Annotated in this window: 45 protein-coding genes (1 of these 45 cut by a window edge); 24 read left to right on the plus strand and 21 right to left on the minus strand. The window is 74.3% G+C overall.

The features are described 5' to 3' along the window. Positions 1-125: 125 nt before the first annotated feature. Together purH and purN are read right to left on the minus strand one after the other, a co-directional pair. Positions 126-1,757, minus strand: a complete 1,632-nt coding sequence (gene purH, locus HFV08_RS04605; protein ID WP_168536132.1) for a bifunctional phosphoribosylaminoimidazolecarboxamide formyltransferase/IMP cyclohydrolase — start codon at positions 1,755-1,757, stop codon at positions 126-128. Next, entirely contained in the window at positions 1,754-2,383 is a 630-nt protein-coding gene (gene purN, locus HFV08_RS04610) for a phosphoribosylglycinamide formyltransferase (RefSeq protein ID WP_168536134.1), read from the minus strand. Before purN ends, purH begins: the two co-directional genes overlap by 4 nt. 645 nt (positions 2,384-3,028) lie before the next feature. Between purN and HFV08_RS04615 the strand changes: the two genes are divergently transcribed. Further along, a complete protein-coding gene (locus tag HFV08_RS04615; RefSeq protein ID WP_168536136.1) occupies positions 3,029-3,883 on the plus strand; it encodes a hypothetical protein in 855 nt (284 codons plus the stop codon). 86 nt (positions 3,884-3,969) lie between these two features. Here HFV08_RS04615 and HFV08_RS31050 read toward each other — a convergent pair whose 3' ends face one another. Next, entirely contained in the window at positions 3,970-6,336 is a 2,367-nt protein-coding gene (locus tag HFV08_RS31050) for a cell division protein PerM (RefSeq protein WP_210429844.1), read from the minus strand. Positions 6,337-6,525: 189 nt separating this feature from the next. Between HFV08_RS31050 and HFV08_RS32685 the strand changes: the two genes are divergently transcribed. After that, entirely contained in the window at positions 6,526-7,845 is a 1,320-nt protein-coding gene (locus tag HFV08_RS32685) for a transcriptional regulator (RefSeq protein WP_168536138.1), read from the plus strand. Positions 7,846-8,034: 189 nt separating this feature from the next. Here HFV08_RS32685 and sucD read toward each other — a convergent pair whose 3' ends face one another. The 5 genes from sucD to HFV08_RS04650 all read right to left on the minus strand — a co-directional run bounded on the left by sucD (position 8,035) and on the right by HFV08_RS04650 (position 16,053). After that, entirely contained in the window at positions 8,035-8,952 is a 918-nt protein-coding gene (sucD, locus tag HFV08_RS04630; RefSeq protein ID WP_168536140.1) for a succinate--CoA ligase subunit alpha, read from the minus strand. 20 nt (positions 8,953-8,972) lie between these two features. Then, positions 8,973-10,151, minus strand: coding sequence for an ADP-forming succinate--CoA ligase subunit beta (sucC, locus tag HFV08_RS04635; RefSeq protein ID WP_040252896.1), 1,179 nt, complete (start codon positions 10,149-10,151; stop codon positions 8,973-8,975). 558 nt (positions 10,152-10,709) lie between these two features. Further along, positions 10,710-11,879, minus strand: coding sequence for a VWA domain-containing protein (locus HFV08_RS04640; protein WP_168536142.1), 1,170 nt, complete (start codon positions 11,877-11,879; stop codon positions 10,710-10,712). Positions 11,880-12,064: 185 nt separating this feature from the next. Further along, on the minus strand, positions 12,065-14,923 hold the full coding sequence (locus tag HFV08_RS31370) for a DUF5682 family protein (protein ID WP_246341500.1): 2,859 nt from the start codon (positions 14,921-14,923) through the stop codon (positions 12,065-12,067). Continuing rightward, entirely contained in the window at positions 14,920-16,053 is a 1,134-nt protein-coding gene (locus HFV08_RS04650) for an ATP-binding protein (protein ID WP_168536144.1), read from the minus strand. The genes HFV08_RS31370 and HFV08_RS04650 overlap by 4 nt, the downstream gene beginning before the upstream one ends. Positions 16,054-16,196: 143 nt before the next feature. Between HFV08_RS04650 and HFV08_RS04655 the strand changes: the two genes are divergently transcribed. Beyond that, positions 16,197-17,555: an SWIM zinc finger family protein gene (locus HFV08_RS04655; RefSeq protein ID WP_168536146.1), complete on the plus strand. Its 1,359-nt coding sequence runs from the start codon at positions 16,197-16,199 to the stop codon at positions 17,553-17,555. Positions 17,556-17,619: 64 nt separating this feature from the next. Next, positions 17,620-19,359: a DUF5691 domain-containing protein gene (locus HFV08_RS04660; RefSeq protein ID WP_246341501.1), complete on the plus strand. Its 1,740-nt coding sequence runs from the start codon at positions 17,620-17,622 to the stop codon at positions 19,357-19,359. A 215-nt stretch (positions 19,360-19,574) separates the two neighbouring features. On the opposite strand, the gene icmB is transcribed toward HFV08_RS04660, so the two are convergent. Beyond that, positions 19,575-19,985, minus strand: a complete 411-nt coding sequence (icmB, locus tag HFV08_RS04665) for a coenzyme B12-dependent isobutyryl CoA mutase small subunit (protein WP_040252865.1) — start codon at positions 19,983-19,985, stop codon at positions 19,575-19,577. A 480-nt stretch (positions 19,986-20,465) separates the two neighbouring features. On the opposite strand from icmB, the gene HFV08_RS04670 reads away from it, so the two are divergent. Both HFV08_RS04670 and HFV08_RS04675 read left to right on the plus strand, forming a co-directional pair. Next, positions 20,466-21,323 (plus strand): lipase family alpha/beta hydrolase, encoded by an 858-nt coding sequence (locus HFV08_RS04670; RefSeq protein ID WP_168536148.1) that lies wholly within the window; start codon positions 20,466-20,468, stop codon positions 21,321-21,323. A 498-nt stretch (positions 21,324-21,821) separates the two neighbouring features. Next, entirely contained in the window at positions 21,822-23,852 is a 2,031-nt protein-coding gene (locus tag HFV08_RS04675; RefSeq protein ID WP_312885381.1) for a M23 family metallopeptidase, read from the plus strand. A 70-nt stretch (positions 23,853-23,922) separates the two neighbouring features. Here HFV08_RS04675 and HFV08_RS04680 read toward each other — a convergent pair whose 3' ends face one another. Together HFV08_RS04680 and pcrA are read right to left on the minus strand one after the other, a co-directional pair. Further along, positions 23,923-24,438, minus strand: coding sequence for a DUF1203 domain-containing protein (locus HFV08_RS04680; protein ID WP_168536150.1), 516 nt, complete (start codon positions 24,436-24,438; stop codon positions 23,923-23,925). Positions 24,439-24,524: 86 nt separating this feature from the next. Further along, a complete protein-coding gene (gene pcrA, locus HFV08_RS04685) occupies positions 24,525-27,011 on the minus strand; it encodes a DNA helicase PcrA (protein WP_168536152.1) in 2,487 nt (828 codons plus the stop codon). 278 nt (positions 27,012-27,289) lie between these two features. On the opposite strand from pcrA, the gene HFV08_RS04690 reads away from it, so the two are divergent. After that, positions 27,290-28,435 (plus strand): C40 family peptidase, encoded by a 1,146-nt coding sequence (locus tag HFV08_RS04690; protein ID WP_168536154.1) that lies wholly within the window; start codon positions 27,290-27,292, stop codon positions 28,433-28,435. Between the two features lie 103 nt (positions 28,436-28,538). On the opposite strand, the gene HFV08_RS04695 is transcribed toward HFV08_RS04690, so the two are convergent. Beyond that, the gene (locus tag HFV08_RS04695; protein ID WP_040252854.1) at positions 28,539-28,892 is read right to left on the minus strand and encodes a hypothetical protein; all 354 of its coding nucleotides are present in this window, start codon (positions 28,890-28,892) and stop codon (positions 28,539-28,541) included. Positions 28,893-29,308: 416 nt separating this feature from the next. Here HFV08_RS04695 and HFV08_RS04700 point away from each other — a divergent pair, with 416 nt between their 5' ends. Further along, positions 29,309-30,379: a C40 family peptidase gene (locus HFV08_RS04700; protein ID WP_168536156.1), complete on the plus strand. Its 1,071-nt coding sequence runs from the start codon at positions 29,309-29,311 to the stop codon at positions 30,377-30,379. 311 nt (positions 30,380-30,690) lie between these two features. On the opposite strand, the gene HFV08_RS04705 is transcribed toward HFV08_RS04700, so the two are convergent. From HFV08_RS04705 to HFV08_RS04725, 5 genes are all read right to left on the minus strand, one after another. Further along, positions 30,691-31,668 carry a quinone oxidoreductase family protein gene (locus tag HFV08_RS04705; RefSeq protein ID WP_168536158.1) on the minus strand — a complete coding sequence of 326 codons (978 nt, stop codon included), beginning with the start codon at positions 31,666-31,668 and terminating at the stop codon, positions 30,691-30,693. Next, positions 31,665-32,381, minus strand: a complete 717-nt coding sequence (locus tag HFV08_RS04710; RefSeq protein ID WP_168536160.1) for a response regulator transcription factor — start codon at positions 32,379-32,381, stop codon at positions 31,665-31,667. Before HFV08_RS04710 ends, HFV08_RS04705 begins: the two co-directional genes overlap by 4 nt. Positions 32,382-32,850: 469 nt before the next feature. Then, entirely contained in the window at positions 32,851-33,033 is a 183-nt protein-coding gene (dmpI, locus tag HFV08_RS04715) for a 4-oxalocrotonate tautomerase DmpI (RefSeq protein ID WP_040252848.1), read from the minus strand. Between the two features lie 124 nt (positions 33,034-33,157). Then, positions 33,158-34,084, minus strand: coding sequence for a LysR family transcriptional regulator (locus HFV08_RS04720; RefSeq protein WP_168536162.1), 927 nt, complete (start codon positions 34,082-34,084; stop codon positions 33,158-33,160). 190 nt (positions 34,085-34,274) lie between these two features. After that, positions 34,275-35,216 (minus strand): zinc-binding dehydrogenase, encoded by a 942-nt coding sequence (locus tag HFV08_RS04725; RefSeq protein WP_168536164.1) that lies wholly within the window; start codon positions 35,214-35,216, stop codon positions 34,275-34,277. Between the two features lie 349 nt (positions 35,217-35,565). Here HFV08_RS04725 and HFV08_RS04730 point away from each other — a divergent pair, with 349 nt between their 5' ends. The 14 genes from HFV08_RS04730 (at position 35,566) to HFV08_RS04795 (ending at position 51,322) form a co-directional block, all read left to right on the plus strand. Further along, complete coding sequence (locus HFV08_RS04730) at positions 35,566-37,164, plus strand: MFS transporter (protein ID WP_168536166.1); 1,599 nt, start codon at positions 35,566-35,568, stop codon at positions 37,162-37,164. Positions 37,165-37,287: 123 nt separating this feature from the next. Next, positions 37,288-38,043: an SDR family oxidoreductase gene (locus HFV08_RS04735; protein WP_168536168.1), complete on the plus strand. Its 756-nt coding sequence runs from the start codon at positions 37,288-37,290 to the stop codon at positions 38,041-38,043. Further along, positions 38,043-39,104 carry a phosphotransferase family protein gene (locus tag HFV08_RS04740; protein ID WP_168536170.1) on the plus strand — a complete coding sequence of 354 codons (1,062 nt, stop codon included), beginning with the start codon at positions 38,043-38,045 and terminating at the stop codon, positions 39,102-39,104. The genes HFV08_RS04735 and HFV08_RS04740 overlap by 1 nt, the downstream gene beginning before the upstream one ends. A 115-nt stretch (positions 39,105-39,219) precedes the next feature. Further along, positions 39,220-40,449 (plus strand): acyl-CoA dehydrogenase family protein, encoded by a 1,230-nt coding sequence (locus HFV08_RS04745; RefSeq protein WP_168536172.1) that lies wholly within the window; start codon positions 39,220-39,222, stop codon positions 40,447-40,449. 97 nt (positions 40,450-40,546) lie between these two features. After that, positions 40,547-41,005 (plus strand): nuclear transport factor 2 family protein, encoded by a 459-nt coding sequence (locus tag HFV08_RS04750; RefSeq protein ID WP_168536174.1) that lies wholly within the window; start codon positions 40,547-40,549, stop codon positions 41,003-41,005. A gap of 272 nt (positions 41,006-41,277) precedes the next feature. Further along, the gene (locus HFV08_RS32285) at positions 41,278-42,543 is read left to right on the plus strand and encodes a beta-ketoacyl-[acyl-carrier-protein] synthase family protein (RefSeq protein WP_312885382.1); all 1,266 of its coding nucleotides are present in this window, start codon (positions 41,278-41,280) and stop codon (positions 42,541-42,543) included. Beyond that, complete coding sequence (locus HFV08_RS04760) at positions 42,540-44,282, plus strand: CoA-transferase (protein ID WP_168536176.1); 1,743 nt, start codon at positions 42,540-42,542, stop codon at positions 44,280-44,282. The genes HFV08_RS32285 and HFV08_RS04760 overlap by 4 nt, the downstream gene beginning before the upstream one ends. A 78-nt stretch (positions 44,283-44,360) precedes the next feature. After that, positions 44,361-45,347, plus strand: a complete 987-nt coding sequence (locus HFV08_RS04765; RefSeq protein WP_246341502.1) for a ketoacyl-ACP synthase III — start codon at positions 44,361-44,363, stop codon at positions 45,345-45,347. Continuing rightward, entirely contained in the window at positions 45,344-46,957 is a 1,614-nt protein-coding gene (locus tag HFV08_RS04770) for an FAD-dependent monooxygenase (RefSeq protein ID WP_168536178.1), read from the plus strand. The genes HFV08_RS04765 and HFV08_RS04770 overlap by 4 nt, the downstream gene beginning before the upstream one ends. Beyond that, positions 46,941-47,642, plus strand: coding sequence for a hypothetical protein (locus HFV08_RS04775; RefSeq protein ID WP_168536180.1), 702 nt, complete (start codon positions 46,941-46,943; stop codon positions 47,640-47,642). The genes HFV08_RS04770 and HFV08_RS04775 overlap by 17 nt, the downstream gene beginning before the upstream one ends. Positions 47,643-47,703: 61 nt before the next feature. Next, entirely contained in the window at positions 47,704-48,756 is a 1,053-nt protein-coding gene (locus HFV08_RS04780) for an AfsA-related hotdog domain-containing protein (protein ID WP_168536182.1), read from the plus strand. After that, positions 48,746-49,765: a ketoacyl-ACP synthase III family protein gene (locus HFV08_RS04785; RefSeq protein ID WP_168536184.1), complete on the plus strand. Its 1,020-nt coding sequence runs from the start codon at positions 48,746-48,748 to the stop codon at positions 49,763-49,765. The genes HFV08_RS04780 and HFV08_RS04785 overlap by 11 nt, the downstream gene beginning before the upstream one ends. Beyond that, entirely contained in the window at positions 49,762-50,577 is an 816-nt protein-coding gene (locus tag HFV08_RS04790) for an SDR family NAD(P)-dependent oxidoreductase (protein WP_168536186.1), read from the plus strand. The genes HFV08_RS04785 and HFV08_RS04790 overlap by 4 nt, the downstream gene beginning before the upstream one ends. Before the next feature lie 58 nt (positions 50,578-50,635). Further along, the gene (locus HFV08_RS04795) at positions 50,636-51,322 is read left to right on the plus strand and encodes an HAD family hydrolase (protein WP_168536188.1); all 687 of its coding nucleotides are present in this window, start codon (positions 50,636-50,638) and stop codon (positions 51,320-51,322) included. 447 nt (positions 51,323-51,769) lie between these two features. On the opposite strand, the gene HFV08_RS04800 is transcribed toward HFV08_RS04795, so the two are convergent. Both HFV08_RS04800 and HFV08_RS04805 read right to left on the minus strand, forming a co-directional pair. Next, positions 51,770-52,492 (minus strand): LuxR C-terminal-related transcriptional regulator, encoded by a 723-nt coding sequence (locus HFV08_RS04800; RefSeq protein WP_168536190.1) that lies wholly within the window; start codon positions 52,490-52,492, stop codon positions 51,770-51,772. After that, positions 52,489-53,769 (minus strand): ATP-binding protein, encoded by a 1,281-nt coding sequence (locus tag HFV08_RS04805; protein WP_168536192.1) that lies wholly within the window; start codon positions 53,767-53,769, stop codon positions 52,489-52,491. Before HFV08_RS04805 ends, HFV08_RS04800 begins: the two co-directional genes overlap by 4 nt. A 168-nt stretch (positions 53,770-53,937) precedes the next feature. Between HFV08_RS04805 and HFV08_RS04810 the strand changes: the two genes are divergently transcribed. Then, the gene (locus HFV08_RS04810) at positions 53,938-55,326 is read left to right on the plus strand and encodes a PspC domain-containing protein (RefSeq protein ID WP_168536194.1); all 1,389 of its coding nucleotides are present in this window, start codon (positions 53,938-53,940) and stop codon (positions 55,324-55,326) included. Further along, positions 55,316-55,534: a hypothetical protein gene (locus tag HFV08_RS04815; protein WP_168536196.1), complete on the plus strand. Its 219-nt coding sequence runs from the start codon at positions 55,316-55,318 to the stop codon at positions 55,532-55,534. The genes HFV08_RS04810 and HFV08_RS04815 overlap by 11 nt, the downstream gene beginning before the upstream one ends. Positions 55,535-55,585: 51 nt before the next feature. Here HFV08_RS04815 and HFV08_RS04820 read toward each other — a convergent pair whose 3' ends face one another. Together HFV08_RS04820 and HFV08_RS04825 are read right to left on the minus strand one after the other, a co-directional pair. After that, positions 55,586-56,221 carry a class I SAM-dependent methyltransferase gene (locus tag HFV08_RS04820; protein WP_246341503.1) on the minus strand — a complete coding sequence of 212 codons (636 nt, stop codon included), beginning with the start codon at positions 56,219-56,221 and terminating at the stop codon, positions 55,586-55,588. A gap of 224 nt (positions 56,222-56,445) precedes the next feature. Continuing rightward, positions 56,446-56,852, minus strand: the 3' portion of a protein-coding gene (locus HFV08_RS04825) for a DoxX family membrane protein (RefSeq protein ID WP_246341504.1). It continues 250 nt past the right edge of the window; only the last 407 of its 657 coding nucleotides appear in the window; the start codon falls outside the window, past its right edge; the stop codon is at positions 56,446-56,448.

Here is a 56,852-nt window from a genome sequence, read left to right on the forward strand (position 1 = left end):
CCCACCGCCGCACCGCGACGACCGGGGCGTCCCCCCCCCGGCGGGTGGGGACCGCCGCTGTCGTGCCTGTCACCGGGCAGGGGCGCCATCCGCCGGACGGCGCCCGCGCCGCGGCCCCGGCGGAATCAGTGGAAGAAGTGCCGCGTGCCGGTGAAGTACATCGTCACGCCCGCCTTCTCCGCGGCCTCCACCACCAGCTCGTCGCGGACCGAACCGCCGGGCTGCACCACGGCCTTGACGCCCGCGGCGGTCAGGATCTCCAGCCCGTCCGGGAACGGGAAGAAGGCGTCCGAGGCGGCGAAGGCACCGCGGGCGCGCTCCTCGCCCGCCCGCTCGACGGCGAGCTTCGCGGAGTCGACGCGGTTGACCTGGCCCATGCCGACGCCGACCGAGGCGCCGTCCCTGGCGAGCAGGATCGCGTTGGACTTGACCGCGCGGCAGGCCTTCCAGGCGAAGGCGAGATCGGCCAGCTCGGCCGGGGAGAGCGCCGTACCGGTGGCCAGCGTCCAGCTCGCCGGGTCGTCGCCCGCGGCCTGCAGCCGGTCGGTGACCTGGAGCAGGGCGCCGCCGTCGACCGGCTTGACCTCGACCGCGTTCGCCGGTGCCTCGGGGGCGCGGAGGACCCGGATGTTCTTCTTCCTGGCGAGCGCCTCCAGGGCGCCGTCCTCGTAGTCCGGGGCGACGATGACCTCGGTGAAGATCTCGGCGACCTGCTCCGCCATCTCCTTGGAGACCGGGCGGTTGACCGCGATCACCCCGCCGAAGGCGGACAGCGGGTCGCAGGCGTGCGCCTTGCGGTGCGCCTCGGCGACATCCGGACCCACGGCGATACCGCAGGGGTTGGCGTGCTTGATGATCGCGACACAGGGCTCGTCGTGGTCGTACGCGGCCCGGCGCGCGGCGTCGGTGTCCGTGTAGTTGTTGTACGACATCTCCTTGCCGTGCAGCTGCTCCGCCTCGGCGAGGCCGCCGGTGCCGTCCACGTAGAGCGCGGCGGCCTGGTGCGGGTTCTCGCCGTAGCGCAGGACGCCGGCGCGCTCGTAGGTGTGGCCGAGGAAGCCGGGCAGGCCGCTGTCCTCGTCCGCCGTGTAGCCGCCGTTGGCGGCGGGGTCGGCGAACCAGGAGGCGACGGCGACGTCGTAGGCGGCGGTGTGCCGGAAGGCCGCCGCGGCGAGCTGCTTGCGCGCGGCCAGGTCGAAGCCGCCCGCGCCCGCCGCGGCCAGCACGTCCCCGTACTGCGCGGGGCTGGTGACCACCGCGACCGAGGGGTGGTTCTTGGCGGCGGCGCGGACCATCGAGGGGCCGCCGATGTCGATCTGCTCCACGCACTCGTCGGGGGTGGCGCCCGAGGCGACCGTCTCCCGGAAGGGGTAGAGGTTGACGATCACCAACTGGAAGGGCGCCACGCCCAGTTCGTCGAGCTGCGCGCGGTGCGAGTCGAGGCGCAGGTCGGCGAGGATGCCCGCGTGGACCCGCGGGTGCAGGGTCTTGACCCGGCCGTCCAGGCACTCGGGGAAGCCGGTCAGCTCCTCGACCTTGGTGACCGGGACCCCGGCGGCGGCGATCCGCCCGGCGGTGGAACCGGTGGAGACCAGCTCGACCCCGGCCTCGTGCAGGCCGCGGGCCAGCTCTTCGAGTCCGGTCTTGTCGTAGACGCTGACCAGCGCGCGGCGGATCGGCCGCCGGGTGTCCTCGGCGGCGTCCCCCGCGCCCTCGGCGGTCCCACCGTGCGAACTCAGCGAACTCTTGGAACTCATGGGAGGAGTCGTACCTTTCGTCCCTCAATGCGGTAGCCGTTGCGGGCCAGGCGCCCCACGACCTCGACGAGCAGTGCTCGCTCGACTTCCTTGATGCGCTCGTGGAGGGCGGCCTCGCCCTCCTCGGTGTCCTCTTCCACCACCTCGACCACGCCCTGGGCGATGATCGGGCCGGTGTCGACACCGTCGTCGACGAAGTGGACGGTGCAGCCGGTGACCCGGGCGCCGTAGGCGAGCGCGTCGCGCACACCGTGGGCGCCGGGGAAGCTCGGCAGCAGGGCGGGATGGGTGTTGACGAAGCGTCCCCCGAAGCGCGCGAGGAACTCCTTCCCCACGATCTTCATGAACCCGGCCGAGACCACCAGGTCCGGCTCGTGGACGGCGGTCGCCTCGGCGAGGGCGGCGTCCCAGTCCGCGCGGGTGGCGTGGTCCCGCACCCGGCAGACGAAGGTGGGCAGACCGGCGGCGCGGGCGCGCTCGAGGCCCACGATGCCCTCGCGGTCGGCTCCGACGGCGACGATCTCGGCGCCGTAGGCCTCCGCCCCGTCCGCCTCGATCGCGTCGAGGAGTGCCTGCAGATTCGTACCTGATCCGGAGACCAGCACGACGAGGCGCTTGGCGGCCACGGCGGGGCCCTTTCTCACGGGAGCGTTCGGTGTTCCGGTCGGGCCGGCGTTCCTGTCTCGGCCGCGCTGCCGTGCGGCCCTCCGCGGGGATGGTGCGTTCCTACGAAGACTCCGCGTCCCGCCGTACGGGGGACTCTACGAAGCAGCCGACCGGCAGCAACGATACCGGCAGTCCCGCCCGCCCCCTCGGGACGGGGGCACCGGCGGCAGGTAGCGTCTGCCGGGGATCCGTCACGGGACGCCCCGGTTTCCTCCGTGCGGAGGCGGCGGTTCCCGTCCCGGAGACGCCCCGGAGTCCGTCACGGGAACGCCGCCGGGTGTCCGTCACGGGAACGCCGCCGGGTGTCCGCTCGTTCTCCACGGTGCGGGCAGGCGGGCGGCGCGCCGGGACCGGCACCGCGGCCGGTGCGAGGTCCCGGGACGGCATACGGGCAGTGCGCGCCCGGCCGCCCGCCCCGGGCGCCGTAGAGTGCGGCGGAGCGCGCGCCGCACCACCCGCACCACCGCGCTCCGTACGACCCGCCCGATCCGCACCATCCGCACCACCGCGCTCCGTACGGCCCGCAGGACCTGCACGACCCGCACGACCCAGACGACCGACGCACCCGATACGACCCGCCACGAACCAGGGAAGACGCACACCTGATGCCGGACCGCAGCCCGAGCCGCCCCACGCTCCGCACGCTCTCTCCCGCAACGGTGCCCGCCGCGGCGGCGGGGCACGGCCCGGCCGTCCTGCTCCGCGAGCGCCGCCCCTCGCCGCCGAGCGAACAGGGCGGCGGGAGCGGCGCTCCCGAGGGCCGCGGCGAGACCCCCGCCGAGGACAACCCCTTCGCCCCGCCGCCGGAGGGCACCCCCGACCGGCCCTGGCAGCCGCGCAGGCCCACCGGGCAGGACGGCGGCGACCACGAGGGCCAGGGCCACGGCAACGGCAACCAGCCCTGGGGGCAGTGGAGCGACCGGCAGCCCGGGCGTTCCCAGGACGGCTTCGGCGAGCGGCCGGGACGCGGCGGCGGTCCCGAGGGCCCCGGCGCGCAGAACCGCTGGGACCCCACCGACCCGAACCAGCGCCGGGCCCGCTACGCCCTGCTGTCCGGCATGTGGGGCTTCTTCTTCGCCCTCTTCGACTGGCCGTTCCGCTCGTGGTTCTTCGGCGGCGTGGCCCTGCTGCTCGCCTCCCTCGCGATGTTCTGGGCCATCAGCGCCCTGCGTGCCCGGCCGGCCGGGCCCGAGTCCAACCCGCCCGCGGATCCCGACCGCCCCGCACCGCCCGCCCCGGCCACGACCCCCGGCGGACGCAAGCAGCAGCGGACGGCCGCCGTCACCGGCCTGGTGACCTCCTCCCTGGCCCTCACCCTGCTCGCCTCGGCCTTCGCCGCCCGCGTCGCCTACGCCGACTTCTACACCTGCACCGCCGACGCCCTCACCCTGACCGCCGAACAGAACTGCGACCGCCTCCTCCCGGAGGACCTGCGCCCGGCTCTGGGCAACCAGGACTGAGGGGCGGCGCGGGGCGCGGGGCGCGGAGGCGCGGGCTGCGGGCTGCGGCGATCGGGGCAGGGGGTGGGCGTCGGGTCAGGGGCAGGTCACTCGGAGGTGCCGGAGTCCGCGGAGTCGGCACTCGGCGGCTGGGAGTCGGTGGCCGCGGGGCGGGTGCTGCCGGATGCGGCGGTCTCGGCACCGCTGGTGGTGAGCCCGGGTCCGCTTGCCGGGACCTTCGCCGCCGCCTTCTCCTCGCGCCTGAGCGCCCGCGCGGACTCCTTCGCCTCCCGTTGCGCCGCCCGCTCCTCCAGTGTGCGCAACCGCGCCAACTCCTTGTCCTGCCGCCTGCGCGCCCGCGCCGCCTCCCGCTCCTCACGCTTCCGCGCCTTCGCCGCCCGGCGTGACTCCTTGCCCGTATCGGCTGCCTGGGCGTCTTCCTCTGGGGCCGGGGGCTCGGCCTGGGGATGGTTCTCGGGCTTGCGCTGATCCTCGGGCTTGGGTCGGTCTTCGGGCTTGGGCTCGTCTTCGAGCTTGGAGTGGTCCTCGGACTTGCGCTGATCCTTGGGCTTGCGCTGATCCTCGGGCTTGGGCCGACCCTCGGGGCCGGGCGTGGGTCCGGCCTTGGGCCGGACGTCGGTCTCGGCCCTGGGCTGGACGTCGGTCTCGGACTCGGGGTGGCCGTCGACCTCGGGGTGACCGTCGGCCTCGGACTCGGACGGAGGCCGGGCCTCGGTCGCCGACTGCCGCTTGGACGACTTGGCCTGCTCCGCCGCCTGCTTCCTGGCCGCCTTGGCTTCCGCGGCGGACTCCCGCCGCGCGGTCTTCGCCTCGGTCGCGGACTTCCGGCGGTCGGCCTTCTCCTGGGCGGCGGCGAGGCGCCGGGCGGCCTTGTCCTGGGCGGCGGACGTACGGGCGTGGTCGGCGGCCTCGCGCTTCGCGAGCCTCGCGGACTCCGCGGCCTCCTTCGCCACCTGCTTCGCGGCGGCCCGCTCCGCGCGCGCCGCCTCCCGCTCGCCCCGCTTGCGCTCGCGCGCGGCGGCCCGCAGCTCGGCCCGCTCGGCCCGCCGCGCCTCCGCCGCCGTCCGGCGCGCCTGACGCCAGGCCCGCCACCGGCGCCTGCGAGTGCGCCAGGCGTGCAGCAGCAGCGCGAGCGGCACCGCGACGGCGGCCGTCCAGAGCAGGGCCGCCAACCCGGTCCGCCACCAGGAGGGGCCGAGCCGGGACAGGACGTCCACGCCGAGCGGGCCGCCCGACATCGCGGCGAGCCCGGCCATCAGCACCCCGCAGACGGCCGCGCCGAGGAGCGCGGCGAGGGCGGTGCGCCCCCGGCTCCAGGCCGCCTCGCGGGGCGCGCCCGCGGGGGCGGCGACCCCGAGCGTGAACCAGGCGACGGTGAGCCCGGCGACGACCGGTACCGCGGCGAGCGCCCAGACCAGGGGCTCCGGGAGGGTCCCCCGGGGCACCGCCGCGAGCAGCGGGAAGGAGGGCAGGAAGAGCGGTTCGGTGGTGGCCGTGAAGGGCGCCGCGGCCTGCCCGGTGCCGAGGACGAAGCCGGGGCCGAGGGCGTAGGAGGCGCCCCAGACCGAGGCGTTGGGGACGAGGGCGAGGGCGAGCAGCAGGACGGCGAAGCGGCCCGGCCAGTCGCCGGTCAGCTGCCGGAAGGAGTCCTCGGCGCCGGACAGGTGCAGGACCAGCGAGAGGCCGACGAGCAGTCCGCCGCCGCCGACCAGGACGAGGGCGCCCGCGACACCGGACCGGGTCGCGACGGCGGGCAGCGTACGGCGGGCCGCGCCGCTCTCCGGGTACCACTCGCCCACCGCGCCCGCGACCGCCCGGCGCACCGGGGCGGGCATGAAGCCGATACGGCGCCGTACGAAGCGGGGCAGCGGGACCCGCCAGTACCCGGGGGCGGTCCAGGCGCCGGTGACGGCGGCGAGGACGGCGAGCAGCGGCAGCCGTACGAAGGCGCTGTCCCAGGAGGGCTTCAGTTCGCCGCCGGTGGCGTAGCACATCACCCCGAAGGCGACCGCCAGATAGCCCAGGGCGACCCCGATCCAGGCCGCCTGCGCGGGCATCCCCGGGCGGCCCTCGTCCCCGCGGACCGCGTCCCGCGCCGCGCGGTGCACGGCGAGCGCGGGCAGCACGGTCAGGAGCAGCGGGGTGAGCCCGACCGGGGCGGGGGTGCCGGTGAAGGTGTCGGTACGGGTCAGTTCCACGCCGTGGGCCAGCAGCCACAGGGAGGAGGCGGTGTGCAGGGCGGCGCCGGGACCGCTGTCCGGGAAGGGCGAGCTGATCCACAGGGCGAGCACGACCACCGCCAGGGTGCCCAGCCCGAGTCCGGCGGCGACCGCGCCCGAGAACGCGGCCGTACCGAGGCCCGGGGCCCGTTCGCGCAGTCGCGAGGGGCGCAGCCGGGAGGCGAGTGAGGGCTTGGCGAGCAGGGAGGGCAGGGTCGGGCTGCGGTCGCTCATCGGGTTCACGCTCGCCATGCTCCCAACGACACGCGCTTTCGCGTCGTAACAGCAGATTGCCCGATGTGTCGCTACAAATACTCTTATGCAATTTTCGTACAAACTGGAGACGGGTCGGCCCCACCGCCTCCGCGGTACGGAATCCGGCAGCGGATCCGGCACCGTGACCCCCGGCACGGAGAGCCAGCCATGACCCAGACCCCGCACGCCCGCGCGCTCCCCCCGGCGGCCGAACTCCGGCGGCTGCGCGAGGCCAGGAACCTCAGCCGCTCCGCCCTCGCCTCCCGGCTCGGCGTCCCCGTCTCCCGCCTGCGCCGCTGGGAGAAGGGCCGCGCCCAGCCGGAGGCCGAGCTTCTCACTCCGTACGTACGGGAGTTGGGGCTCGACATCACGCCCTCGGTGGGTACGGAGGCGGCCAACTCCGTTTCTCCGCAAGGGAGTTCCGACTCCCCGGCCCGCGCTGATTCCGCAGCTGAGGAATCCGACGCAACGGCGCCTGAGGCAGTGGCAGCTGACGCCGCGTCATCTTCGGCTTCCGTGTCGGTATCGGCACCAGACGGGGCTTCGGGCCCGGACTCGGATCCGGACTCGGACTCGGATCCGGATGCGGCCCCGGATGCGGCCCCGGACACGGACGCGAATCCGCAAGACGCGAACCCAGGAACGGGCGCGGACGCGGCCTTGGAAAAGGCCCCGAACCCTCCGCCGGAGAGCCCCTCCCCCGGCGAACTCTTCGACTCCCTCTACGAGTTGACGTCCGCCGCGCTGGTGCGGCAGACCTATCTGCTCACCGGGCACCGCCGGCTCGCCTGCGAGGCCGTGGAGCAGGCCTTCCAGCACGCCTGGCGGCACTGGCCCGAGGTGGCCGCCGACCCCGATCCGGCGGGGTGGGTGCGGGCCGCCGCGCACGAGTACGCGCTGTCGCCCTGGCACCGGCTGCGGCCCGGGCGGGAGCGGCGCGGCACCCCGCCCGCGCACCGTCAGGACCGTGAACTCCTCGCGGTTCTGGGCGAGTTGCCGCCGACGTACCGCAGGACGCTGGTCCTGCACGACGGGGTGGGTCTGCCGCTGCCGGAGACCGCGGCCGAGACCGAGTCGAGCACGGCGGCCACCACCAACCGGCTCCGGCACGCGCGCCGGATCGTGGGCGCGCGGGTTCCGGAACTAAGCGCCGTGCACGCCCTGCGGGAACGGCTCGCGCGCCTGGCCGAGGAGAGCGCGGCCGAGGGTCCGCGCCCCGCGCGGATGCGGAAGCTCAGCGAACGGCGCACCCGGCAGTGGACCCGGGCGGCCCTCGGGCTGACCGCCGCCGTGGTCACCGCGACCGTCTTCACCCTGCACACCGCGCCCGGCCACTACGAGCCGCCCGTCCCGCACGGCGCCCCGGTGGGCGGGGTCCCCGCGCGGATGGGACCGCAGTCACCGGGCCACCAGGCGGGAGAACTCCACGCCCGCCTCACCGAGGGCCCGCTCAGCGGCCCCGAACGCCTCCACCCGGACCTGGACTGACCCGGCCATGAGACCCGGGCGCCGGTCCCGGTCCCGGTCCCGGTCCCGGTCCCGGTACCGGCAGCAGACCGGCACAGCTACGGACCCCACAAGACCGGAGCGCCCACGCACAGCGGCGGGCCCGCACCCCCTCGGGGATGCGGGCCCGCCGCTGTTGCCGTGCTGCTCTCGTGCAGTGCCGCCCTCGGCTCAGCCGCCGAGGATCTCGCGGGCCAGCTTGGCCGTCTCGGTCGGGGTCTTGCCGACCTTGACGCCCGCGGCCTCCAGGGCCTCCTTCTTCGCCGCGGCGGTGCCGGAGGAGCCGGAGACGATGGCGCCGGCGTGGCCCATGGTCTTGCCCTCCGGGGCGGTGAAGCCCGCGACGTAGCCGACGACCGGCTTGGTGACATTGGCCTTGATGAAGTCGGCCGCGCGCTCCTCGGCGTCGCCGCCGATCTCGCCGATCATCACGATCAGCTCGGTCTCCGGGTCCTCCTGGAAGGCCGCCAGCGCGTCGATGTGCGTGGTGCCGATGACCGGGTCACCGCCGATGCCGACGGCGGAGGAGAAGCCGATGTCGCGCAGCTCGTACATCATCTGGTACGTCAGCGTGCCGGACTTCGAGACCAGGCCGATGCGGCCCGGCTTGGTGATGTCGCCCGGGATGATGCCCGCGTTGGACTGGCCGGGGGTGATCAGGCCGGGGCAGTTCGGGCCGATGATCCGGGTCTTGTTGCCCTTGGCCTTCGCGTACGCCCAGAAGGCGGCGGAGTCGTGGACCGCGATGCCCTCGGTGATGACCACGGCGAGCGGGATCTCGGCGTCGATCGCCTCGACGACCGCGGCCTTGGAGAAGGCCGGGGGCACGAAGAGGACGGAGACGTCGGCGCCGGTCTTCTCGATGGCCTCGGCCACCGAACCGAAGACGGGGACCGAAGTGGGGGCACCTCCCTGGCCATTCGGGCCTTGGGGGACGTCGAAGTCGACCTCGGTGCCGGCCTTCTTCGGGTTGACGCCGCCGACGATGTTGGTGCCGTCGCCCAGCATGAGCTTGGTGTGCTTCATGCCGGTGGAGCCGGTCATGCCCTGGACGATGACCTTGCTGTCCTTGTTGAGGAAGATAGCCATGGTTGCGGTTCCCTCGGTCCTTACTTGGCGGCAGCCAGCTCGGCGGCCTTGTCGGCCGCGCCGTCCATGGTGTCCACGCGCTGCACGAGCGGGTGGTTCGCGTCCGAGAGGATCTTGCGACCCAGCTCCGCGTTGTTGCCGTCGAGGCGCACGACCAGCGGCTTGGTGACGTCCTCGCCCTTGTCCTTGAGGAGCGCGAGGGCCTGGACGATGCCGTTGGCGACCTCGTCGCAGGCGGTGATGCCGCCGAAGACGTTGACGAAGACGGACTTGACGTCCGGGTCGCCCAGGATGATCTCCAGGCCGTTCGCCATCACCTGGGCGGAGGCGCCGCCGCCGATGTCGAGGAAGTTGGCGGGCTTCACGCCGCCGTGCTTCTCACCGGCGTACGCGACCACGTCCAGGGTGGACATGACCAGACCGGCACCGTTGCCGATGATGCCGACCTCGCCGTCCAGCTTGACGTAGTTGAGGTTCTTGGCCTTGGCGGCGGCCTCGAGCGGGTTCGCCGCGTCCTTGTCCTCCAGCGCCTCGTGCTCCGGCTGGCGGAAGTCGGCGTTGGCGTCCAGGGAGACCTTGCCGTCGAGGGCGAGGATGTCACCGCTGGCGACCTTGGCCAGCGGGTTGACCTCGACCAGGAGCGCGTCCTCGGCGACGAAGGTGTCCCACAGGGTCACCAGGACCTCGGCGGTCTTCTCGGCGACCTCGGCCGGGAACTTCGCCTGGGCCACGATCTCGCGGGCCTTCTCCAGGGTCACGCCCTCGTTGGAGTCGACCGGGACCTTGGCGAGGGCCTCGGGGGTCTTCTCCGCGACCTCCTCGATGTCCATGCCGCCCTGCACCGAGGCCATGGCCAGGAAGGTGCGGTTGGTGCGGTCGAGCAGGTAGGAGACGTAGTACTCCTCGACGATCTCCGGAGCGGTCTCCGCGATCATCACCTTGTGGACCGTGTGGCCCTTGATGTCCATCCCGAGGATGTCCGTCGCGCGGGCGACGGCCTCGTCGGGGCTCGCGGCCAGCTTCACGCCGCCGGCCTTGCCGCGACCGCCGACCTTCACCTGCGCCTTCACGACCGACTTGCCGCCAAGGCGTTCGGTGGCCTCGCGCGCCGCCTCAGGCGTGTCGATGACTTCACCGGCCAGCACCGGTACACCGTGCTTGGCGAAGAGGTCCCTCGCCTGGTACTCGAACAGGTCCACGCGCGTCCGTCCCTATCGTGATCTCGCCGCTCTGGCTTTCAGCGTCTCTGCTGTCTGCATGGGCGTGCCGCGACGGGCAACGTGACCTCAGCTGTTCGCATGTCACAAGGGAGGCGCACACGGAGTCCGGTGCGCGGCATGTCCGTCCGGCAGGTTATCGCCGCCGGGGCGGGGTCCCTAAATCACAGGTCACACCTGAGCGGTGATACCTGTCACAACTCCGTTAGTGACAATACTGAAAACTCACCGTCACACGAACTCCACATGTGGTGACCGACCAGGCATCTTGCCACGCACCGCACGTACGGAATCCCTGACTTCGCAGCCGCGGAGGGACGTCACGGGCGCGCATGACCCGGCTGACGCGCATGACCCGGCTGAGCGGGCGGGTCCGGTCAGCCGGTCAGCCGGTCAGCCGGTCAGCCGGTCAGCCGGTCAGTCGGTCAGCGGCAGGAAGGATGTGGCCGGTTCGGGTGACCTCCGCGCGCGCCTCTCCGCCGGCTCACTCCGGCTCCCTCGGCTACTCCCTGACCCAGGGCGGCAGGCCCGCGGCCACCCTCACTTCCCGGTGTCGGGAATCGGCAGCGGCCGCTTCTCGATGGCGGCGGCCATCACCTCCGGGAACAGGTCGGGTGTGCAGGCGAAGGCGGGTGCGTCCAGAGCGGCCAGGGCGGCGGCGTGGTCCCGGTCGTAGGCGGGGGCGCCCTCGTCGGACAGGGCGAGCAGGGTCACGAACTGGACCCCGGAGGCCTTCATCGCGGCCACCCGGGAGAGCATCTCGTTGCGTATCCCGCCCTCGTAGAGGTCGGAGATGAGGACGACCACGGTGTCGGCGGGGCGGGTGATCTGCGACTGGCAGTACGCCAGCGCCCGGTTGATGTCGGTGCCGCCGCCGAGTTGGGTGCCGAAGAGGACGTCCACCGGGTCGTCGAGTTCGTCCGTCAGGTCGACCACCGCCGTGTCGAAGACCACCAGCCGGGTCGCCAGGGAGCGCATCGAGGCCAGTACGGCACCGAACACCGAGGCGTACACCACCGAGGCGGCCATCGAACCGGACTGGTCGATGCAGAGGATCACGTCCTTCTTCACCGACTGCGCGGCCCTGCCGTAGCCGATCAGCCGCTCCGGCACGACGGTGCGGTACTCGGGCAGGTAGTGCTTGAGGTTGGCCGCGATGGTGCGGTTCCAGTCGATGTCGTGGTGGCGCGGCCTGCTGATCCGCGCGCTGCGGTCCAGGGCGCCGGTGAGCGTCGCCCTGGTCCGGGTCGCCAGCCGCTTCTCCAGGTCCTCGACCACCTTCCGTACGACCGCCCGCGCCGTCTCCTTGGTGGTCTCCGGCATGGCCTTGTTCAGCGAGAGCAGGGTGCCGACGAGGTGGACATCGGCCTCCACCGCCTCCAGCATCTCCGGCTCCAGGAGCAGGGTGCTCAGGCCCAGCCGGTCGATGGCGTCGCGCTGCATCACCTGCACGACGGAGGAGGGGAAGTACGTGCGGATGTCCCCGAGCCACCGGGCCACCGAGGGCGCGGAGGCCCCGAGCCCCGCCGAACGCTCCCTGCCCCGGCCCTGGTTGTCCTTGCCCCCGTAGAGCGCGGAGAGCGCCCCGTCCATCGCCGCGTCGCGCCCGCTCAGCGCCTGCCCGGTGCCGTCGGCCGCCTCGCCGCCGAGCACCAGCCGCCAGCGCCGCAAGCGCTCCTCGGCCCCGGCCGCCGCCTCCGGGGCCGCCATGTGGGCCCCCGCCTCCGGGGCCCCCGCATGGGCCGCCGCCGGGACCGCCCCCGCATCTCCCCGACCCGCCGATCCAGCGCCCTGTGCCGGATCCCGCCTCGTGCCGTTCACCGCCGTCACTCCCCCATCCGCCTCGCCGCTCAACTGTCTGCCGTGCTGCTTGCCGTCCTGCCTGCCGTCCGCGCTCAACTGCCCGTCACCACCGATGCGTCGGCCGTCCCGCCGCCCCGCCCGAGGAGGAGGTACAGCACCGGCAGCACCGCGTCCGCCCGCGCGCCGTCCAGCTCCGGGGCGAACCCGGGGAGCACAGGTCCCGGACCGCCCGCGGCCGGGTCCGCCCCCGCCGGGCCGCGCCGGACCAGCTCGCCGAGGCTCCGGCGCACGCCCGCCTCGTAGGCGCTGAAGGTGCGCCGCAGGAGCGGGAGTACGTCGTTGAACGCGGTCTCCGGTACTCCGGTGAGCCAGCGGTCGACCAGGCCCAGGAGGCGTTCGTCGTGGACGAGGAGCATGCCGCCGGAGCCGCCGCCGACGAAGCCCTCGATCCAGGCGGCGGCCTCGGCGGGCGGGGTGCCGCGGGAGAGGGCGAGGCCCATCAGGCGGGCCGCCTCCTCCGCCGTCAGCTCGCCCTCGTCGAGCAGCAGCCGCGCACACCGGCCGCGCAGCACCCCGGCCACCGTGTCCCGGCCGGCCAGCACCCGCAGCACGCGCCACCAGCGGGTGCGTATGCCGGAGCGGTCCGGACCGGCGGGGTGAGAGGCTTCGGCGGCCTCAACGCCGGTTGCCTCGGCGCCGGTTGGCTCGATTCCCGTGGGGTCAGCGCCGGTTGGCACCGCTCCCCTTGCCTCGGTGCCGGTCGACTCGGCTCCCGTAGCGTCAGCCCCGGTTGCCCGGACGGCCGCTGCCTCGGCCCCGGTCGCCCCGTCGGCCGTCGCACTGCCGTCCGGGCCGCCGGACCCCGCACCGGCGCCCGCGCCCTCTCCCTCCGGACCGGCCGCGAGCAGTCCCACCGCCGAGTGGACCGCGTCGAGGTGGCGGCGCATCTCCTGGGCCGCGTCCGGGTCCAGGGCCGCGCAGGCGGCGGGCAGGCCCACGAAGACGCGTTCGGCGAGCCCGGCCGCGACCTCGGCGAGGGCGCCGGTGTCGGTGCCGCGGACGTCGCCGTACCGCAGGGAGCGCACCAGGGCGGGCAGGGCCTGGGCGAGGTGGCCGACGTCCGAGTCCAGGGCCGCGCGGTCGGCGAGCACCCGCATCACCACCGGCAGGGCCCTGGGCAGCCCGGCGAGCAGGCAGTGCTCGGCGAGCGCGGTGACCTCGGCGAGGGCGGTGGCGGAGACGGCCTCGGTCTCCGCCTTCGCCGAGGCGGCGGCCTGCACCGTGGTGCCCCAGACCCCGGCCTCGGCGACCCGGACGGACAACTCCGGCTCCCAGCAGAGCCGCCAGCTCTCCCGGAAGGTGCCCGTCCCGCCGCGGCCCGCGGCCGGTTCGCCCCAGCCGATGCCGAGCAGCCGCAGCCGGTGCAGCAGGCGGCTGCGGGCACCGTCGGTCTCACCGCGCAGGTCGAGGTCGAGCTCGCGTTCCAGCGCCTCCGGCTTGAGCCGCAGCCGGCGCTGGAGCCGGGTGAGGTCGCGCTGGAGCGGCACCGCCGGAGCCGAGTCGGGCACCTCGCCGAGGACATCGCCGATCACCAGCCGGTCGCGCACCAGGTCGAGGGGCACATCGGAGCCCTCGCACAGGACGGCCCGGATGGCGTCAGTGGTCTCCGCGAGTCCGGCCAGCGGGCGGCCGCGCATCACCGCGAGGGTCTCCGCGAGCCGTACCGCCTCGATGACATGGGCCGAGGAGACGATCCGGTCCTCCTCCCGCAGCAGCCCGGCGACCTTGGTCATCCAGCGGGTCACCGGCCGGTCCGGGGCGTGGAAGAGGTGCCCGTACCAGCCCGGTGACTCGATGCCCGCGCCGTACCCCCCTTCCCGCGACAGCCTGCGGTGCGTCCAGGGCACCCAGGTCATCTCGGTCCTGATCTTCGGCAGCCCCTTGAGCAGGGCCCGGTCGGCGGTGAGCGTGGGCCGCTCACGCAGGGCGGGCACATGCCAGGCGCCGCAGACCACGGCCACCTGCTCGCCGTACTCCTTCTGGGCGGCCCGGAGCCGGAGGCGCATATGGGCCTCCCGTACGAGGTCGCGGTCCTGGCCGGGCGCCTCCCGCGGGCTCGGCGGCCCCTGCCCGGCGTCAGCCTCCGCCTCCGCTTCCGCCCGGTCGTGTCCCGTGTCCCCGGCGGGCCGCTCGCGCAGCGCGGTCATCGCCTCGGCCAGCGCCTCGAAGGGCGCGAGCGCCTCCGCACCGCTCGCGCCGCGGTGCTCCACGGCGTCCTCCCACCAGCGCTCGGGGTCGTCGTACCCCGCGGTCCGCGCGAGGACGGCCAGCGGATCGCTGCGGACCGCCCCGGCATCCGGGGGACCCTGGCCCTCCCCGCCCCGGCCTGGCCCCGGCTCGCCCGGTGCCGCCTCCCCGTCCGGCCCCTCGGCGGGGAACCGGCCGCCGTCCGGGGCGACTTCCGGGAAGCCGTCCCGCTGCTCCTGGCGGGCGGCCCGCTCCTCGCGGTGGAGGGCGAGGCTGTGGGCGGCCGGGAGGTCGATGAACCGGACCGGGACCCCGTGCCGCAGGGCCCACCGGAGGGCGACCCACTCCGGCGAGAACTCGGCGAACGGCCAGAAGGAGGAGGTGCCCGGCTCGTCCACCGCGTGCGCGAGCAGCGCGACCGGTGGCCGCATGCCCTCCTCGGCCGCGAGGGCGAGCAGCCCGTCGGCCTCCGGCGGGCCCTCGATCAGGACCGCCCGCGGGCGCGCCGCGTCCAGCGCCGCCCGCACCGCACGCGCCGAGCCGGGCCCGTGGTGCCGGACACCCAGCAGCAACGGCCAGTCCACGGCGGCCACTCCGGCTCCCCCGGCCGCCTCTCCGCTCACCACCGCTGCCCCCGCCCCTACGGCCTTCTCCGCCCCCGCGTGCACCCCCGCGGTCTCCTCCACCGCGCCGGGGACGCTCATGCGCTCACCTCCCGGCAGGCGCGGTAGAAGTCCTTCCAGCCCTCGCGCTCGCGGACGACCGCCTCCAGGTACTCCTGCCAGACCACCCGGTCCGCCGCCGGGTCGCGGACCACGGCGCCGAGGATGCCCGCGGCGACATCGCCGGGCCGCAGCACCCCGTCCCCGAAGTGGGCGGCGAGGGCGAGGCCGTTGGTCACCACCGAGATCGCCTCGGCCGTGGAGAGGGTGCCGCTCGGCGACTTCACCTTCGTCCGGCCGTCCGCGGTGACGCCGTCGCGCAGCTCGCGGAAGACGGTCACCACCCGGCGTATCTCGTCGATCCCCTCGGGCGCCGCCGGGAGATCGAGCGAGCGGCCGATCTGGTCGACGCGGCGGGAGACGATGTCGACCTCGGCCTCGGCGCTCTCCGGCAGCGGCAGCACCACCGTGTTGAACCGGCGCCGCAGCGCGCTCGACAGGTCGTTGACCCCGCGGTCGCGGTCGTTGGCGGTGGCGATGAGGTTGAAGCCGCGGACCGCCTGCACCTCCTGGCCCAACTCCGGTATCGGCAGCGTCTTCTCGGACAGGATGGTGATCAGGGTGTCCTGGACGTCCGCCGGGATCCGGGTCAGCTCCTCGACCCGGGCGGTCATCCCCTCGGCCATGGCGCGCATCACCGGGCTCGGCACCAGGGCCTCGCGGCTCGGCCCGTGGGCGAGCAGCCGGGCGTAGTTCCAGCCGTAGCGGATCGCCTCCTCCGGGGTGCCCGCGGTGCCCTGCACCAGCAGGGTCGAGTCGCCGCTGACGGCGGCCGCGAGATGTTCGGAGACCCAGGTCTTGGCGGTGCCCGGCACCCCGAGCAGCAGCAGCGCCCGGTCGGTGGCGAGGGTGGTCACGGCCACCTCGACGATGCGGCGGGGGCCGACGTACTTGGGGGTGATGACGGTGCCGTCCGCGAGGGTGCCGCCGAGCAGATAGGTCGCCACCGCCCACGGCGAGAGCTTCCACCGGGCCGGGCGCGGGCGGTCGTCCCGCGCGGCGAGCGCGGCGAGTTCGGCCGCGAAGGCGTCCTCGGCGTGCGGTCGCAGCGCCTCGCCGTCCTCCGCCCGGCTGTGCTCCGCACTCGTCGGATTGTCCACGGTCACGGACATGGAACTGTCCCCCTCCAGCTGTTCCTGATCGGACGTCGCCCACCGTGCACCACCCCACTGACAATCGCCCCTGACCTGCGAGGACTTCGCCACGAGGCCGAGGGCAGGGGGCATTGTCAGTGGCGGGTCCTACGGTCGGGGACATGAATCAGCAGGGGGTGCGCTGGACGGCTGATCAGGTGCTGGCACTGGCTCCTGACGCCTCGTCGCGCAAAGCGGGAAGCAAGCTCGGCACCGCCGGGCCGTGGTCCGACGCGGGCAGTACCGGCGCGGGCACGGTCTGGGGTCTGTGCCGGGGCAGCGGCAGCAAGCCGTACCAGACGGTCGTGGATCTCGCGGACACCGCGGGCCCGGCCTACAAGTGCAGTTGTCCCAGCCGGAAGTTCCCGTGCAAGCACGCGCTGGGGCTGCTGCTCCTGTGGTCGGGGGCGGACCCGGCGGTGGCCGGGGGCGAGCCGCCCGGCTGGGCCGAGGAGTGGCTGGCGGGCCGCCGGGCGCGGGCGCAGCAGAAGCACGAGGGCGAGGGGTCCGGGGCCGCCCGGCCGAAGACGGCGGATCCGGCGGCCGCGGCGAAGCGGGCGGCGCGGCGGGCCGAGCGGATCAGCGCGGGCGCGAGCGAGCTGGAGCAGCGCCTCGGCGATCTGCTGCGCGGCGGCCTCGCCTCGGCGGAGCAGGCGGGGTACGGGCTGTGGGAGGAGACGGCCGCCCGGATGGTGGACGCCCAGGCGCCCGGACTCGCCTCCCGGGTACGCGAGTTGGGCGCGGTACCGGCCTCCGGCCCGGGGTGGCCGGTGCGGCTCCTGGAGGAGTGCGCCCTGGCCCACCTCCTCGGGCAGGGCTGGCTGCGCCGCGCCTCGCTGCCGCCGGAGCTGGCGGCCACCGTGGCGGCCAGGGTCGGTCTGCCGCCCGCCGGGAAGGGGCCCGCGGTGCGCGACGACTGGCTCGTCCTCGCCCGGTACGACACCGCCGAGGGCCATCTCGTCACCCGGCGCACCTGGGTGCACGGCGCCCGCTCGGAGCAGACCGCGCTGCTCCTCTCCTTCGGCGCGGCCGGCCGCGCGCCCGCCCTCGCGCTGCCGGTCGGCCTCAGCCTGGACGCCGAGCTGTCCGCGCATCCCGGCGGCGGGGGGCTCCGCGCCGACCTGGGCGAGCAGTTCGCGGCCCCGGGTCCCGGGGAGCACCGGCCCGCCGGGGTCGGCCCCGCGGAGGCGCTCGACCGGTACGGCAGGGCGCTGCGCGAGGACCCCTGGCTGGAGTCCTGGCCGGTGACGCTGCGCGCGGCGGTCCCGGCGCGCGCGGGCGAGGGCTGGCAGCTCGCCGACCCGGAGCAGGGCACCGCCCTCCCGCTCGCGCCCGCGGCCCAGGGCAAGGAGGGCCTGTGGCGCCTCATAGCCCTCTCCGGCGGCGCCCCGGTGACCGTCTTCGGGGAGTGCGGCCACCGCGGCTTCACCCCCCTCGCGGCCTGGGAACCGGCGGTCGGGGAGGTGGTCTCGCTGTGCTGAACGGCCGCGGGGCACAGGGCGGTTGCGGGGACGGACGACGGGGACACCGGGTGAGGAGCGGGTCATGGGTGTGACGGCGACACAGGAGCAGGCCGCGGGCACGGCGGCGCGGACGGAGGCCGAGGCCGACTGGGAGGAGCTGGTCACCGCCGCCCTGCTCGGCACCGAGCGCCGCACCCCGCCGGTGCGGCGGACCGGCGGGAGCCCGTCGGCGGCGCTCCTGGACGCCGCCGCGGTGCAGACGGTGCGCCGCAGGGCCGGGCTGCGTCCCGCGGCGGCCGCCGCGCCACTGGAGGCGGCCGGAGAGGACCCCCGCCCCGCGCCGCCCGCCGAGGCGGTGCGTCGGCTGTCCCTGCTGCTCACCGACCGCCCGGGCAGCGGGAACGGCCGCCGCGGCAGCGCCCCCGACCTCCTCGAACTGCTCCCGCAGTGGCTCTCCCTCGCCAACTCCCTCGGGTACCGGGCGCCTTCACCCCTGCTGCCCGCCCTCCTGGACGCGGCGCGCGGGCGCAGCGACCTGCGGGCGGAGGTGCTCGCCTTCACCGGTGTCCGCGGGCTCTGGCTGGCGCGGCTCAACCCGGACTGGAAGTACGCCCTGCGCGCCACCCCCGGCAGCGGCGCCTCGCTCCCGGCCCCGGAGGACGCGGCACAGGTCACCCGGCTCTGGGAGGAGGGCCTGTTCGCCGAGCGGGTGGCGCTGCTGTCCGCCGGGCGCCGGCACGATCCCGCGGCGGCCCGGGAGCTGCTCGCCTCGACCTGGACGAGCGAACGCGCCGAGGACCGGCTGATGTTCCTGGACTCGCTCCGTACGGGGCTCTCGGCGGCCGACGAGCCCTTCCTCGAACAGGCGCTGACCGACCGCAGCCGCAATGTCCGGGCGACCGCGGCCGAGCTGCTCTCCGCCCTGCCGGGCTCGGCGCTCGCCGGGCGGATGGCGGAGCGGGCCGCCGCCTGTGTGCGGCTGGAGTCCACCGCCGCCGGGGCCCGGCTGCTCGTCGAACCGCCCCGGGAGTGCGACGCGGGCATGGAGCGGGACGGCGTGGTACGCAACCGTCCGGCCGGACGGGGTGAACGCGCCTGGTGGCTGGGCCAGTTGGTGGAGGCGGCGCCGCTTTCCCAGTGGTCCGGGCACTTCGGCGGCCGGAGCCCGCAGGAGATCGTCGCCCTGGAGGTGGCCGACGAGTGGCGGCACGAGCTGCACGCCGCCTGGTGCCGGGCCGCCGTCCGGCAGTCCGACGCCCACTGGTCGCGCGCCCTGCTCGCGGAGCCCGGCGCCCCGGTGGCCGACGGGCCGGGAGCCGCCTCGCTGTCCGAGCGCGCCCGGCTGCTGGGGATACTCCCCGCGGCCGAACGCGCGGAGTGGGTGGCCGCCTTCCTCCCGGTGCACGGCCTCTCCGAGGCGTTCCAGCTCCTGGGGACCTGCGCGAGCCCCTGGGCGCCCGGCCTCGGGAGTGCGGTGGTGGACGCCCTCAACATCGCCCGGGACGCGGGGAGTTACCCGTGGAGCTTCAGCGGGGTGCTCGGCCTCGCCGAACGCTGCCTGGACCCGGCGGAGGCCGGACGCCTGGCTCCGCTGGCCGCGATACCCGACGAGGCGGAGGACGCCGCCCCCGGCGCGGGCGGCTACTGGGCCGAGGCCTTCCAACGCCTGCTCGGCACCCTGAACCTGCGCGCGACCATGCGCACGGAACTCCTCGCGGGGCGCGAGCGGGACCGGGCGGGCACGGCGGCGGCGTCGGGCACGGCGGGCTCAGCGGACACGGCGAGCCCGGCGGAGGCACCCGGCGCGGCCACAGCGGAGTAGCGGATCGGGCGAGACGCGCGAGGGGCCGGGTCGCCCGCTCCGGCCGACGCAGCCGACCTGAGCCGAGAACCCACGCGCAGACATGCGACGGCACGCGCAGGCAGGTCAACGTGAAGACGGCACGCGCGGGCACGTCAACGTAAGGAAGAAGAAGGAGAAGAAGGAGGTGAGAGCGGGGAGAGGAAGGGAACCGGCGCGGAGGCGGGCCGGGGCCGTCAGGCGCTCTGCCGGACGTGGGCGTTGACCCAGTCCACGATCGACTGGGTGGTGGCACCCGGGGTGAAGATCTCGGCGACGCCCTTGGCCTTGAGCGGGGCGATGTCGTCCTCGGGGATGATGCCGCCGCCGAAGACCTGGATGTCCTCGGCCTCCCGCTCCGCGAGGAGTTCCAGGACGCGGTTGAAGAGGGTGTTGTGCGCGCCGGAGAGGATGGACAGGCCGATCGCGTCGGCGTCCTCCTGGATCGCGGTGTCCACGATCTGCTCGGGCGTCTGGTGCAGGCCGGTGTAGATGACCTCCATCCCGGCGTCCCGCAGGGCGCGCGCGATGACCTTGGCCCCGCGGTCGTGCCCGTCCAGACCCGGCTTGGCGACCACTACGCGGATCGGCCCCGTTGCCACACCCATCACTGCCTCCCACAAGGTCCGGCATACAGGTCTCTGCCTGCCGGCGCGGTATCTACGACGACCACAATGTACGTCCGGCGGAGCACGCCCCGCCCCGGGGACGGACGCGCGCCCGGGGGCCGGATGTGAACGCACGTTATCGTCCACGCCGCGCGACCGGCAGTTTCGTGAACGCGACAGAGGGGGAAATCACACAGTGGGACAAGTTCATCGCGTACCGGTCCCTGCTGGGCGGTGACAGAGGGCCGCCACCGGGCCGTTGCGCAGGGGAGCCGCTCCGACCACCTCCCCGCTCCGTGAACCGCACGGACAGCGGGCAGCGAGGTGCTCTCGGGGGCCGAGAGGGCCGTCCGGCCGCAGAGTCCGCCCACCGTCGCTCTTCGGGGAGCGGACTTCACCGTACGTGTCCGCCGGTCACCGGTTCCCCCGCGAGGGCACGCGGGACACCGACGTCCGGCGCGTGCCGACGGGAGGTCGGCCATGCAGGTGACCAAGGCGCTGCCGCTCATCCCCCTGTGCCGCAAGCTGCTCCCGGACAGGCTGGCCGGGCTCTCCATGACCCTGCTCAAGGCGAGCCTGCTGGAGGCCGCGATCCTCGCGGGGCACCTCGTCCTCTACCCGGCGGGCTTCACCGCGGAGCGCAGGCCCGCGGCCGTCCTGAAGAAGGAGGGCGGCGAGCAGGAGCCGACCCCGCTCCCGGCGGACAGCCGGCCGCCGGTGGTGCTGCTGCACGGCTTCATCGACAACCGCTCCGTCTTCGTCCTGCTGCGCCGCTGGCTGAACCGGGACGGGCGCCACCATGTGGAGTCGCTGAACTACTCCCCGCTCACCTTCGACGTCCGGGCCGCCGCCGATCTGCTCGGCAAGCACATCGAGGAGATCTGCGCCCGTACCGGCCACCGCGAGGTCGATGTGGTCGGGCACAGCCTCGGCGGGCTCATCGCGCGGTACTACGTGCAGCGGCTCGGCGGGGACGCGCGGGTGCGCACCCTGGTCACGCTCGGTACCCCGCACGGGGGGACCCGGATCGTGCCGCTGATGGACGCCCACCCGATCGTCCGGCAGATGCGGCCGGGCTCGGACCTCATCGAGGAGCTGCGGCTTCCGGCGCCGCACTGCCGTACCCGCTTCTTCAGCTTCTGGAGCGAGCTGGACCAGATCATGGTGCCGCTGGAGACCGCGCGGATCACCCACCCCGACCTGATCGCCCAGAACGTCCGCGTCAGCGGCGTCGGCCATCTCGCGCTGCCGGTGCACCCGGCGGTCGCGACCCGGATGCGGGAGATCCTGAGCAGCGTCGAGGACACCGCGGGGAAGGCGGGACTCACCGTCGCCTGAACCGCCTGAACCAGCTGCATCAGGGGCGCAGTTACCCGCGCCGGGGGCTCACGGTGACCCGGGTGCGGGGCCGCGGACCGCCGCGACCGCGAACCACGGGCCGCCTCGACCGGAAGAGGACGACACACCAGCACCGGACGGTTCGCAGGAGTTCCCACAGGATCCGGCGAAGCAGATGCAGGGGTTCACTGCACGCGGGCCCGCCAATACCCGTCCAGGAGTGGGGAATTCGGGCGGAGGCCGAGGGTCCGGCGCGGCCGGAGCGGGTCCGGAAACCTCGAACAACCCTCGAACATAGAGCCAAGGCTGGGTCTACAGCACGACGAAACGCGGCCGAATGCCCGTTTCCCGGAGCGGTGAAACCTGCGGAAGATTGTGGCGCCCGCATACCGCCGGGTACAGTCGCCGCACTGCTCCGCCAGCCGGATCAGCGCTTCAACGGTCCACGACCGTGGGTCCCCCGGACCCGGCCCTGCTGTCGAGGCGAAAGAGAAGTTGGTGAACGACCGTCACCCGTCGGGGTTTGCTCCGGCACCGGCACCCGACGCCGCCTCCACCGCTCATGGTCTCTACGACCAGACCGGGCAGCAAGGGAATTACCCCGGCTACGACGGCACCGGCAGCTACCCCGTCCCCGGCTTCGACGCGGACCCCCTCTTCGGCGAGATGCCCGGCTCCGGCTACGACACCGGAAGTTGGGGCACCACCGGCGGCTACCCGGCAGCGGGCTCCGCTCAGGACCCCTACCCCTACGCCACACCCGAGGCCGCCTACGGCGCCGGAAGCCACGACGGCTCCGGAACCTGGGCGGCTTCCGCGCAGGAGGCCAGGGTCCCGGCCCAGTACGGCGGCCCCGAGGACACCGGCCAGTGGCAGCAGAGCCCCTTCGACCCGGCGGCCTTCGACGGCTCGGGCTTCGACGCGGCCGGATTCGCGCAGCAGACCGGGCAGTTCGACACCCGGACCTTCGACCCCTCCGGCTACGCCTCCCTCGGCTACGAGACCCAGAGCCACGAGATGCCGGGCTTCGCGCCCCAGGCCTTCGAGACGCAGGGTTTCGACTCCCAGGGCTTCGGGACGCAGGGCCTCGAGAGCCAGGGCTTCGAGCCCCCGCACATCGAGAGCCCGGGCTACGCGACCGGGAACTTCGCCACCCAGAGCTTCGAAGTCCCGGGCCACGCCCAGGACTTCGGCACCCAGGACCAGTACCCCGGCTTCCCGCACCCCGGCTACGAGGGCCAGGGCCACCCGGCACCGGAGGCCTACGGCACCGCGTCCTTCGAGACGCACGGCTACCCGACCCACGACGGGCACCCGTCCCACGAGGGCCCGCAGACCGGGTCCCACCCGCACCCCGAGGCGTACGGCACGCACTCCGCCTACGAGGTGCCGGGCGGGTACGCGAGCGAAGCGCCGTACGAGACGCAGCAGTTCGACGCGCTCGGCTACCCGACCGGGAGCTTCCCGGCGCAGCACGCCGAGGGCCGGGCCTTCGCCGAGCAGCCCTTCGAGACCGGCGGCACCCCGGGGCACTTCGAGACCGGCAGCTTCGAGACCGGCACGTACGAGACCACCGGCTTCGACACCGCCACCTTCGAGGCGATCTACGAGGCCCCGGCCTACGAGGACGTCCGCCACGACTCCGGACCGGCGGACCACCGGCCCGCGCCCGACGAGGCCCACGAGGTCGCCCCGGCCGGACCGGAGGCCTCCGGCGGCGAGGGCCACACCGGTGAACTCCCCCGGGTGACCGCCGGGCACCCGGCGGACCCGGCCGGCGGCCGGGCCCGGTCCCGCGCCCGGCGCCGTACCCCCTCCAAGCGTTCCGCGCTGCTTACCGTCGCCGTCCCCTCCGCCTGTGTGATGGGGGTGGCGGGCATCGCGGCGGCCTCCGTCGGGGACTTCGGCGAGGGCGACACCGCGGAGGCCCAGGCCTCCGCGCCGGATCCGGCGAGCGTGCGCCCCTCGGTCGCCAACAACAAGCTCGACTCCCAGCTCCAGGGCCTCTCGGCCGACGCGGGCGACTTCGCGGACCGCGCCAGCCGGACCCAGGAGCGCATCGACCTCAAGGCCAAGCAGGAGGCCGAGCGGAAGAAGGCCGCCGAGGAGGCCGAGCGCAAGGAGCGGCTGCGCCCGAAGTTCGTCCTCCCCGTCAAGCAGCACGGGCTGAGCGCGTACTACGGCCAGGCGGGCGTCAACTGGATGTCGGTGCACACCGGCATCGACTTCCCGGTCTCCTACGGGACGCCGGTGATGGCCGCGACCGACGGCACGGTGCGCACGCAGTACAACACCGCCTACGGCAACATGGCGATCGTGACCGCCGAGGACGGTACCGAGACCTGGTACTGCCACCTCTCCAGCCACAAGGTCTTCAGCGGCAGCGTGAAGGCGGGCGACACCATCGCCTTCTCCGGCAACTCCGGCAACTCCACCGGCCCGCACCTGCACTTCGAGGTGCGCCCCGGCGGCGGCTCCGCCGTCAACCCGCTCCCCTGGCTGAACAGCCACGGCGTGGACCCGCAGTAGCGCGAGGCAGTCGCACGCGGCCCCGGCGACCGTCGGGTCCGTGCTTCCCTGCCTGCGCCCCGGACCTGGACTACGGCCGCCGTACCTCGAATTGGAAGCAGCCGTACTCGACGGCGCGTATGTGCACCAGGGCCACCCGCGGATCCGCGAAGGCCTCGCCGAGTGCCTTGTCGAAGCCGGGCCCGGCCTCCTCGGGGATCTCGAAGAGGCGTCCCCCGACGATGTGCCCCGCGCTGTCGTAGCGGCGCAGGGTGCGCAGCGCGCCGGGGCGCGTGAAGGGATAGCCCTCCCCGCGCGGCCCCGGGCACTCCTCGGCGTGGACGAAGACCGGCCCGGCCTCGTCGTAGGCCCCGGGGGCGGCACCGGTCATACGGGCCCAGCGGCGCAGCGGCGCGTAGGAGACCAGGGCGACCCGCTCGCCCGCCTCGATGGGGCGCAGGCAGCAGCGCAGCGGGCTGCCCACGCAGTCGAGCGGGACGCCGTCCTCGCGGGCGGTGTACGGGCGCGCCGGCCGCCCGGAGTCGTCGGTGCCGCGGAGCTCCGCGAGGGCGGCGGGCGGGATGGGGAGCGGGGTGTAGGTGGTCATGCGGCCAGTGTGCTGCGGCCCTGACCGGCCGGCTGGCGGGAATCGGACGGGGAGATCGGCGGTGCCTCAGGGCGCCTGGTGAGGGGTCAGAGCTTCTCCACCGGTGCGTACCGCAGCAGCAGGCGCTTCGGCTTGGGGTCGCCGAAGTCGACGGTGGCCTCGGCGTTGCCGCCGGTGCCCTTGACGCCGACGACGGTGCCGAGGCCGAACTGGTCGTGGGTGACCCGGTCGCCGACCGCGAGGGAGACGACCGGCTTCTCCCCGGCCCGGCGGGTGGCGAAGCCGGAGGCGCCGCCCTGACCCCCGCGGGCGCGCGAGGAGGAGAGCGAGGCGGCGATGCCGGAGGCCGGGCCCGAGGAGACCGGGGCGGGGGCGCCGGTGCGCTTCCACTCCAGGTGGGCGGCGGGGATCTCCTCCAGGAAGCGGGAGGGCGGGTTGTACGAGGGCTGGCCCCAGGCGCTGCGCAGGGTGGAGCGGGTGAGGTAGAGGCGTTCGCGGGCGCGGGTGATGCCGACGTAGGCGAGCCGGCGCTCCTCCTCCAGCTCCTTGGTCTGGCCGAGGGCGCGCATGTGCGGGAAGACGCCGTCCTCCATGCCGGTCAGGAAGACCACCGGGAATTCGAGGCCCTTGGCGGTGTGCAGGGTCATCAGGGTGATGACGCCGTTGCCGTCCTCCTCGTCGGGGATCTGGTCGGAGTCGGCGACCAGGGCGACCCGCTCCAGGAAGTCGGAGAGGGTGGCGCTCTCCTCGTCCTCGCCGGTCTCCTGCTCGAACTCCAGGGCCACCGCGGCGAGTTCCTGGAGGTTCTCGATGCGGGTCTCGTCCTGCGGGTCGGTGGAGGACTGGAGTTCCGCGAGGTAGCCGGTGCGTTCGAGGACGGCCTCCAGGACGGTCGCCGGGCCCGCGCCGGACTCGACGACGGTGCGCAGGTCCTCCATCAGCGTGTTGAAGCGCTTGACGGCGTTGGCGGAGCGCGCGGCCATGCCGTACGCCTCGTCGACCCGGCGCAGGGCCGCGGGGAAGCTGATCCTCTCGCGCTGGGAGAGCGCGTCGATCATCGCCTCGGCGCGGTCGCCGATGCCGCGCTTGGGGACGTTGAGGATGCGGCGCAGCGGGACGGAGTCCTCGGGGTTGGCGAGCACGCGCAGATAGGCGAGGACGTCCCGGACCTCCTTGCGCTCGTAGAAGCGGACACCGCCGACGACCTTGTACGGGAGGCCGACGCGGATGAAGACCTCCTCGAAGACGCGGGACTGGGCGTTGGTGCGGTAGAAGACCGCGACGTCCCCCGCCTTGGCGTCGCCCGCGTCGGTCAGCCGGTCGATCTCCTCGGCGACGAACTGCGCCTCGTCGTGCTCGGTGTCGGAGACGTACCCGGTGATCTGCGCGCCCGCGCCCGCGTTGGTCCACAGGTTCTTGGGGCGGCGGCTCTCGTTGCGCTCGATGACGGCGTTGGCGGCGGTGAGGATGGTTTGGGTGGAGCGGTAGTTCTGCTCCAGGAGGATGGTGGTGGCGTCCGGGTAGTCCTCCTCGAACTGGAGGATGTTGCGGATGGTGGCGCCGCGGAAGGCGTAGATGCTCTGGTCCGCGTCGCCCACCACGCACAGCTCGGCGGGCGGCGGCTGCGGCGCGGCGTCCGGCGCGGGCTCCGCCTCCGGGTCGGGCTCGCGGCCCACCAGCTCGCGTACGAGGGCGTACTGGGCGTGGTTGGTGTCCTGGTACTCGTCGACCAGGACGTGCCGGAAGCGGCGGCGGTAGTGCTCGGCGACGTCCGGGAAGGCGCGCAGCAGATTGACCGTGGTCATGATCAGGTCGTCGAAGTCGAGGGCGTTCGCCTCGCGCAGCCGCGACTGGTACATGGCATAGGCCTGGGCGAGGGTCTTCTCGAAGCCGTCGGCTGCCTTCGCGGCGAAGTCCTCCTCGTCGATCAGCTCGTTCTTCAGTCCGGAGACCTTGGCGCTGAAGGACTTCGGCGGGAACTTCTTCGGGTCGAGGTCCAGATCGCGGCAGACCAGGGCCATCAGGCGCTTGGAGTCGGCGGCGTCGTAGATGGAGAAGGAGGAGGTGAAGCCGAGCTTCTTCGACTCTCGGCGCAGGATGCGGACGCAGGCGCTGTGGAAGGTGGAGACCCACATGGCGTTGGCGCGCGGGCCGACCAGCTGCTCGACGCGCTCCTTCATCTCGCCCGCGGCCTTGTTGGTGAAGGTGATCGCGAGGATCTGGCCCGGGTGCGCGCCGCGCTCGGCGAGCAGATAGGCGATGCGGTGGGTGAGCACCCGGGTCTTGCCGGAGCCCGCGCCGGCGACGATGAGCAGGGGGGAGCCGCTGTGCACGACGGCGGCGCGCTGCTGCTCGTTCAGTCCCTCGACGAGGGCGGCCGAGTCCACCGCGGGGCGCGGGGCGCCGTCGCGGTAGTGGGCGTCGCGGGGTGGCGGCACGTCGTACTTCCCTCCGAACAGGTCGTCGGGCAGGTCTTCCCGCTCCTCGCCCTCGGGGTCCTCGGGCGGCGGGGGCGCTTCCTCGCGCGGGGCGCGGAGGTCCGCCAGGAAGCTGTCGTCAAAGAGGCTGCTCATCGTTGCCCGAGTCTAGGCGGCCGCACCGACAGCCCGCCGCCGGTTCCCGCTCGCGGCCGCCCAGGGGGCGGAACACACCCTCCGCTTACGTGATCTCACCCCCGGCGAAAGTCACGAAAACATATCGGACACATGGCGCATCAACCTTCACAGCCGCTCCACGAGTTGGCTAGCGTGCCCGGCGGGCAGCCCGTCCGGACCGGCGAGACCGCGCCGGACTCGGGCGCCCGCAACCTCCGGCACGCCCCCGCGGCCGGCCCACGGAAGGAGTCGCCGCCTTGGCGTCGCACCGCAAGCCGCGCAGCCCCCGTGTGGTGCCCGGCCCCGCCGTCGGCCTGACCACCGCCGCGCTCACCTCGGTCGCCCTGCTCTCGGGGAGCGCCACCGCCGCGCCCGAGAAGCCGGGGCCGAGCCTGGAAGAGGTGCGCAAGAAGGTCGACGGCCTCTACCACGAGGCGGGCGTGGCCACCCAGAAGTACAACGCGGCCAAGGAGCGCTCGGACGCCCAGCGCCGCAAGGTCGACGGCCTCCTCGACGACGTGGCCCGGCGCACCGAGAAGCTGAACGAGGCCCGCGCCGAACTCGGTTCCTTCGCCGCCGCCCAGTACCGCACCGGCGGCGTCTCGGGCACCGCCACGCTGCTGCTCGCGGACGACCCGGCCCAGTACTTCGACCAGACGCAGCTGATGCACCGGCTGACCGGGCGGCAGAAGAAGGCCGTCGACGACTACCAGTCGCAGCAGCTGTCCACCGCGCGCAAGCGGGCCGAGGCGACCAGGAGCCTGGCGAAGCTGACCGGCAGCCGGCGGAGCCTGAAGAGCGCCAAGCAGGACGTGCAGGCGAAGCTCGGCAGCGCACGCGCCCTGCTCTCGCAGCTGACCGCCGAGGAGAAGGCGCGGCTCGCCGCGATCGAGAAGAAGAAGGAAGAGGAGGCCCGCCGCAAGGCCGCCGCCCTCGCCCGCAAGCAGGCCGAGGAGCGCGAGCGCCGGGAGCGGGAGGACGATGAGGGCGGCACCGGCGAGGGCGGGACCGGCGGCGGCGAGGAGACCCCCGACACCCCGGGCGGCGCCTCCGCCGCGCAGGGCGAGCAGGCGCTCGCCTTCGCCCGGCAGCAGATCGGCAAGCCCTACGTCTGGGGCGCCAGCGGGCCGGACTCCTTCGACTGCTCGGGCCTGACCCTCGCGGCCTGGAAGGCGGCCGGGATCACCCTGCCGCGCACCACCTGGGACCAGGTGAAGACGGGCACCACCATCCCGGTCTCCGAGGCCCGCCCCGGCGATCTCGTCTTCTTCTACGACGACATCAGCCACGTCGGGCTCTACCTCGGCGACGGCATGATGGTCCACGCCCCGAAGCCGGGGGCCAGTGTGCGCGAGGAGTCGATCTCCTACATGCCGATCCACAGCGTGGTACGGCCGGGCTGAGCGGCACACCCTCGGGTCGGGCGGGGCCTTCGCCGGGCCGGGCCCGGGGCGCTCGGCACCGTGACGCCCGCCCCGCGGCACCCCGCCTCAGGTACTCAGGCGCTCAGGTCCACAGCACCGCGATGAAGACGTTCGCCGCCGTCAGCCCGCCGACGAGCCCGAACTGCGCCTTGTCCGCGCGCTCCTCGTCCCGCTTGACGTAGACCAGGCCGAGGATCACCACGAGCAGCGCGAGCTTCACGCCGATCTTGACGTTGTTGACGGTGTTGTCGTCGGCCTGGTTGAGCCCGACCAGGATCACCCCGGTCACCAGCATCGTCAGGGCGCCGTGCAGCATCGCCGGGCTGAACCGTGCCGTGCCCTCGCCCAGGGCCTTCATCTGGGTCAGGAAGCCGCCCAGCAGGCTGGCGATGCCGATGATGTGCAGGCCGACGAAGAGGTGGATGAGTACGTCCATGGCCGGGAGCGTAACGGGGGCCCCGGGCGGCACCGGCGGCGGGTCTCGGGAGGCCGGGAGTCCGGTTCCGGGGGCGCGGCGGGGCTCTCCGGAGACCCCCTAGCATCCGCCGCCCGCCGCCGGGAGCGGCTCCCCCGCTTCGGTCAGCTCGGCGCGGCAACGGGCGCGCCGGGCCGCCGAGACGGTCGTAAGCGGTCAGCGGGCTGTCAACTGCGGGCAGTTGGGGACATCAAGGTTCTCGCGGGGGTCCGCGGCCTAGCGTCCCTCTCCAGGTGCCCGGCCGCTCACCGCCGTCCGCGAGGACGGCCGCCGGGCGCCCCGCCCGGGCTCCGGCCGCGGCCCGCTCCCCCGTGCGGGCGGCGGCCGGGCCCCGGGCGCAGGTACCGCCGTACGTCAGGGAAGGACGTGGAGCCCTCGTGGCCGCGCAGCGCAGGAAGCACCGAAAACCCGGCCGCCGTCTCCTCGGCGGCAGCCCCGGCCGCACGGCGGCAGCCCTCGCCGTGACCGGGGCGACGGCCGCCACCGCCCTCGGCGGTACGAGCCAGGCGGCGCCCGAGGCGCGCCCCGGCGAGGTCCGCGCCCAGGTGGACCGGCTGTACCGGCAGGCCGAGGTGGCGACGGAGAAGTACAACGGCGCCAAGGAGAAGGCGGACGCGGCGCGGGCCTCGCTGCGCGGGCTGCGCGAGGAGGCGGCGCGCACCACGGAGCGCCTCGACTCCACCCGCGCCGGGCTCGCCTCGCTCGCCACCGCGCAGTACCGCGAGGGCACCCTCGACCCGGCACTCCAGCTGGTGATGTCCGCCGACCCGGAGGAGTACCTGCGCGGCACGGCCGTCGCGGAGCGGGCCTCCCACCGCCAGGCGGCCGCGGTCGGCGAGGCGCGCGGGCAGCTGCGCAAGCTGGCCCGGCTGCGCGGCGAGGCCGGCCGGGTGGCGGACCGCCTCGGCACCCAGCAGAGCGAGCTGGCGCGCAGCAAGCGCGCGGTGCAGGAGAAGCTGGGCCGGGCACGGCAGTTGCTGGACCGGCTGACCGCCGAGGAACGTGCCGCGGCCACCCGCCAGGACGGCCGCGCCTCCCGCGGGCGGGCGCGCACCGCCACCCCGGCCGCGGCACCCGCACCGCCCCCGGCGGCCCCCGGATCCCGGGCCGGCGCCGCGGTCGCCTACGCCTATCGCGCCCTCGGCAAGCCCTACGTCTGGGGCGCCACCGGGCCGAACTCCTTCGACTGCTCGGGCCTGATCCAGGCGGCCTACCGCGCGGCCGGGGTCGCGCTGCCGCGGACCACGTACAGCCAGATCAACGCGGGCACCCGCATCGGGCGGGGCCAACTGCGGCCCGGGGACCTGGTGTTCTTCTACTCGGGCATCAGCCACGTCGGCATCTACGTGGGCGGCGGCAAGATGATCCACGCGCCCCGGCCCGGCGCCCCGGTACGGATCGCCCCGATCAGCCAGATGCCGTTCGCGGGGGCGGCGCGGGTGGCTTAGGAGGGGGGCGCGGGCTGCTCAAGAGGCCAGGAGGCGGCGCGGGTCGCGCAGGATCCGTACGGGGAGGTCCGTACGGCAAGTCCCCCCGACAGCCGCCGAAGGCCCGCTCGACGGCCGAAGGCTCACCCAGCGAGGATGTCCGACAGGGGCGCCCGCCGGGGACGTCCGGCAGACCGGGCCCGTACCCCTCCCACATACGGCAGGAGCCCGAAGTCCCGCCAGTACGGCGGGACTTCGGGCTCGCTCCGGCGCGGATGCGCGGGCCTGCCGCGCACCGGCCGCGGGAGCAGGCCGCCGGTGCGCGGCAGGGGTCACCAGGCGACGACGTACTTGCCGGTGCTGGCGCGGGACTCCAGCTCCGTGTGCACCTTGGCGATCTCCTCGGGGGCGACGGTGGCCGGTTCGCCGCGCAGCCGCCCCTCGGCGAGGGCGCGCAGGGCGGACTCCAGGTGGCCCCGCAGCAGGGCGGGGTCGCGGCCGGCCACGTCGCCGAGGTTGTAGCCGACCAGGGCGGAGTTGGTGAACCAGACGTGGTTGCCCGGGTATTGGGTGTCCTGCTGGGCGGCGTCGCCGTAGATGACGTGCCGTCCGAAGGGCGCGAGCAGCTTGTCCACCGCGGTGCGCGGCTCGCCGCCGACCGAGTCGAAGGCGTGGTCCACGCCCCGCTCCCCGGTGTGCCGTTCGACCTCCGCGGCGAGCGCGGCGTAGGTGGTCACGGCGTCGTAGGCGGGGTCGGTGAGGCGGGCCGCCTTCTCCGGGGTGCCGACCGCCCCGATGACCAGGCGGGCTCCGGCCGCCTTCGCCAACTGCGCGACGGCGGTGCCGACTCCGCCCGCCGCGGCGAGCACGAGGACGGTGTCCCCGGCGCCGATCCGGGCGGCGGCGTGCACCAGGCCCCAGGCGGTGACACCGTTGGTGATCATGCCCGCGGCCGCCGCGGAGCCGAGCCCGGCGAGCGCGCCCTCCAGGGGGACGGTCAGACCGGCCTTGGCGACGACGCGTTCGGACAGGGCGCCGCCGCCGAGGCAGAGCGCGGCGACGCGCTGGCCCGCGCGGACGCCGGTGACCGCGGAGCCGGTGGCGCGGACGGTGCCCACCGCCTCCAGGCCGGGCGCGAAGGGCAGGCCGACCGGGATCTGCCCGCGCCGGAACATCACATCGGCGAAGGTGACGCCGGCGTGGGTGACCTCGACGAGCAGCTCGTCCTCGCCGGGGACCGGCTCGGCGGCGGCGTCGTCCAGGGCGAGCACCTCGGGCCCGCCGTATTCGGTGAACCGGACGCTTCTCATGGCCGGTTGCCCCCTCTTTCGCTACGTGTCGCCACCAGGTCCCGGGCCCGGCCGGGCAGCGGTGCCCTGGCGGCGGGCTGGGTCGGGATCTTGCCGGTCAGCAGTTCGCGGCGGCTGGAGACGCCCAGCTTCTGCAGGATGTTGCTGACGTAGTTCTTCACCGTCTGGCGGGCCAGATGGAGGTCCTCGGCGATCTCCTCGTTGGAGTGGCGGCGCAGCAGCAGGCCGAGGATCTGCTGTTCGCGCGGGGTGAGCAGGCCGTTGACGGTCTCGCAGGGCAGGGTGGCGGTGTGGGTGCCCGGCGTCAGCTCACCGAAGTACCAGAGCGGTTTCCCCTCGAAGAGGAGGTCGATGGCGCTGATCAGGCGCTCGACCGGCGCGGTGCGGTGCACGAAGCTGTCCGCGCCGTGGGTGAGGCACTCGGCCAGGGCGCCCGGCGCCGCGGTGCCCGAGTAGACGAGCACGAGCGGCGGTACGGCCAGCCGCTTCACCTGCTCGCACAGCCGGATGCCGTCCGCCGGGCCGAGGAGGTCGATGTCGGTGATGACCACGTCCGGCAGCCGCAGGGCGCACTCCTCCAGCGCCTCCTCCCGGGATCCCGCCTCGCCGACGACCTGTCCCCCGTCGCGGTCGCGCAGCAGGCCGACCAGCGCTCTGCGGGACAGTGGAAAAGGGTCGACGACGACTATGCGTCTGCTTCGCTCTCTTGTCATGACAGGTGCCACGTGTGTTTCCCCCGTTAACTTGGCACACCTCACGGGTTCGCGAACCCGTTAAAGAGACAACTTCCCGCGAGTAACTCTCACCTCTGCGGGGCCACTATCGGTGCATCATTTTCCCGCCATAAGCGGGATTGATGTTTGAGGCTGGAAACTATGGCGCGGCGCTCCGCCACGTCAAGCGAAGAAGAATGCCCGGATTAACTTGTTCCAGTTGCCGTCCGGCCTCGCCAACCCCCGCTATTTCGACCATTCGGGGCGGCCGAGGAGGCCATTCCGGCACGCGTGACTTAACTCACCCCTCATTCTTTGGGAATGCTTTGCCAGCCCTTGGATCCACCACGGATCCTTTTGCCAAGGCTTGGATCCGGCACTCCCGCAGCACGGCCCCGCGGAGCCTCCGCGGGGCGCCGACCGGCCGGTGCGGAGCGTGTCGCAGCGCCCCGCACGGCCGGTCACCGGCTCAGGAGTCGGCGATGAGCTTGCCCGAGACGCCCCAGCTGTCGGCGGGGACCTCGTGGATCCAGACCTGCACGGTGTCGGCCGGAATCTTGTAGGCGTCGACGAAGGCGTCCGTGATGCGCTCCACCAGCTCGCGCTTGAGCTCGGTGTCCCGCGGGCCCTGCTGAACAGTGACGATAGGCATGGGTGAATACTCCTCAGGATTTACAGAAGACATATGCGCGGCCCGGTTCTCCGGAGCCCCCGCATGACTCCAAGTCCACCCGGGATTCGGCCACCGACCAAGACGCAACCGGCACCGGCAGTCATCACGATTCGTGATCGCGCGCGACGCCTGTACGCAGCGGCCGCGACCGCTCCGTACAGGCGTCGAGGAGCAGCGGCAGCAGCGGAGTCGGCGCGCTGCGGCGGACCACCAGCGAGGTGGGGATCGCGAGGCCCGCCCCGGCCAGCGGCAGAAAGGCGATCCGGGAGGTGCTGCGCAACTGCCGCGCGTGCTCGGCGTAGACGACCGTCCAGGTCGGGGCGCCGGTGCCGATCGCGGCGAGGGTGTCCTCCAGGGTGCGCGCGGAGGAGGGCCCCGGCACCGGGTCGAAGCCCGCGTCCCGGCACGCCGTGAGGACGGTGTCGACCAGCGCCGGGTTGCTGCGCCGCGAGGTGAGCCGCAGCGGCAGCGCGGCCAGGTCGGCGAGCGAGACATGGCCCGCCGCGGCCAGCGGATGGCCCGCGGGCACCGCGACGGCCAGCGGCTCCTGCCATACGGGATGCCAGCACAGGGCGCCGCCGCTGCCGGAGCCGCGCACGAAGCTGGCGTCCAGCTGGCCCTTGGCGACCCGGTCCAGACGGTCCCTGGCCGGGGCGGAGTTGAGTTCGACGCTGACATGCGGGGCGCGCTGGGCGAGTACGTCGAGGATGCGGTCGAGCCGCGCCCCGAGCCCGGTACTGGTACCCAGGCGCAGGATGCCGGTGTGCGCCCCGGCGAACTCGGCGACCGCGGCGGCGGCCCGCAACTCGGCGTCGAGAACCGCCCGCGCCGCAGGTAGGAACGTTTCACCAGCGGGCGTGAGACGCACATGCCGGGGCGAGCGGTCGAAGAGCTCGACCCCCAGTTCCCGCTCCAGGCGGCGCACTTGCTGGCTGACGGCGGGCTGCCCGATGTGCAGCCGCTCGGCGGCGCGGCCGAAGTGCCGCTCCTCCGAGACGGTGACGAAATAGCGCAGCTGACGCAGTTCCACGATGCCGACTCCCCCGGTCCAGACAACGGAACCAGGCCAGCATAGAAAGACCGGCGGACCACCTGCGGCGAAGGTAAAGGCCGCGGCACCGGGGCGGCGGCCCGGCCGCGGACCTGTGGGCGGGCCCGCGGCCCGCCGCCCCGCCCCGGACCCCCGCCCCGGACCCGCCCGGCGGCAACTCCCGCCGCGCTCAGGCCCCTTCGCCGGTGGTCAGGACGACATTGCCGCGTACGGTACGGGCGCGCAGGGCGGCGATCGCCTCGGCGGCCCCGGTCCAGTCGCCGCGCAGCCCGATCTCCGGGTGCAGCCGGCCGGTGGCCACCAGGTCGACCAGCTCGGCCAGTTCCTCGCCGTAGCTGCGCTCGCCGCGGGTGTAGTCGAAGTGTTCGAGGGTCACCGCGAAGGGGTCCTGGTCCGGCTTGCGGAAGAAGTGGAAGAAGTTGAGGGCCGAGGGCTGCCTGCTGGCCTGGCCGAACCAGATCAGCCGGCCGCCGGAGGTGAGCAGCGGCAGCGTGGCCGGCAGCACCTCGTGGCCCACCGATTCGAGGACCACCCGGAAGGGCCCCTTGGCCTCGGCCACGGACTGCACGACCTGGGCCGCACCCAGCGCGGCCAGGCGTTCTCCGCGCTCGGGGGTCGCGGTGACCGCGGTGATCTCGATGCCCGCCGCGGCGGCCAGTTCGGTGACGTAGTGGCCCACCCCGCCGGAGGCGCCGGTGATCAGCACCCGGTCCCCGGCCGCGGCACCGGACTGGCGCAGCAGCCGTACGGCGGTGATGCCGGCAAGCGGAAGCACGGCGGCGGTGGCCGCGTCCACGGACTCGGGCAGCACGGCGGTGCTGCGCGCGGCGACGGCGACCCGCTCGGCCCAGCCCGCGGCCGGCGGGTGCGCGACCACCCGGCTGCCCTCGGCGGGGCCCGAGCCGTCGGCGGCGGCGCGGACCACCCGGCCGGCCACGTCCTTGCCGGGGCGCCAGCCGGGCCGGGGGCCGGCGAGCAGGAAGGTCTCCCCGCGGTTGACGGAGAAGGCGTCCACCTCGACCACCACCTCGTCGGCCTGCGGTTCCGGCTCCGGCACCTCGGCAAAGGCGACCATGGCCTCGTCGAGTCCCGTCGGTTCGAGGGCGCGCATCTCGGGGTCCTTTCTGAACTTCGCTGAGCTTTTTACGGCCCAATCTCGCGCGCGGAAAGGCCTCGCGTACAGGTACCGCCGGTACTGTTTCGCCGCCGCAATTCGGTACTGGTGATCCCATCCGCAACGGCGCCCCGCTGCCTAAGCTCGTAAAAGAATCGCCGACCTGTACAGGCCGGTAATTGCGCCCGGTTGTCGCGCCCGGCGCCGTGCCGATCCCTCGGCATCTCCCCGTACCGCACCCCGCACCGCCGCGGGAACTCCCCTCAGGGGTGTCCCGGCGAAGCGCTGCGCGCGGACACCTGTCGCGCCGTCCTGCCCGTCCTCGTCGAACTTCATGAGGAAATTCATGACCGAGAAGACCTCCACCGCACGTCCAGCCCTGACCCTGCTCACCGTGTCGATCGCCACGATCCTGCTGCCGATGTCGCTCACCGGCGCCTCGGTGGCCATGCCGGGAGCCTCCGAGGACTTCCACAACGGCCTGGCGGCCGGGCAGTGGATCGTCAACGGCTACGACCTCACCTTCGCCAGCTTCATGCTGGCGGCGGGCTCCTTCGCGGACCGCTTCGGCCGCCGCCGCCTCTTCGCCCTCGGCTCGGCGGTGTTCGCCGTCTGCTCGCTGGTGTCGGCCGTCTCCAACGGCATCGTCATGCTCGACATCTGCCGGGCGCTCGCCGGAGTCGGCGCCGCCGCGGTCATCACCGCGGGCAGCGCGATCCTCGCCCACACCTTCGAAGGGGCCGCCCGCGCCCGGGCGTTCGGTGTCTTCGGTACGGCGGTCGGCGCCGGTCTCGCCTTCGGCCCCTTCGCGGCCGGTGCCCTGCAGACCTCCTTCGGCTGGCGCGCGATCTTCCTGGTACCGGCGATCGTCGGCGCCGTGGTGGTCGCCCTGTCCCTGTTCCTGGCCGAGTCCAGCGACCCCGACGCGGTCCGGGTCGACTGGCTGGGCACCGTCACCTTCACCGGCTCGCTCGCATTCCTGATCCTGGCGCTGCTCCAGGGCCCGCAGACCGGCTGGGCCGACCCGGTCAACCTGGTCTCGTACGTGCTCGCCGCCGCCCTCCTGGTCGCCTTCGTGAGGGTCGAACTGCGCCAGGAGCGGCCGATGTTCGACCTCAGCCTGTTCCGGCAGCCGCAGTTCGTCTCGCTGTGCGTCGCCGTGGTCTCGCTGGTCTTCGGCTTCACCCCGCTCCTGGTCTACCTGCCGAGCTACCTGACCGCCGTCAACGCCGAGTCGACCTTCCACGCCGGTGTCGACCTGCTGATGCTGACCGTCCCGACGCTGGTCTTCCCGCTGGTCACCGGCTACCTGCTGCGCTGGGTGCCGCTGCGGCACATGGTCTCGCTCGCGGTGGCGCTGACCGCGATCGGCTGCGGCTGGCTCGTGGTCCTCGAACCCGGCGCGGGCAACTGGACGGTGCTCGGCCCCTTCCTGATCATCGGCACCGGGGTCGGCATCTCCTTCGGTGTGATGGACGGCGCCGCGGTCTCCTCCGTGGACTCCGCGCGGGCCGGTATGGCGGCGGGCATGTTCAACACCATGCGACTCGCCGGTGAGGCCATCGCCATCGCGGTGGTCGGCTCGCTCCTGGTGAGCGCCACCCGCTCCGAACTGGACGGCAAGCTCGGCGGCTTCGACGGCAAGTACGCGAACGACCCGGCCGGCCTCGCCGACAAGCTCAACCAGGGCCAGCTGGAGGGCCCGGCCGGCACCGTCTCGGCGGCCTCCCGCGCCGCCTTCACCGAGGTGGCCAAGGCGGGCTACACCGGGGCGCTCCACCAGGTCCTGTGGTTCCTCGCGGCCTTCTGCGCCGTGGCGACCGTCCTGGTGGCCTTCGTCGGCGCCCGCTCGCAGAAGAAGAGCGCCGCCGAGGAGGGAGCCGAGCCGACCGCGGAGGCAGCGGCCGAGGCGGCCGCCCGCGAGTCCCAGCCCAGCGCGGTCTGATCCGGCGGCCGGGCCCGGCGCGCGGACGCCGGGCCCGGCCCCGGCCGCCCCCTCTCCTCCTCACCTTCTTCCGCTCCACCCGACCGTGCCTCGCCCGGTCCGATCGCCGAACAGGAAAGCCCCATGCGCAGATTCGACGGAAAGGTCGCACTGGTCACCGGTGCGAGCCGCGGGATCGGCAAGGCCTGTGCCGCCCGTCTCGTCGCGGAGGGCGCCCGGGTGTGCCTCACCGCCCGCCGCCCCGAACCGCTCGCCGAGGTGGTCGCGGAGCTCGGCGGCCCCCGGCACGCCCTCGCCGTCGCCGGGCACGCGGACGACGAGGCGCACCGGGCCGAGGCGGTCGCCCGGACCGTCGAGGCCTTCGGCGGCATCGACGTCCTGGTCAACAACACCGCGGTGAACCCCGCCTACGGGCCGGTGCTCGCCATGGAGGCGGACGCCGTCCGCAAGGTCTTCGACGTCAATGTGCACGCGGCGCTCGACCTGATCCGCCGGGTGCGCGAGAGCGACCCGTCCCGCGAGGGGCGCGCGGTCGTCAACGTCACCGCCCTCGCCGGGCTGCGCACCGCCCACGGCATCGGCGTCTACGGCGCCAGCAAGGCCGCGCTGATCCATCTGACCGCCCAGCTCGCCCGCGAGGAGGGCCCGGGGATGCGCATCAACTCGGTGGCCCCCGCGGTGATCCGCACCCGCTTCGCCGCCAAGCTCTACGAGGAGCAGGAGGAGCAGCTCGCGAAGGAGTACGCGCTCGGGCGGCTCGGCACCCCCGAGGACGTCGCCGCCGCGGTCGCCTTCCTGGCCTCCGGGGACGCCGCCTGGGTGACCGGGCAGACCCTGGCCGTGGACGGCGGCATCATCCTCCGGGGCGGGGGCATCTGATGAGCCTCTTCGCCGAGCACCCCGCCCCGCAGACGGCCGCGCCGCGCGGCGTCGACACCGCGGCGCTCACCGCCTGGCTGGCCCGCGAGCTGCCCGGCGCCTTCCCCGAGGGCCCCCGGCTGAGCCTGATCGCGGGCGGCCGGTCCAACCTCACCTACCGGCTCACCGGCGGCGAGCGGCCGATGGTGCTGCGGCGCCCGCCGCTCGGCCATGTGCTGTCCACCGCGCACGACATGAGCCGCGAGTACCGCGTGATGAGCGCGCTCGCCGGGTCCGCGGTGCCGGTGCCCCGGATGCGGGCCTTCTGCTCCGATCTCGCCGTCCTCGGCGCGCAGTTCTACGTCATGGACGAGGTGGACGGCGTGGTCCACCGCAGCGCCACCGAGCTGTCGGCGCTCGACCCCGCCGAGGGCCGCGCACTCGGCCTCTCCCTCGCGGACACCCTGGCGACCCTGCACACCGTCGACCCGGGCAGCGTCGGGCTCGCCGGCTTCGGGCGCCCGGAGGGCTTCATGGCCCGCCAGGTCGCCCGGTGGCGCAGGCAGCTCGCCGCCTCCCGCACCCGGCGGCTGCCCGGGGTGACACAGCTGGCCGAGCGCCTGGAGGCCGGGCTGCCGACGGCACCGCCGCCCGCCCTGGTGCACGGCGACTACCGCCTGGACAACGTCATGTTCGCCGCCCGCGGCACGGACCGGGTCGCGGCCGTACTGGACTGGGAGATGGCGACCGTCGGCGACCCGCTGGCCGATCTGGGCATGTTCTGCGTGTACTGGGACGGCCTCAGCGGACTCGGCGAGGCCGTGCCGCCCGCCCCGGGCGCCTGCCCCGGCTGGCCGGACCGCGCGGAACTCGTCGCCCGCTACGCCGCCCGCACCGGTCTGCCGCTGGACGCGCTGCGCTGGTACATCGCCTTCGGCTTCTTCAAGATCGCCGTGATCCTGGAGGGCATCCACTACCGGTACGCCAAGGGCCTCACCGTCGGCGAGGGTTTCGAGGGCATCGCCGCCGCCGTGCCCGAGCTGATCCGCCGCGGCCACGCCACCTTCGACGGCGCGCACTGAGGCCCCGCGCGCGCCTCTCCTCCTCTCCTTCTCCCCCTCGTATCTCACTCGTACGAGCCGCCGAACCGCCGTGTCCGCACGGGCCGTTCGGTGGCGGCAAGGACGGCAACCCGCCATGGATTTCGCACTCGACGACCGAACCCGGCAGCTGCAGGACCGGCTGCTCGCCTTCCTGGACGCGCATGTCCTCCCCGCCGAGTCCGTCCTCGCCGAGCAGCTCGCGGCGGGCGGCGACCGCTGGGCGCGGCCGGCCGTCGTGGACGAGCTGAAGGCCGAGGCCCGGCGGCAGGGACTGTGGAACCTCTTCCTGCCGCACTCCCCGGCCGGGGCCGGACTCAGCAACCTGCAGTACGCGCCGCTCGCGGAGATCACCGGCCGCAGCCCCTTCCTGGCCCCGGAGGCGCTGAACTGCTCGGCCCCCGACACCGGCAACATGGAACTCCTGGAGATGTTCGGCACCGACGTCCAGCGCAAGCAGTGGCTGGAGCCGCTGCTCGACGGCGCCGTGCGCTCGGCCTTCTGCATGACCGAGCCGGAGGTCGCCTCCTCGGACGCCACCAACATCGCCACCCGGATCGAGCGGGACGGCGACGGCTATGTGGTCAACGGCCGCAAGTGGTGGTCCAGCGGCGCCCTGAGCCCGCACTGCGAGCTGCTCGTGGTGATGGGCAAGACCGACCCGGGCGCCGAACGCCACCGGCAGCAGAGCATGATCCTGGTGCCCAAGGACACCCCGGGCGTCGAAGTCCGGCGCGGGATGACGCTGTTCGGCTACGACCACGGTCCGCACGGCGGGCACGCCGAGATCGTCTTCCGGGACGTACGGCTGCCCGCCGAGGCGCTGCTCGGCGAGGAGGGCGGCGGCTTCGCGATGGCGCAGGCGCGGCTCGGGCCCGGCCGCATCCACCACGCGATGCGGCTGATCGGCATGGCCGAGCGGGGAGTCGAGCTGATGTGCCGCCGGGTGGTCTCCCGGGTGGCCTTCGGCAGCGCGCTCGCCGAGCAGGGCGTCGTCCAGGAGTGGATCGCCGAGGCCCGGGTGCGGATCGAGCAGGCCAGGCTGCTGGTCCTGAAGACGGCCTGGCTGATGGACACCGTCGGCAACAAGGGCGCCCACACCGAGATCCAGTCCATCAAGATCGCCACCCCCGCGCTCGCCGAGTGGGTGCTCGGCAAGGCCATCCAGGCGCACGGCGCGGGCGGTGTCTCGCAGGACTTCCCGCTGGCCGAACTCTGGGCGCACGCCCGGTCGTTGCGCCTGGCCGACGGCCCCGACGAGGTGCACCGCCGCTCCCTGGCCCGGCGCGAACTGCGCCCCTACCGCGACGCCGCCCGCACCGCCTGAACTTCCGCGGCGACATCCCCGCGGGGCGGAATACGAAACCGCGACCGCCCCCGCGGAAATCACAGCCCCGTAACAAGAAAGCACTGAGGGAGAAACCATGTCCGATCTCACCGTCGAAAGAGTACGTTCGGCATTCGAGGCGCTCGGCTCGGGTGACCGCGACCGCATGCTGGAGTTCTGGGACGAGAACGTACGCTTCGAAATCCCCGGCAATCACGTACAGTCCGGCTGGCACGAGGGGCTCGACGCATTCCTCGGATTCCTGGGCACCGTCGGGGAACTCTCCGGCGGCAGCTACAAGGCCGAGAACCTCACCATCACGGTGAACCCGGAGGACGGCTACTCGGTCGACGTGAACACCAACTGGGCGCTGCGCGCGGGCGCCCCCGAGGACAGCACCTCGCCGTACCACCTGCTCGACGTGACCGCGATGCACCTGCTGCGCTGGGAGAACGGCCGCATCATGGAGGGCCGCGGCGTGATCCTGGGCGACGGCCCCTCGACCTCCGCGCTGTGGTGGTCCCCGATCGGCCCGGACGGCAGGCGCGCCGCCTGAGCCGCCTCGCACCGCACCGGCCCCCGCCCCGAGGAATTCCGAACTCGCGGGCGGGGGCCGGTTTTTGTCTTTTCCTGACCGGAGCCCCCGCGATGACGACACTCAGTCGCCGGACCCTGTCCGCCCGTATTCCCGGAGTACCAAAAGTAAGGGGTACTGGGTACTGGCCGTACTGCCCGAGCGGCATTGCCCGGAAATAGCCTTACGGAAGTGGATGTGGCCGGAGACGGATCGGCCGATACATCGAGGGGGAATATGTGTCCGGGGAACTCGTGAAACCGTATGACGGCGTCGTCGTGACCGGAATCGGCACCATGCTGCCGAACACCACCACCGTCGGGGACTTCTGGCACAACATCTCCGGCGGCCACTCGCAGGTCGGGCCGCTCACCCGCTTCGAGGGCGCCGCGCACGGACTGCCGGTGCACGCGGCGGCCGAGCTGAACGACTTCGACCACCGCCCCTACCTGCCCGAGCTGCGCGAGTCGCACGCGGCCAAGTACACCCGCGAGATCCTCATCGCGATGTCCGCGGTCGAGCAGGCCCGCCGGGACGCCGGCCTCGCGACCGGGGACCTGGACCCGCGCCGGGTCTCGCTGATCATGTCCTCCTCGCGGGGGCCCTTCGCCTGGTGGCAGCAGGTGCTCTCCGGGGCGCGCGAGGACGGCTTCGCCGACAAGGGCGCGATGTTCCGCGGGCTGCCCGGCTGCGCCGCCTCGCTGGCCGCGATCTACACCGGCACCCAGGGGCTCGTCACCACCGTCAGCAACGCCTGCGTCGGCGGCCACCAGGCCATCGGCCTCGCGCTCAACGAGATCCGCTCCGGCGCCGCGGACGCCGTCCTGGTCGGCGGCCACGAGTTCCCGATCGTGCCCGAGGTCGCCAAGTGCTACCACGCCACCGGCAGCGGGGTGATGTCCACCGAGCAGGAGGACCCCCGGCGCGCGGTGCGCCCCTACAACCGCGACCGGGAGGGCTTCGCCCTCGGCGAGGGCTCCGTGGTGCTCTGCCTGGAGCGCGAGTCCACCGCCCGCGCCCGCGGCGCCCGCGTCTACGCCGAGGTGCTCTCCGCCAAGTCCCTCAACGAGGCCGCGCACGCCACCACCATGGACCTCACCGGCAAGGTCACCGGCGCCCTCGTCCACGAACTCCTGGAGGACGCGGGCCGCCACCCCGAAGAGGTCGACTACTACTGCGGCCACGGCACCGCCACGTACTACAACGACATCGCCGAGACCCGGGCGCTGCGCGCGCTCTACCCCTCGCGGGACGACGGCGAGCTGCCGCCGCTCAGCTCCAACAAGCCGATCTACGGGCACACCTTCGGCATCGCCGGGATCATCAACGCCGCCGCCACCAGCCTGATGATCCACCACCAGGCCATCGCGCCGACCATCAACTTCACCGACCCGGACCCGGAGTGCGACCACGACCACGTCGTCGAGGGGCTGCGCCCGGCCCCGCTCGACCTCGCCGTCTCGCTCTCCTTCGCCTTCGGCAGCCAGACCGCCGTCCTCGCCCTGGGAGCCGCCCGATGAGCCCCGAGATCCACTCCGGCCCGGAGGAACTGGTCCGCGCCCTGGTCCGCCCCGGCGACCATCTGCACCTCGCCGCCACCCCGGCCCGCCCCAACGCCCTCGGCTACGCGCTGGCCCGGGTCTTCGGCACCGGCGGCCACTTCACCGTGAGCACCACCGGCTACCACTCCAGCGCACACGCCCTGACCCTCGCGGGCGCGGTCGACAAGGTCATCGCGGGCTTCCTCGGCGACACCTATCCCTCGCCCCGGCCCAACAAGCTCTACCAGCACGTGGCCGAGGGCGAGCCCTTCACCTTCGAGCCCTGGTCGCTGCTGAGCTACACCCAGCGCCTGTTCGCGGGCGCCACCGGGGCCCCGTACGCGGTCACCGCCTCGCTGTCCGGCACCGACCTCGCCGAGGGCAAGGGCGCGGACCTGCTGCGGGTGCCCGATCCGGCGCGCCCCGGCGAGGAGCTGACCCTGGTCAGCGCGCTGCGCCCGGACCTGACCCTGGTGCACGGCGTCTGCGCCGACCCGGAGGGCAACATCGCCATGGTCCCGCCACTCGGCGAGGGGCCCTGGGCCGCGTACGCCGCGCGGCGCGGGGTGATCGCCTCGGTGGAGCGTCTGGTCTCCAGCGAGGAACTGCGCGCCATGGCCGACCGGGTGGTGATCCCCGGGCAGCGCGTCCTCGGCCTGTGCGAGGCCCCGCTCGGCGCGCACCCGCAGTCGCTGCGCACCGCGGGCCTGGCCGGAGTCGCCGGGTACCTCGACGACTACGCCTTCCTGGAGGAGATCGTCGACGACTGCCGGGCCGAGAGCCGCGGCCGCGACTGGTACGCGCGCTGGGTCGCCGGCACCGGTTCGCACCAGGGCTATCTGGACCTGCTCGGCACCGGGCGCCGCCGGGAGCTGGAGGCCGCCGAGCCCTCCTGGCGCCGCACGCCCCCGCCGCCCGTGCCCCGGCCCGCCGCCCCCGACCCGGCCGAACTGCCCGCCACCGAGCAGGAGCGGCTCATCGTGCTCGGCGCCCGCGCGGTCGCCGACCGGGTGCGCGGCGGCGGCTACGACACCCTGCTCGCCGGGATCGGCTCCTCGCACCTGGCCGCCTGGCTGGCCGCCGAGCAGTTGCGGGCCAGCGGCCACCAGGTCAAGGTGATGGCCGAACTCGGGCAGTACGGATTCGTCCCCGAGCACGGCGACGTCTTCCTGTTCAGCCTGCGGCACGCGGCAAGCGCCGAGGCGCTCAGCGGCATCCCGGAGATCCTCGGCGGCATGGTCGCGGCCAACCCGCGCGCCCTCGGGGTGCTCGCCGCCGCGGAGGTCGACGAGAGCGGCACCCTGAACACCAGCCGGAGCCCCGACGGCCGCTGGCTGACCGGCTCCGGCGGCGCCAACGACATCGCCGCCACCGCCGACTGCGTCGTCATCGCCCCGGCCTCGCCGCGCCGCTATGTCCCCCGGGTCGCCTACCGCACCAGCCGGGGCGACCGGGTCCTCGAAGTGGTCAGCCAGTTCGGGCGGTTCCTGCCCGCCGGGCCCGGCGCCGGCTTCCGGCTGGCGAGCTTCCTCACCGGGCCGGACGGGGACCAGCCCGCCGCCGACGAGGCCGCCCACCGCGAGCGTGCCGCCGCGGCCGAGGTGGCCGCCCGCACCGCCTGGACGGTGCCGGTCGCCGGGGTGGTGGAGGAGAAGCCGGTCACCGCCGAGGAGCTGGAGCTGCTGCGCTCCCTCGACCCCGAGGGCCGCTACCGCTGAACAGGGCCGCCGAGCCGCCGCGGGCCCCGCACCCGGGGCCCGCCCCCTTCCCGTACCCATCGAAGGAGATCCACCCGCATGTCCGCACCGTCCACCGTGGCCGAGGCCACCAAGGGTATGAACTGGACCGGATCGGGGCTGCACTTCAGCGGCCTCGGCCACTACTACCCCCGCGAGCTGGTCCGCAACGAGGGCGAGGTCAGCATCGGGGGCCGCACCTACTCCCCCCAGGCCGTCGAGGAGCTGGGGGTGAAGAGCCTGCACCGGGCCGACGAGGAGGAGAGCGTCGCGTACATGGCCGAGCAGGCCGCGCGCAACGCCCTCGCCCGGGCCGGACGCGAGCCCGGCGAACTGGACCTGGTGATCCTCGCCAACTGGACCGACCGGCAGTGGATCCCGGAGATCGGCCCGGAGGTCACCGCCCGGCTCGGCGCCGACCGCGCGCTCTCCTTCGACGTCTGCGGGGCCTGCACCGGCTTCGTGCACGGCGTGCAGGTCGCCGCCGCCATGCTGGCCGCGCAGCCCACCTGGAAGCGCGCGGTGGTGGTCGCCGCCGACCGCTTCACCCGGCGGGCCCGCCCCGGCACCCGCGGCCAGCTGATCTTCGGCGACGCCGCCGGAGCCGTCGTCCTGGAGCGCGGCGAGGCCGACCGGGAGGGGCTGCTGCGGTCCACCCTCGCCTGCGACGCCTCCCAGGCCGACACGGTCGCCGCCCGGGACGGCTGGCTGCGCCCGCGGCCCGAGCTGATCGAGCTGGCCATCGGCTCCAGCCTGAAGGTGGCCGGCTCGCTCCTGGACAGCGGCGGCATCGGCGTACCGGACCTGGACTGGCTGATCCCGCATCCCGGCAACAACGCCATCCACGCCGGGGTCAAGAGCGGGCTCACCCTGCCGCCGGAGAAGTTCCTCACCAACTTCGCGGAGCGCGGCAACACCGGCTGCGCCTCCATCCCCATCGCGCTCTCGGAGTTCTCCGAGGCCAACCTCGTCAAGCCGGGCGACCTGGTGCTCTCCACCGCGGTGGGCTCCGGCTGGTACTACGGAGGGCTGCTGTTCCGCGTATGAGCACCGACACCGCCGCAGCCGCGGCACCCGAAGAGCACGGCGCGGGCGAGCCGCCGGTCCTGATCGTCGGCGCGGGCCCGGTCGGCCTGGTCGTCGCCTGCGAACTGCTGCGCCGCGCGGTACCCGTGCGCGTGGTCGACAAGCACCGCAGCACCACCGACGCCTCCAAGGCCATCATCGTCTGGCCGCGCACCCTGGAACTGCTCGAAGGCACCGGGGTGGCCCGGGAGATGGCCGCGGCCGGGCACCCGCTGGACGGGGTCCGGTTCTGCTCCAGCGGGAAGCAGATCGGCGCGGTGGACGTCACCGCGCTGCGCGACTCGCCCTTCAACCACATCCTGATGCTGCCGCAGTGGGAGACCGAGCGGATCCTGCTCGCCCGCTTCAGCGCGCTGGGCGGCAGCATCGAATGGGGCACCGAGGTCCTGGAGGTGCGCTCCGGGCCCAAGGCCGCGACCGCGGTCCTGCGGCACGCCGACGGACAGGTCGAGACGGCCCGCGCGCCCTGGCTGGTGGGCGCCGACGGCGCGCACAGCACCGTACGCAAGCAGCTCGGCATCGCCTTCGACGTCACCTCGCCGCAGGCCGTCTTCGCCATCGCGGACGCCCCCGTCGAGGGCCCGGTCGACGAGCGGCGGCTGCACTACTTCTACTCGCCGCGCGGCGCGATGGGCGTCGGGCCGCTCGGCGGGGGCGTGTTCCGCTTCGCGGTCAGCGTGCGGGACGGGCAGCAGCCGGACAAGGAGCTGTTCCAGCGGGCCCTGGACGAGCGGGCCGGTCCCCTCGGCCGGGTCGGCGACCCCAAGTGGAGCGCCACCTTCCAGGTCCGCTGCGCCACCGCGGCCGCCTTCCGCTCCGGCCGCGCCTTCCTGGTCGGCGACGCCGCCCATGTGCTCAGCCCGGCGGGCGGCCAGGGCCTCAACACCGGGATCCAGGACGCCGTCAACCTCGGCTGGAAGCTGGCCGCCGTCCAGCGCGGAAGCCTCGGCGCGAAGGTCCTCGACAGCTACGACCGCGAGCGCCGGGAGGCCGTGGAGCGGGTCAGCGGCACCACCGACCGGCAGACCCGCTGGGGCCTGCTGCGGCAGCCCGCCAAGGTCGCCCTGCGCGACCTCCTGGTCCGCGCCGCCGCCCGCACCGGCATCCTCCAGCGCGCCCTGGCCCCGCTGTTCAGCCAGACCGACCTGTTCTACGGGGAGACCTCCGCGAGCTGGCCGGTACGCGCCTGGCGCTACCCCGAGGTCCGCCCGGGCGCCCGGCTGCCGCACCTGGCGCACCTCGCGGGCGGCGGCGACGGACCCGGCGACCCGGCGCTGCCCCTGCTGGTGCTCTCCCCCGGCGGCGCGGCCGGGCGGACCTGGACCGGCGTACGCGCCGCGCTCCTCGCCGAGCTGCCCGCCGGGCTGCGGATCCTCGAACTCGACGGCCGGGACCGGGCGCACCGCGCCCTGGCCGCGCTGCTCGGCTCCGCGCCCACCGCCCTCCTGGTCCGCCCCGACGGGCATCTGCTCGCCCGGGCCGAGGCCACCCGCCCCGCCGCGCTCTCCGCCGCCCTGGCGGAACTGGGCGCCACCACCGCCGAGGAGGAACGCCATGCGGTCCACAGCTGAGCCCGCCCCGCCCGTCCGCGAGGACCGCGGCCCGGTCTGCGCGGGGGGCGGCACCGCCTTCCGTTCGGCCCTGTGGACCGGCTACGAGGGCGTCCTCATCCCGCCCGCCCGGGACCTGCTGCGGCAGTTCGCGCTCCGGGTGCACGTCCCGCACCACGCCTTGCGCGAGGCGATGCGGGAGGTGACCCGGCGGCGCGGGCTCGCCCCCGCCGCGGACGGCGGACTGCCGGGCGGGGCCGACGAGGAGTGGGCCCGTGCCGTCGAGGAGGAGCTGGAGAGCGCCTACGGGGTGGTGTGCGAACTCTCGGGCTTCCGGGAGAGCTGGATGGAGCTGTGCCGCCCGCAGCGCCACTGGATCGACTGCCTCACCGAACTGCGCCGCCAGGGCGTCTACCTCGGCCTGTTCACCTCCACCCCGGCCGCCCAGGAACCGGGGTGGCTGCGCCTGATCACGCCCGCCCTCTTCGACGCGGTGGTCGCCTGGCCCGAGGGCAGGACCGACGGCGTACCGCTGTCCCGGGCCGAGCAGACCGGCGGCCACGGGCCCGTCGACTGCCTGCTCTTCGACGCCCTGGAGCACCGGCGGGCCGCCGCCAGGTCGGCGGGCTGGCGGGTGCTCTCCTACGACGCCGGGGTGAGCGAGGTCGAACGCGCCCTCGCCGACAGCTGCCCGGCCGCCGACTGAGCACCCGGCTCCCTCTCGCCCGGCCCCCTTCCGCATCCGACTGACGTCTGGAGTACCCGAGTTGAGCGTCCACGAGCACCCCGAGGCCGTGCTGCGGCCCGAGCTGTCCTTCGACCGCACCGTCAGCCGCCGCCTGGTCCACCGCTTCGGCCTGGAGGAGGTGTTCCTCACCGACTTCCAGTCCCTGGAGAAGGACGGCCCCTTCCTCGCCGCCGCCCGGCTGCCCCGGGCCCACGCCTACTACGGCGACCACCTCGGCCACCCCCGCGCCCACGACCCGCTCGCCGTCTTCGAGTGCGTGCGCCAGGCGCTGCTGTGCGCCACCCACCTGCACCACGACGCCCCCACCGGCACCAAGGCGATCACCGCCGAGTGCCGCCTGGAGATCACCGACCCGGCGGCGCTGCTGCTGCGCGCCGGGGACGAGCGCGGCTACGACCTGGAGCTGCGCGGCCGGGTCGACCTGGCCAAGCACCACGAGGGCGTGCTGTCCCGGGTGGTGCACGCCGTCGAGGTCCAGCTCTGCGGGGCCAAGGTCGGCACCGTCACCGTCGACACGGCCCTGCGGCCCCCGGCGGTCTACGAGAAGATCCGCCTGAAGGACCGCAGCACCACGCCCCCGATGTCCGACCGGCTGGGCCACCAGGAGACGCCGAGCGACCTCCCGGCCCATCTGGCCGGGCGCCGGGACGCGGACAATGTCGTCCTCACCCGCGTCGAGCCCGGCGAGGGCGCGCTGACGGCGCTGCTGCGGATCCCGGTCAGCCACACCGGCATGTTCGACCACCCGCAGGACCACCTGCCGGGCCCGGTGATGATGGAGGCCGCCCGCCAGGCCGGACTGCTGCTGCTCACCGAGGAGTTCGGCCGCACCCCCGCGAAGACCCAGCTGGTCTCGCTGACCGCGGGCTACCGGCGCTTCGCCGAACTCGACTCCCCGATCACCGTGCACGCGCAGCTCGCCCCGGGCGCCGACCCGCGGGAGGGCGCGTACGAACTGACCGTGGAGTTCCGCCAGGAGGACGCGGCGGTGGCCCGGATGGAGCTGCGGTTCGCCGCCACCGAGCGGCAGTCGGGCAAGGCGCACTCCGGCGAGGTGCCCCGTGCGCTGTGACCCGCCGCTCTACCTGAGCGCGCCCGCGGTGCTGCTCGGCGAGGGGAGCGAGAGCGCCGCCGAGGCGGTGGCCGCCGGCCTGGTCACCGCGGAGACCGCGGCCCGCTTCGGCTACCGCTCGCTGCCGCTGAGCGTCCTCGCCCCCGTCGAACTCGCCGTCGCCTGCGCCTCCCGGACGCTCGAAACCGCCGCGGTGCCGCCCGGCGAGGTCGAGCGGGTGCTGCACGCCTGGACCCACTACCAGGGCCACGACTTCTGGTCGCCCGCGCACTACGTCGCCGACCAGCTCGGCGCCGACCGGGCCGTGCCGCTCGGCATCCAGCAGATGTGCAACGGCGCGACCGCCGCCGTGGACGTCGCGGTCCGCGAGCTGCTCACCGACCCGGCCGCCGGGTGCGCCCTGGTGACCACCGCGGACCGCTTCGGGCCGCCCGGCTTCGACCGCTGGGGCGACCTCGGCGTGGCCTACGGCGACGGCGCCACCTCCGTCCTGGTCACCCGCGAGCCGCACGGCCCCGCCGCCCGGCTGCTCTCCTCGGTGACGGCCGCCGCCCCCGAGCTGGAGGGCATGCACCGGGGGGCGGAGCCCTTCGGCGCGGTGCCCCGCAGCGGCACCGAACGGCTCCGGCCGCGGGTCGCCAAGCGGCAGTTCCGGGCCGAGCGGCCGAGCGCCGACTTCGGCAAGACCTGCCGGACGGTGGTCTCCCGCCTGATCGACCAGGCCCTCGGCGAGGCCGGGATCGCCCCCGGGGACCCGCGGATCGCGGCCGTCGCGCTGCCGCGCCTCGCCTCGCACGTCCTCGACGAGGTCTACGCGCCCGCCGTCCGCGACGTCTGCCCCGCGCCGGTGCCGGAACTCGGGCGCACCAGCGGGCACTTGGGCGCCGGGGACGCCCTCGCCAACCTGGCGGAACTGCTGCCCGGCGCCGGGCGCGGGGACCTGTTCGTACTCATCGGGGCGGGCGCCGGGTTCACCTGGTCCGCCACTGTCGTGGAGGCCGCAGCATGAGCACCGCACCGACCCTCACCGCCACCGGGGCACCCGTCCCGGAGGCGGTGCCCACGCCCGCCGCGCTCTTCGACCTGAGCGGCTCGGTGGTCCTGGTCACCGGGGCCTCCGGCGGCCTCGGCGCCCGCTTCGCCTCGGTGGCCGCGGCGGCGGGCGCCCGGGTGGTCCTCGCCGCCCGCCGCGCGGAGCGCCTCGCCGAGGTCGCCGCCGACTGCCCCGGCGCCCTGGCGGTGCCCTGCGACGTGACCTCCGCCGCCGACCGGGCCCGCCTGGTGGACACCGCCGTCGAGCACTTCGGGCGCCTGGACGTGCTGGTGAACAACGCGGGCGCCGCCCGGGTGGTACCCGCCACCGAGGAGGACCCGGCGGACTTCGCCTCGCTGGTCGACCTCAACCTCTCCTCGGTCTTCGCGCTGACCCAGCTCGCGGGCGCGCGGATGCTCGCCCAGGGCTCCGGCAGCGTCGTCAACATCGCCTCGGTGTACGGGATGGTGGCCAGCGGCAGCCTCCCGCAGGCCGCCTACGCCGCGAGCAAGGGCGGACTGGTCAACCTCACCCGGGAGCTGGCCGCCCAGTGGGCCCGGCGCGGGGTGCGGGTCAACGCGATCTGCCCCGGCTGGTTCCACTCCGAGATGACCACCGGGATGCTGGACGACGAGTCCGGCAGCACCTGGGTCAACCGGCGCACCCCGATGGGCCGCTCGGGCTCGGCGGGCGAACTCGACGGCGCCCTGCTCTTCCTCGCCTCCGCCGCCAGCTCCTACGTCACCGGCGCGGTCCTGCCGGTCGACGGCGGCTACCTCGCCATCTGACCACCGCGCCCCGCGCGGGCGCGTCCGGTCGATCCACCGTCCTGCCAAGGGAGTTGCCATGGCCCCGGCGGCCCGTGCTGCCTTCTTCGACGTCGACGACACCCTCGTCCGCGTCAAGACGATGTTCAGTTTCCTCGCCTTCCACTACCGCTACCGCGGCGAACCGGACCTGGTCTACGAGCGGGCCCGCGACCGCCTGAAGTCGCTGCACCGCGAGGGCCACACCCGCGCGGACGTCAACCGGGTCTACTACCGCCTCTACCAGGGCGCCGGACACCGCGCGCTCGCCGAGGAGGGGCGCCTGTGGTTCCGGGAGTCGGAGCGCTCCGGGGACTTCTTCCACGGGCCCGCCGTCGCCGCGCTGCGCGAGCACCTCGCGGCGGGCGACCTGGTCGTCCTGGTCTCCGGCTCCTTCTACGCCCCCCTCGACCCGATCGCCGCGGCCCTCGGCGCGCACGTGGCGCTCGGCACCGAACCGCTGACCGAGGACGGCAGGCTGACCGGCGAGGTCGTCGAGCCGATGATCGGCGCCGGCAAGGGCCGGGCCGCCCGGCGCCTGGCCGAGGAGCGCGGACTCGACCTCGCCGAGTGCTGGGCCTACGGCGACCACGCCAGCGACCTGGAGCTGCTCACCTCGGTCGGCCACCCGGTCGCGGTCGGCGACGACCCGGTGCTCACCGCCCGGGCCACCGAACACCGCCACTGGGGACGGCTGCCCGGCATCGAACTGCCCTCGGCGGTCTGACCCCGGCCCCCGGCGGGACCACTTGTGCGGGGTCCCGCCGCCCACGGCGCTCCGGCGGCCCCTTCCGTACGGAGCGCCGTTCCGCCGCGGCGGGCGACCGGAGTCAGCCGGTACGCCCCCGTCGGCGAACCGGCGGGCGGTGCCGTTCCCCCAGCGGCACCGCCCGCCGCACCTCGCCCGGCCGCCCGACTCCCGCGCCGGGCACGGGAGTTCAGCCCTCTTGCCGGGTACGGGACCTCAGCGCTCTCGCCCGGTACGGGAGTTCGGCTCCCGCCCGCGTACCCGCGCACGGGAGCCCGCGCACCGCAGCACCGCAGCACCGCAGCACCGCAGCACCGCAGCACCGCAGCACCGCAGCACCGCAGCACCGCAGCACCGGCGGGCCCGGTCACCGGCCAGCGGCGTACCTGCGCAGGTCAGCCCAACCCCCCTGCCCCGTAAGGGAGTTCAGACCAGTCGCCGGGCCGTCGCCCAGCGGGTCAGCTCATGGCGGTTGGAGAGCTGGAGCTTGCGCAGCACCGCCGAGACATGGGACTCGACCGTCTTCACCGAGATGAAGAGCTGCTTGCCGATCTCCTTGTAGGCGTAGCCGCGGGCGATCAGCCGCAGCACCTCGCGCTCGCGCTGGGTCAGCCGGTCCAGGTCCTCGTCGACCGGCGGCGCGTCGGTGGAGGCGAAGGCGTCCAGGACGAAGCCCGCGAGGCGCGGCGAGAACACCGCGTCGCCCTCCTGGACCCGGAAGACGGAGTCCACCAGGTCGGCGCCGGTGATGGTCTTGGTGACATAGCCGCGGGCGCCGCCGCGGATCACCCCGATCACGTCCTCCGCGGCGTCCGAGACGGAGAGCGCGAGGAAGCGCACCGGCCGCTCGGCGTCCGCCGCCAACGCGGCGCAGCGGCGCAGGACTTCGACCCCGCCGCCGCCCGGCAGATGCACATCGAGCAGCACCACCTCGGGCCGCACCGCGGTGATCACGGTGACCGCCTGGTCGACGTCGGCGGCCTCGCCGACCACCTCCACGCCGGTCTGCTCGGTCCGGCCGATCTCCGCCTGCACCCCGGTACGGAACATCCGGTGGTCGTCGACGAGGACGACCCGCACCCGCCGCCCGGGGCCCGCGGCCCCCTGTGTACCGTCCGCACCGTCCGCCGACCGGTTCGACTCGCTCATGACGCCGCCTCCGCCCTCTCCATCTCCAGCTCGACCTCGGTGCCGCCGTCCGGCACCGCACGCAATCGCGCGGTGCCGCCGTTGCGCCGCATCCGTCCGATGATCGACTCCCGTACTCCCATGCGGTCGGCGGGCACCGCGTCGAGGTCGAGGCCGGGGCCCCGGTCGCGCACCGAGACGAACACCCGGGCCCCCTCCACCTCGGCGTACACCTGCACCGCGCCGCCCTCGCCACCGTACTTGGCCGCGTTGACCATCGCCTCGCGCGCGGCCTGGACCTGGGCCGCGAGCCGGTCGTCCAGCGGGCAGTCGCCGACCACGACCACTTCGAGCGGGACGCCGTGCTTGTCCTCGACCTCGGCCGCGGTGCGCTTCACCGCGGCGGCCAGGGTGTCCGGCTCCCGCTCGTCCTCGGCCTTGCCGCGGCCCATGCCCTGGTAGAGCCACTCGCGCAGCTCGCGCTCCTGGGCCCGGGCCAGCCGCCGCACCTCGTTCGCGCGGTCCGCGTTGCGCTGTATCAGGGTCAGCGTGTGCAGCACCGAGTCGTGCACATGGGCCGCGACCTCGGCGCGCTCCTGGGCGCGGATGCGCATCAGCCGCTCCTCCGAGAGGTCCTGCGCCATCCGCACCAGATACGGGCCCGCGAGCAGCGCGATGCCCACCAGCACCGCGAGCGCCGCCTGCAGGATCGAACCGAGGTGCTCGGCCGAACCCTGGAGGACGAAGATGCCGGTGACCCCGGTGCCGACCAGCACCACCCCGGCCGCCGAGCGCAGCAGCGTCAGCACCCGGCGGCGCCGCCCGGCCTGGATCCAGCGGGCCCGGCGGGCGTTGTCGGCCTGCCGCCAGACCAGGGCCACGCCCGCGCCGACGAGCAGGGTCGGCCAGAGGTAGGCGTTGGCCGGGCCGCCCAGGTCGACCTTGCTGACGAAGACCGCCGAGACGATGACCATCGCGATCAGCGCGACGATCTGCCCCTTGTCCGGCTTGCGCGCCACCAGGCGCCGCCGCCCGTCCGGCGCGGTCTCGGCCCGGCGGCTCTCCTCCACGCCGCCGACGCCGAGCGGGACGAAGAACCAGAAGGCCGCGTACAGCAGCGCGCCGAGCCCGTCCACCAGGAAGAGACCGGTGAAGGCGAGCCGCACCCAGACCACGGGCAGCCCGAGGTGCCCGGCGAGCCCCCGCGCCACCCCGCCGAGCCAGCGGCCGTCACTGCTCCGGTAGAGCTTGCGCGGGGGCCGCGCGGTCTCCTCGGGCGCTGCGGCGGCTTCCTGCATGGCACCGATCGTCACATGCCCGCGCGGGCACCGGCATCAGGGTCGGCCCCTGAGACTCCCCTGACCCGGACGGACTCCCGGTCCGCCCGCGGTGACCGGGGAGAACTCAGGGTTCAGCCAGGGTCGGCCCGGCTCCCGCGGCGGCCCGGCGGCCGTCACCATGGAGGCATGACGGATCAGCACCCACCAGGACCGGGTCCGGCGCGCGGCAGCGGCGCCGGACCCCGCACCGCCGCACCGCCACCACCGGCGGCGGACACCGGACGGGTGCCCGGGGCGGACCGGCTGCGCCGGGACCGGGGCCAGAAGGTGCTCGGCGGTGTCTGCGGCGGACTCGGCCGCCACTACGACATGGACCCGGTGATCTTCCGGATCGTGCTCGCGGTGCTCTCCGTCACCGGCGGCCTCGGCCTGGTCTGCTACGGCTTCGCCTGGCTCTTCGTCCCGCTGGACGGCGAGGAGGAGAACCAGGCCCGCAGGCTGCTCTCCGGCCGGGTCGACGGACCGGCGCTGACCGCCGTGCTCTGCGCCCTGGTGGGCACCGGCCTGTTCCTGTCGATGATGAAGAACAGCTCCGTCTTCACCTTCGCCATCGCCCTCGGCGTGCTGCTCGCCGCCACCGGCTACTGGTCCCGCCACCGGGACGCCGAGGAGTCTCCCGCCCCCTCCGACGCCCCCAGCCAGGAGAAGACCGCCACCACCGCCTCGGTCTACGGCGGCGCTCCCCCGGAGGCGCAGAAGCCCCCCGTACCGGGCCGGATCCCCTCCTGGTGGCGGGAGCCCATCGTCAAGGACGGCACCCACATCGGCGGCACCGGCTACCTCTGGGGCCCCGCGGGACTGGACGACCCCGCCTCGGTCCCCGGCGCCCTGCGCAGCGCCTACCCCCCGCACCGCGGGGCGCCGCCGCCCGCGCCCAAGCCCCGCGAACCCCGCTGGATCGGCGGCTGGCTCTTCCTGCTCACCCTGCTTGCGGGCGGCCTCGGCACCGGCCTGACCTGGCAGCACCTGAACCTCAGCGGCACCCTGCAGACCGGCCTCGCGGCCTCCCTCGCGGTGCTCGGCCTCGGCATCGCCGTCAGCTCCCGCTGGGGCCGCACCGGCGGCGGCTCCCTGCTGCTCGCCGTGCTCACCGCGGGCCTCCTCGCGGGCGCCGCCGCGCTGCCCCCCGAGGTCACCACCGACTGGTCCCGCACGGACTGGCGCCCCGCGAACGCCGCCGCCGTACGCCCCGAGTACCGCCTCGGCACCGGCGACGCCCGCCTCGACCTGCGCGGCGTACGGCTCACCGGGAACCGTACGGTCACCACCCGCGCCGAGGTGGGCGCCGGGCGGCTGCGGGTGATCGTCCCCCCGGGCGCGACCGTCCGGCTGCACGCCACCACCGGCGTCGGGGACATCCAACTCCCCGGCCAGGACCAGCGCGACGTCGACATCGCCCCCGGAAAGCAGGAGGACTTCGTGCTGCGCCCCACCGCCAGGACCCCCGACCGCGGCACCCTCGCCCTCGACCTGCACGTCGCCCTCGGCCAGGTGGAGGTCAGCCGTGCGTCATGACTTCGGCCCCGGCAAACTCCTCGCCGGCCTGGTCCTCCTCACCACCGCCCTCCTCTACCTCGGCGACGCCGCCACCTGGTGGCACCTCCCCTGGTACGCCGTACTCCCCCTCATCTGCGGCGGCCTCTTCCTCTCGGCGACGGTGGCGGTCGTGGGGGTGGGGGTACGGCGGAGGGGGAGGCGGCGGGCGGGGAGCGCGGACGGGTAGTCGGGGTGGTCGGCGCAGTCGGGGCGGCTCCCCGTCGAGACCCCGCTGCGGTCAGCCCGCCACCGCGCGTGCCAGCAGCGTGCCGACGGTCTCGCCCGCCGGGGGCGCCAGGACGGTCACGCTCACCTCGCGGAAGCCGTGGCCGCCGAGGATCGCCCGCCACTCGGCGGGGGTGTGGTCGTGCCGGATACCGGAGTTGCCGGGCGGCGGCTTCCGGCTCGCCGGCGGCGCGTGCGAGAAGGCCAGCACGCCGCCCGGTGCCAAGTGGGCCCGTACCGCGGGAAGCAGCCTGCCCGGGTCGGTGAACCAGACGGCGCCGAAGACCGAGAGCACCACGTCGAAGGTCTCGGCGGTCCCGTCCAGGAAGTCCACCGCCTCCGCGGTGCGGAAGTCCAGTCCCGGCAGGTGCCCCCAGCGCCCCTCCGCGGCGGCCTTGCGGCTCGGGGCGATGTCGACCCCCGTACCGAGGGCACCGAGCGCGGCGAGGTGCGCGAGGTTGTCGCCCCCGCCCGACCCCAGCTCCAGGACCCGGCGGCCCGCGAGGGGGCCGAGGATCTCCTCCGCCGGTCCGTGGTCGGGGTACTGGGTCCAGTTGAGCCAGGTCTTCTCACCCCGGGCGTTCACGGAGCGGCGGGGCCTGCTCCCGGCGGCGAACCGCTCCCAGGCCTCGGCCGACGACATGTCCATTCCGCCTCCTCCGCACGGCATCCTGCCCACCGCACGGGCCGAGGTCGACATCGGAACAAGCCGCACTGCGGGACACGCCTCCGGCCGCACAGCTCCCAACCGCCGCGCCCCGCAAGGAACTTCACCTCCGCGGAAGGGCTGCGCCGGGAGGGGACCGACGCAGCCCGCTCTGGGGGCGGCGTTCACCGCCGGGCTCCCGCCGCCCGGCTCTCACCGGTGGGCGGTCAGCGTTCGCCCTCGGACGCCGGGGGCTCGTACGCGGGTGGCCGTCTGCGGTGGCGGAGCCAGGCGTCGGCGGAGAGGAGCGGGGTGCCCGCGAGGATCAGGGGGAGCCAGGCCATCAGGTACGCGAGGTCGTTGCCGTAGTAGTACGGCTCGGTCGTCCAGCTCACCGTCAGCCACAGGCTCAGCGAGATCAGCGCGCCGCCGAGGGCCGCGAGCCGCCCGAGGAGGCCGAGCAGGATGCCGAGGCCGACGGCGAGTTCGCCCAGGCCGATGGCGTAGCCGAAGCCGACCGGGGACTTCAGGGCGAGGTCGACCAGCCAGGGCACCGCCGAGGTGTCGCGGACGCTGCGCATCGTCTCGCCGAGCGAACCGGGGCCGTGGGCCGACAGGAAGGTGCTGTCGGTGA

Source organism: Streptomyces physcomitrii (assembly GCF_012273655.1).
Lineage (GTDB): Bacteria > Actinomycetota > Actinomycetes > Streptomycetales > Streptomycetaceae > Streptomyces > Streptomyces physcomitrii.

What these genes read in the sequence shown, in the direction of transcription:
- HFV08_RS04740 (WP_168536170.1), top strand. Translation starts at nt 38,043, where the DNA reads ATGAGCCTCTTCGCCGAGCACCCCGCCCCGCAGACGGCCGCGCCGCGC.
- HFV08_RS04805 (WP_168536192.1), bottom strand. Translation starts at nt 53,769, where the DNA reads ATGCAGGAAGCCGCCGCAGCGCCCGAGGAGACCGCGCGGCCCCCGCGC.
- HFV08_RS04795 (WP_168536188.1), top strand. Translation starts at nt 50,636, where the DNA reads ATGGCCCCGGCGGCCCGTGCTGCCTTCTTCGACGTCGACGACACCCTC.
- HFV08_RS04800 (WP_168536190.1), bottom strand. Translation starts at nt 52,492, where the DNA reads ATGAGCGAGTCGAACCGGTCGGCGGACGGTGCGGACGGTACACAGGGG.
- HFV08_RS32685 (WP_168536138.1), top strand. Translation starts at nt 6,526, where the DNA reads ATGACCCAGACCCCGCACGCCCGCGCGCTCCCCCCGGCGGCCGAACTC.
- HFV08_RS04655 (WP_168536146.1), top strand. Translation starts at nt 16,197, where the DNA reads ATGAATCAGCAGGGGGTGCGCTGGACGGCTGATCAGGTGCTGGCACTG.
- HFV08_RS04660 (WP_246341501.1), top strand. Translation starts at nt 17,620, where the DNA reads ATGGGTGTGACGGCGACACAGGAGCAGGCCGCGGGCACGGCGGCGCGG.
- purH (WP_168536132.1), bottom strand. Translation starts at nt 1,757, where the DNA reads ATGAGTTCCAAGAGTTCGCTGAGTTCGCACGGTGGGACCGCCGAGGGC.
- HFV08_RS04725 (WP_168536164.1), bottom strand. Translation starts at nt 35,216, where the DNA reads ATGCGCGCCCTCGAACCGACGGGACTCGACGAGGCCATGGTCGCCTTT.
- HFV08_RS04680 (WP_168536150.1), bottom strand. Translation starts at nt 24,438, where the DNA reads ATGACCACCTACACCCCGCTCCCCATCCCGCCCGCCGCCCTCGCGGAG.
- HFV08_RS04735 (WP_168536168.1), top strand. Translation starts at nt 37,288, where the DNA reads ATGCGCAGATTCGACGGAAAGGTCGCACTGGTCACCGGTGCGAGCCGC.
- HFV08_RS04765 (WP_246341502.1), top strand. Translation starts at nt 44,361, where the DNA reads ATGTCCGCACCGTCCACCGTGGCCGAGGCCACCAAGGGTATGAACTGG.
- HFV08_RS04760 (WP_168536176.1), top strand. Translation starts at nt 42,540, where the DNA reads ATGAGCCCCGAGATCCACTCCGGCCCGGAGGAACTGGTCCGCGCCCTG.
- sucD (WP_168536140.1), bottom strand. Translation starts at nt 8,952, where the DNA reads ATGGCTATCTTCCTCAACAAGGACAGCAAGGTCATCGTCCAGGGCATG.
- HFV08_RS04650 (WP_168536144.1), bottom strand. Translation starts at nt 16,053, where the DNA reads ATGTCCGTGACCGTGGACAATCCGACGAGTGCGGAGCACAGCCGGGCG.
- HFV08_RS04745 (WP_168536172.1), top strand. Translation starts at nt 39,220, where the DNA reads ATGGATTTCGCACTCGACGACCGAACCCGGCAGCTGCAGGACCGGCTG.
- HFV08_RS04750 (WP_168536174.1), top strand. Translation starts at nt 40,547, where the DNA reads ATGTCCGATCTCACCGTCGAAAGAGTACGTTCGGCATTCGAGGCGCTC.
- HFV08_RS04770 (WP_168536178.1), top strand. Translation starts at nt 45,344, where the DNA reads ATGAGCACCGACACCGCCGCAGCCGCGGCACCCGAAGAGCACGGCGCG.
- HFV08_RS04730 (WP_168536166.1), top strand. Translation starts at nt 35,566, where the DNA reads ATGACCGAGAAGACCTCCACCGCACGTCCAGCCCTGACCCTGCTCACC.
- HFV08_RS04790 (WP_168536186.1), top strand. Translation starts at nt 49,762, where the DNA reads ATGAGCACCGCACCGACCCTCACCGCCACCGGGGCACCCGTCCCGGAG.
- HFV08_RS04820 (WP_246341503.1), bottom strand. Translation starts at nt 56,221, where the DNA reads ATGGACATGTCGTCGGCCGAGGCCTGGGAGCGGTTCGCCGCCGGGAGC.
- HFV08_RS04615 (WP_168536136.1), top strand. Translation starts at nt 3,029, where the DNA reads ATGCCGGACCGCAGCCCGAGCCGCCCCACGCTCCGCACGCTCTCTCCC.
- HFV08_RS04640 (WP_168536142.1), bottom strand. Translation starts at nt 11,879, where the DNA reads ATGGCGGCCCCGGAGGCGGCGGCCGGGGCCGAGGAGCGCTTGCGGCGC.
- dmpI (WP_040252848.1), bottom strand. Translation starts at nt 33,033, where the DNA reads ATGCCTATCGTCACTGTTCAGCAGGGCCCGCGGGACACCGAGCTCAAG.
- HFV08_RS04695 (WP_040252854.1), bottom strand. Translation starts at nt 28,892, where the DNA reads ATGGACGTACTCATCCACCTCTTCGTCGGCCTGCACATCATCGGCATC.
- HFV08_RS04710 (WP_168536160.1), bottom strand. Translation starts at nt 32,381, where the DNA reads ATGACAAGAGAGCGAAGCAGACGCATAGTCGTCGTCGACCCTTTTCCA.
- HFV08_RS04705 (WP_168536158.1), bottom strand. Translation starts at nt 31,668, where the DNA reads ATGAGAAGCGTCCGGTTCACCGAATACGGCGGGCCCGAGGTGCTCGCC.
- HFV08_RS04810 (WP_168536194.1), top strand. Translation starts at nt 53,938, where the DNA reads ATGACGGATCAGCACCCACCAGGACCGGGTCCGGCGCGCGGCAGCGGC.
- HFV08_RS04670 (WP_168536148.1), top strand. Translation starts at nt 20,466, where the DNA reads ATGCAGGTGACCAAGGCGCTGCCGCTCATCCCCCTGTGCCGCAAGCTG.
- pcrA (WP_168536152.1), bottom strand. Translation starts at nt 27,011, where the DNA reads ATGAGCAGCCTCTTTGACGACAGCTTCCTGGCGGACCTCCGCGCCCCG.
- icmB (WP_040252865.1), bottom strand. Translation starts at nt 19,985, where the DNA reads ATGGGTGTGGCAACGGGGCCGATCCGCGTAGTGGTCGCCAAGCCGGGT.
- HFV08_RS04775 (WP_168536180.1), top strand. Translation starts at nt 46,941, where the DNA reads ATGCGGTCCACAGCTGAGCCCGCCCCGCCCGTCCGCGAGGACCGCGGC.
- HFV08_RS31050 (WP_210429844.1), bottom strand. Translation starts at nt 6,336, where the DNA reads ATGAGCGACCGCAGCCCGACCCTGCCCTCCCTGCTCGCCAAGCCCTCA.
- HFV08_RS31370 (WP_246341500.1), bottom strand. Translation starts at nt 14,923, where the DNA reads ATGAGCGTCCCCGGCGCGGTGGAGGAGACCGCGGGGGTGCACGCGGGG.